Genomic DNA, 41,020 nt, shown 5'->3' with positions numbered 1-41,020 from the left:
CTACCAGAGCTTGAGGTATTGCCTCGCCCGGGTTTTTGGATTGTTACTCCTCCTACTAGCACTTTTATATTATCTGTGCCATCTTTGTTTGTGAGAGAGCTATTGCCTTCTAAAAACACTTCAGGTGGATTATTCCCAGCATTATTGCCTTTTTCCACACTACCCACTTCCAATTTGGCTCTATAGCTGGTCCCACTGCTTGATGTTATCCAAAATTCTGTTACTCTACCACTTGAAGTGCCACTACTATCGATGATGAGTTTGTTGATTTTATTGGTAGAAGTATCACCAACCCGAATCGTAAGGACAATTTTGTTATGAGCATTTGGCGTCCCACTGATATTTCGCACGATTAGCGTATCTGCGTTTATGGAGGACACTGCACAATTACCATCTCCACTTATGATACATTGTCCATTTGCACAAACAAGGTTTGCGCTATTCCGTGTTGCGCTTGCACCACATAAGTTAGCATTTGCAAAATCCACAACAATGTTTATCAATAATAAAAAAAGCGACTTTTTCATATTAGCCCCATTTTACTTTCACAGTTTGTTTATTTTATTGACTATGCTTTTTTGCATAGATTGCGTTTGATATTTCAAATCCACACGCTAGATTTTGCTTTCGTTTGTTGGTTTTTAGGGTTATCTCTGTTTCTTGTAAAACCTCGATATGACAAGCAATCCCACCTTCCCTTGCAGAGGGGGAAAAGTGGCAACTCCGCAAGTGGAGGGGGTAATTTCTGTCATTGCGAGCATTGCAACGCAATGCGTGGCAATCTACTATAAAAAATTACCAAATAACGCTTTTTTATAGTTTTTGGTTATAGATTGCCACGAATCGCTAGCGCGATTCTCGCAATGACGAACTAACATTGTCATACGGAGGCTTTGCAAAAAACAAAATATCTCTAAAATTCAAACAGAGATATTTCGCGCTCAATATGACAAGAAGTTGGATTGCCACGATTTTGCGACTTCTTACAAAGTCGCAAAATCCCGCAATGACTAAGCAACATTGTCATATTGAGGTTTCGCAAGAAACCGAAATATCTCTATTTACATTGTGGATTTAGAGACATTTCGCTTTTTTGCAAAAATCTTAAGTATGACAAAACATAGATTGCCACGCGGATTTTGCAAAATCCGCTCGCAATGACTATTTTTTGGGATTTACCCACCCCCTAGCCCCCTCCGCAAGGGAGGGGGGAAAGTGGCAACTCCACAATGGGAGGGGGTAGCTTCTGTCATTGCGAGCATTGCAACGCAATGCGTGGCAATCCACAATAAAAAATTACCAAATAACGCTTTTTTGTAATTTTTGGTTATAGATTGCCACGAATCGCTAGCGCGATTCTCGCAATGACGAACTAACATTGTCATACGGAGGCTTTGCAAAAAACGAAGTATCTCTAAAATTCAAACAGAGATATTTCGCGCTCAATATGACAAGAAGTTGGATTGCCACGATTTTTTGGAATCTACCCACCCCCTAGCCCCCTCCGCAATGGGAGGGGGAATACTCGTCATTGCGAGCAAAACACAAGACTTGCGTGGCAATCTATTACCTTGCAAGTCTTGCTCCCAATGACAAAGCCCATCTTATTCCCTACTTACTTTTGATTTTCTCATTTTTCTGCCGTATTTGTCCTTTTTGCTAGATTTTACATACTGCCCCTCATCATCATAATAGCCCATTATATTGTCAAATCGATTGCTTCTAAAGCGATAGATTATCATCGCATTTGCGTGAAAAACGCCTGATTTTAGTTGCCCTTTTTCCCAAAACTGCTTATCTAGATACACATAGCCAGCCTCCGCTGCGATTTCTAGTCCGCCAAAAAGTCTTTGGGATACTCCCACGCCTAGCGAATATACATTTTTGATGAAACTTGGCTCATAGCTAAACGCACCATTATCAAGCGAAATACTTTTTAGTGAGTTTTTGGCTAGCCCTGCGCTCGCTTTTGCTAGCAAAGTAGTGCGCCATAGTCGCACGCCTGCTTCCACACCAGCATTGAAAAACCCTAGATGATTTTGCGGGATATAGTCTTTTTGGAGGGTATAAGCATAGTTTGCCTCTATGGAGGGGGTAAGTAGCAGGGCAAAATTATCCCCTAGCCCAAAGCTAAAATCTTTTTTTAGCCCAAACGAAGCCACAACGGAGCGTTGAAAATAATCGCTGTAATATAGATTTGCCTTTGTCCATTTGCTACGAAACTTTAGCCCTATGTCATAGCCGTATTCCTGCCCAGATTCATTTAACTTTTGTTTGGTGTAGTATCTCGCAAAAAATCCGTTTTGAAATGCCCCTACGCTAATGGTATTTGCCAATCCATAATCATAGGCTAAATATGTCCCCTCGTAATTATGTAGCATATTATAGATTAGCATCGTGTTGGTATCGGCGATTTTGGCAAGGTTGGTATAGGATTTTCGCTGTGAGAGTAGGTTATTTAGGGTTATGGTTTGAGAATTTAGCGCGTTTGCATTGCTCGGGTTTGTAGAATTTGTGCTATTTGTGGGGGAGTTGCTTTTGTTTGAAGTTTGCTTTTGTGCTAGCCATTGTGTGTAGGGTAAATTATCTACTATGACATATTTTTCGTGTTCTTTATTTTGTATGATGATTTCTACTTCTTTACCATTGGTATCGATTTTGAAAAAGTTTTCTTTTCCTCCATTTACCCCTGCTACAACCTCTTTTATGGTTAGTTTAGAATTATCCATTTTATAATAACCCGCACCCGTGTAGGCTTTGTCTATGAGGGTTTCTGTGTTGGTGCGCACTGGACCTTTTATACCTCCAGCAGCTTGTCCATTGATAGTGATTTTGCCTTGCGCATAATCGCCATTTACATACACTTTATCAGGTATAGTCGTGATGATATTTACCCTGCCTATACTTTTTTTGTCAAAATCATCGATGACAAGTTCATTATCATTTAGCCCCACTAGCATAATGTCTATGGTGTTATTAGTATCTACGCTGATATATCGTATGCGACTTTTCCCGCCAAAAGAAGCCGCAAGCGGCACGCCATTTGTGAAATTTAGCCAGCCTATATCTACGCCATTTGCCACTAGCTTGCCTCCGCCTGCTACGCCCACGCCACCGATAAATTTATACCCATTAGCGATGCTTAGCCCGCTTAGTAGGCAAAAAAATGCGACTGCTCTATAAACGCTCAAAATAGATTTTGATTTTGATTTTGTTTTAGATTTCAATGTCTGTCCTTTTGGTTTAGATTTTGGTGTTTTATGCTTGATTTTGATTAGATTTTGACTTTTTAGCGATAAAGGCTTTTTGTTTGCAATAAATATGCCAAATCTATACATTTCGCAAAAAATGTTGAATTTTACCAAAAAAAAAAAAAAACGCGGAACAAAAACACGAAATATGACAAGAAATGTTGTCATTGCTAGATTTTGACTTGCCAAAATCGTGGGAAGCTATGGATTTTTTATTTGTGTTTTCTGTTTTTTTTTGTGTATTTATTCTGTGTTTTTGTATTTTTGTGTGTTTTTTGTATGTTTTCTTTCTGCGTTTTTTTTGTGTTTATTGCGTTTTTTGTGTCTTTTTTTTGTATTTTTTTCTGTGTGTTTATTGCATTTTTTTGCGAATGTGGATTTTGCATTTTCCACCTCTTTTTTGTGGAGGTGGCTAGGGGGTGGGCGTCATTGCGAGCGCAATTTATTGCGCGTGGCAATCCACAATGAAAAATTGCCAAACAACGCTTTTTTGTAATTTTTGGTTATAGATTGCCACGAATCGCTAGCGCGATTCTCGCAATGACAGAAAATAACAAAAAAGTAGAATCATATTAGATTCCCACGCGGATTTTACAAAATCCGCTCGCAATGACGCGCAAAACATTGTCATACAAAGCTTTGGCACAAGTAAAATATCTCAAAATATTTTTGTATTTTTTGCTTACCCCTTGACAAGCCGTTTTTTTTTTTTTGTATTATTGTGGCTTAGTGGATTGGCAAATGCAAAAACATAGCTAAAAAGCCAATACCTAACCACGCAAAAATAGCGCAAAAAGGAGCAACAATGAAAAAGTCCTCACAAAACGCATTAGCCAAAAATCGCTTCACAAAATTTACAAAAAACGCCCTATTTTTAAAAGCAAAGGCAAAAATAAGCCCAAACATAAAAGCAAAATCCCCATACCAACTCATCGCAAAATCTTACAAGATTTTCGCGCTTTTTGCGCTATGTATCGCCTCTGTGGCAAACATATCGCTAGCCAAACCCACAGAGCAATCTAGCAAAATCAACGCCCAAATACAAGAAATCCAAAACAACTTCAAAACCAAAATCAACAACCTAGAATCTAGGCTAAACATCACCATAGAAGCGGAGCGCAGAAACAAAGACAAAACCAAAAATCTAAGCGGGACAGACTATGAGATTTTGTATAGGCGGTTTGAGGATAAAAAAGAGCATGTCAAAGAAATGGGCGCATATCACACCAAAAACACGCAAGACAACGCACAAAAGGCAAAAGATAAAGCAGGGCAATGGGGGCTTGAGAGGGAGTTTGGTGAGATGGAAAAAACTCTAGCTAGGGATTCTAGCTCGTTTGTAGCGCAGATGAATGAGTATAAAAAACGGCTAAATTCTCTAGCAAAAACCCAAAATCACTCCAACCAAAAATCCGCCTACAAAGAAAAAATGGAATGGATAGTCCAAGAATTTGACAATGAATATGAGGATATTTTGTTTGATGTGTATAGCGTGTTTGTAGAAAAAATCAGCGCGATTTTGGGGGGAAAATAAGTTTTAGGCAAGGAAATAAGGCTACTACTTTTCTTTTTGGCTTTGTTTGCTAGATTTGACTTTTTGGCATTGAGAATGTATAATTTGCGCTAGCTTTCAAATAGAAGCTATCTAATCTAAGTGTGAGCTAATAACTCAATGGCTTAGAGGGGCTTTGCCCTTAGCAGTTTGAAAGCTCTTGTTTTTTGATAGATTCCCCTTAGAAAAATACATAGTCTTAAATGCCAACTCATTTGCTTTTTTACGCACACTCTCTACCACTACATAATACCCGTTGATTTGCCTGCCACTTACTAATACTTCTTGTCCTAGATTATCTTTTGTTACAAACGATATATCTGCTTTGTCAGCATATTCTATCCATTTGCTTATATGCGTGAGAGTGAGGGGGATACTCTCATTTTTGTTTGCGTGGCGATTTAGGGCGTGCTTTATCTCATAGCTTGATATGGTGCGCTTGACTTTAGGGTATCTAAACCCTAGCTTTGTTGCTTTTTGTGTCTCTAAAATGTCTATGGCGATTTTTCTCTCTTTTTTCAAAACCCATTCTAAAATCTCTTCGTTTAGATTTTCTCTACCAACCACAAACATTTTTTGCCACAAACATTTTTTGTCCTTTTTGTGGGCTATGTTTAAGCGCGTTTATCAAGCGTTTGACATTATTTTTTTGCATCTTACTTCCTCATCGAGTTTGCGACTACTATGAGGGAGGATAGGCTCATACTTAGTGCTGCGACAAGGGGGATAATAAACCCGCAAAGTGCTAGCGGAATCAAAAGTGCGTTATACACAAGGCTTATGATTAGATTTTGCTTTATGCGTGCGTAGGTGTTTTTGGCGATTTCAAACGCCCTGCCTACGCCATCCAAACTACTATCTAGCACCACCACATCGCTTTGGGCGATAGCGATGCTATATCCCCCTCCCATAGCGATGCCCACCTCCGCGCTTTGCAATGCCAAAATGTCATTTAGCCCATCGCCTATCATCACGGCATTTTTTTGAGCGCGGATTATATCTAGTTTATCATTTGGGAGTAGCTTTGCGTGCCATTTTGTGATTCCTAATTTTTGTGCGATAGATTCTACCACGCATTGCCTATCACCGCTTATGAGAAGGATTTTTTTGCCATCTTTTTGTAGGTTTGAGATTAGCTCTTTTGCGCTAGGTTTTAGGCTATCTTGGAGGAAAAATAAAAAATCGATTTTGGCAGAATCTATCGCAGTTTTTGTCGCGTTTTTTTGAGCATTTGGGGTTTGTTGCGTTTTTTGCGTGGCGTTCGTGGCGTGTTGTGTAGCGGTGGATTTTATCGCACAGGCAAATACACTCATTTGCGGAAAATCTAGCGCGATTTTTTGGGCTTCATCGGTGTTTATGCCCTGTGCTTGCAGATATTCTAAGCTACCGCCTAGCAGGGTCAAAGTCTTGCCGTTTTTGGATTCATAGATTCCATAGATTCCGCGCTCTTTGGTTTGTTTAGCTTCTTTTAGGGTTAGATTTTGCAAGGTTTTATGTGCTAGATTTTGTGCATTTTTGCTAAGGCTTTTTTGTGCGAAATCTTTTATCGCTATGGAAATGGGGTGCGTAAAATGGCTTAGAAAATCTGCTAATAAGATTTTGGCAAAATCGCTTTTTTCTAGCCCGCTAAAATCATCGCCAAAATCACTTTCAAGATTTTTTTCAAAACCCCCACCAAAATCACTGCTACGATTTTTTCTAAAATCCACCCAAAAATCATCGCTAAGATTCTCCCCAAAATCCACGCCCAAATCTAGCACCAACTCTTTTTTCACTTCTAGTTTGCCCTCTGTAAGCGTGCCTGTTTTATCAAACAACACCACTTCGCATTTGGCAAGCGTTTCTAAAAATTTTGCCCTTTTAAATAGCACTCCCTGCCTAAACCCACGCGAAATCCCCACCACGCTAGCCATAGGCGTAGCCAAAGCTAGCGCACAAGGACAAGAAATCACTATCACCGAAATCGCAATAATCAACGCCTCTTGCGCCCCTGCATAACGCCACCAAAACAAAAATCCACATAGCGCGATAAATAGCACCACGCGGGAAAAATGCTTTGATAGCGCGTTTGCTAGATTTTGTATTTGTGGCTTTGACTCTAGGCTTTCTTCAAGCAGTTTTATTATATTGCTCATCGTAGAATCCGCATAAGTCTTTGCCACTTCATAGCGGAAACTATCTAGCGCGATAGAGCCAGATAGCACCTCATCACCGATATTTTTTGCCACAGGCTCGCTCTCTCCGCTTAAAGAGCGCGTATCGATATTGCCATCTGAGAGCATTATCCCATCGCAAGGTAGCATCTCCCCCTCTCGTATGTGGATAATATCGCCCTTTGCTAGCTCTTTGCTATCTTTTAGGGTGGTTTTTGCAGAATCTAGCAAGTTTGCAGAATCTTTAGATTCCACTAGGACGGCGTTTGGGAGTATGTGTTGGAGTTTATCTAGGCTATCGCCTGCCAAAGCCTTTGCACGCATTTCTAAAAATTTGCCACTAAAGACAAAAAGCACTATCATTGCCACGCTCTCAAAATAGGGCTCACCAATTTTTGCAAAGCTCGCATACACCGAATAAATAAAAGTCAAACTAGCCCCAAACGCTACCAAAAAATCCATTCCCATAAAGCCCTGCTTTAGCCCATAATACGCCCCTATAAAAAACACCCTACCCGTATAAAAAAGCACAGGGGTAGCAAGCAAGCAGGATATGACATTTAGCACAGATTTCATATCCGCGCTCATTCCTTTGAAATACCCTGTGTATTGGGCTATGGCAACCATCATAATACTCATCGTGCAAAACACACCCACCACAAAGCTAGTGAAATATGACTTATTTTGGGCTAAAAGTAGGTTTTCTTGCGCGCTTGGGTCATAGATATGGGCTTCATAGCCCATAGATGCGATGATAGCAAATATGGAGGATAGCTTTATCACGCTTGGGTTAAAAAGGATTTTTGCCTTGTTGTTTGTGTAGTTTATGCTTATTTTTTCTATGCCTGCTTGTTTGGATAGCATAGCTTCATTTAGCCACACACACGCAGCACAATGAATGCCCTCAATGATAAGATTTACTTCTAATAAATGATTAGATTTTTTATTTGTGTGTTTGTCTAAGAAATGTGCTTCATCAAGGTAGCTAAATCGCTGATTTTTAGCTTTTGGGGTAGAATCTAGGCTAGATTTTACTCTTTTAGATTCTGCGGATTTTGTGGATTTTTGGCTTTGATTTATGCTTTGCGTGGTTGATTTTGTGGATTTTGTGGGGGCAGAGTTTATGGAGGTGGATTTTGCCAAATCCACAGGGCTTAGCGTATGTCCCCCCAGCCTATCATAAAACCCGCTAAGCCCGCTTTGTGCCAAAAGCATATACACGCCCTCACAGCCATTACAGCAAAAATATAGCTCTTTGTTGCTTTTGTCAGTGTCATTTAGTATGACTTTTTTTAGGGATTTTTTGTCGTATTCTAGTTGGCAGTGGGAGCATTTGATTTTTTCATTTGGGGCTTGCATTTTGGATTCTTTTTAGACGCGTTTTAGAGTCGCGGTTTTTTAGGCAAATCTACACAAAAAACAACGCTAGCAAAAAAGCACCATAAAGCGTTTGGTTTTGCTGATTTTGTGGCAAATGATTTTGTGGCGTGCTTGATAAATGCTTATTTTGTTTATTTGGCAAATTTGGCAATATGCTTGAAGTGTGGATTTTCACAAATGGCGAAGCACAAAAAAAGCTAAGCAAAAATCCCAAAATCCCCCCGCACACCACTTGCAAAATCGTGTGCTTTTCTAGCAAGATACGCGACTCTCCCACCGCTACTGCTATGATAAATGCTGGAATCCCAAGCCTACTTCCATATCGCTTTTGCAAAAATCCTACCGCTGCAAACGCGCTAGAAGTATGCCCGCTAGGAAATGCCTCATAAGATTGCCATCTAGGGCGTTTGGCAAAATCTAGGGCATTTGGCGCATAAGGGGCGGCAAAATATAATGCGTATTTAATGACATAAGTAGCCCCCACCACCGCTACCCAGCCCATAGCCTGCTGTCTAAAACCTAAAAAATCTTTGATGATAAGCGCGTAGCCTAAACTTGCTACGGGGAAAAATTGCGCAGAATTTGAAAAAAACTTCATATATGAGTGTGGAATATAGCCAAAAAAATCTTTATTTTTTTTTGTGGCGTCTTGCTTAGATTCTTGCGTGTCCTGTGGGGCTTGTGATGGGGGATTTGCTGTGTGGTGTGGCGTTAGTTGTGTGTCTGTGTTTGGAGCTGATTTTGTGGGGGTTTGGGGATTTGAAGTAGCGTTTATATCTGCTTTTGCTAGACCAAAAACTATGCACACTGCCAATACTTTAATAGCCGTTTGTTGTAGTATTTGCTTCATTATTAAGCCCCTTAGATTTTGCGTAAAAACCCAAAAATTTGATATTGCAAAAATTTGCAAGACACACATTATACACCATCAAAATATACAGCTTAAATTTTATGCCAACTACACTACAAAATCCAAAGGTAAAAATAGTTGTATATGCAACTATTTAGAATCTAATTTATATATTTTTGCTATAATCCCACATTTTTACTTCACAGATGCGCGTTAATATTCGCGCTAGATTTTGCAAAATTGTTAAGAATTGTCTTGCTTAAAAGAGCTTAAAAGAGAATGTAAAGAGAGAGAATGCAAGAGAATAGAAGGAGCAATGAAGGAGCAATGTATGTTTAGATTTAAAAATGTCGTTTTTATGTCTTATTTCTTTCTTGTAGCGGTGTTTTTGATAGCCTGTAGCGATGGCGACAAAGGCGGACAAAAAGGTGCATTGCCTGTCCATACCATAGAAATCACACAAAGCAATATCCCCCTAGAATTTGAATACGCAGCAAGGCTAAAAAGCGTGCAAAGTGCCGATGTGTATGCACGCGTAGAGGGGATTTTGCTTAGCCAAAATTTTAAAGAAGGCGACATAGTCCAAGAAGGACAGCCACTATTTCAAATCGACCCCAAACGCTATCAAGCACGCGTAACTATGGCTAGAGCGCAGTATGATTCTGCCAAAGCAAATTTAGACAAAGCAAGGCGCGATTGGGAGCGCACAGAAGCCCTATACAAGCAAGGTGCGCTTACCATAGACACCTATGATAACGCGCTATATAACTACCAATCCGCAAAAGCAAATGTAGATAACACCAAAGCAAGCCTAGATGACGCGCTTATCGATTTAGGCTACACAAAAGTCGTGGCTAGCTTTACAGGTAGAATCGGTATGCGGAGATACGACATAGGCGCGCTTGTGGGAGCGCAAGGGAGCAATGTGCTATCCACACTCACGCAGCTAACGCCCATTTATGCAGAGTTTGCAATCCCTAGCAATGATTTTTACTACATAAGAGATTTGGAAAAAACCAATGTCATAGCCCAAGTGATTTTAGGAAATGACAAAATCTATGACACGCTAGGCGCGCTAAATTTTGTAGATTCTGTAATCGACCAAAACACATCTTCAGTCAAAGCCCGCGCGATTTTTGACAATGAAAAATACACGCTTGTGCCAAATGAATTTGTGCGCATAAAGCTAGAGGGGTTTGAAGCAAAAAATGCCGTAGCGATTCCACAAAACGCGCTGTTGCAGGATTCTCAAGGTAGCTATGTGTATGTGATAAAAGAGGGCAAAGCACATATCGCACGCATAACTCTTGGCAAAATGCTAAAAAATGGCTTAGTGCTTGTCATAAGCGGGCTAAAGCCAAAAGACACACTTGTAACGAGTGATCTAACCAAAATCTCTCAAGGCTTGCCCCTAACCTCAAAAGGTAGCACCACGCAAGCTACACCACAAAATCAAACACAAAATCCACAGCAAAATCCTGCGCAAAATTCACAAAATCCACAAAAATAGCAACAATAAATGCTATTTACAAAAAAGTTACGAAGCGACAATAAAAACAAGGCATTTCTAAAATGAGATTCTAAGGATTTCAAATGTTCTCCAAATTTTTCATCAATCGCCCTGTGCTTGCTATGGTGATTTCTATCATCATCACGCTTACAGGGCTTATTAGCATTTTTAAGCTAGGCGTGGAGGAATACCCCCAAATCACCCCTGTGGAAGTGGTGGTCTCAGCCACTTATAGCGGGGCTAGCGCGGAAGTGATTGCCAACACGGTGGCAAGCGTGCTAGAAAATTCCATTAACGGCGTGGAGGGAATGCTCTATATGCGCTCCACCTCCACTTCTAGCGGGAGTTTTTCTATCAATGTGTCTTTTTCTAACGACACCGACCCCGATATGGCGACTATCAATGTCAATAACCGCGTCCAAGCTGTCCTCTCTCAACTCCCAGAAGAAGTCCAGCGACTAGGCGTAAATGTCCGCAAGCGAAGCTCTACCATACTTGCGGTTTATACGATGTATTCGGACAATCCCGCGCACGACCAGCTTTTTATCTACAACTACTCTGCCATAAACATTGTCGATGAGATTAAGCGCGTGCAGGGCGTGGGCGATGCGAGCACCTTTGGAGAGTCGGCGTATTCGATGCGGATTTGGCTAGATTTAGACAAACTCTCTCAAAACAACCTAACTCCCGCCGAAGTAGCCCAAGTCATCAAAGAGCAAAACGCGCAATTTGCCGTAGGGCAGTTTGGGCAAGAGCCTATGAAAAACAAAGTCGCTTTCACTTACTCCATAAGCACGCAGGGAAGATTCTTAAATCCAAACGAATTTGGCAATATCATTATCCGCTCAAATTCTGATGGGAGCGCGTTGCGCGTGCGCGATGTCGCCACTATCGAGCTAGGGGCGAAGTATTATGATGTCGATGCCAAAATCAATGGCAAAGCAGGGGAATCTTTTGGCGTGTTTTTACAGCCCGGGGCAAACGCGCTTGCCACCGCAAAAGCGGTAGAGGAAAAGCTCCAAGAATTAAGCAAAAACTTCCCTGATGGCTTGCACTACACCACAAGCTATGATACGACTAAATTTGTCTCTATCTCTATCAAAGAAGTGGCAAAAACTTTCATCGAAGCGATAATTCTCGTTGTGGTGATAATGTATTTTTTCTTGCAAAATTTCCGCGCTACGATTATCCCTGTGATTGCGATTCCTGTGTCGATTATCGGGGCATTTGGCGGGCTATACGCGCTAGGATTTAGTATAAATTTGCTTACGCTTTTTGGGCTTATTTTAGCCATTGGAATCGTAGTCGATGACGCAATCATTGTTATTGAGAATGTAGAGCGGATTTTGCACGATAAGAGTGAAAATCTCTCCGTAAAAGAAGCCACCATAAAAGCTATGGGCGAAATGCAAAGCCCCGTGATTGCTATCGTGCTGGTGCTTTGCGCGGTGTTTATCCCTGTGGCGTTTATCGGGGGCTTTAGTGGGGAGATTTATAAGCAGTTTGCCATCACTATCGCTGTGTCGGTGGTGATTTCAGGCTTTGTCGCACTCACACTTACCCCTGCACTTTGCGTGTCGATTCTAAAGAAAAAAGAGCCAACGCCATTTCTAGCCGTGCGCAAATTTAACGAAGTCTTTGATAACCTCACGCATAGATTTGGCGAAACGATTGCTTTTACGATGCGTAGGGCTGTGATGATGATAGCTATCTTTGTGGCGATTTTGGTGGCGACTTTTGGGCTATTTTCCTCGCTCTCCACAGGGCTTGTGCCAAACGAGGACAAAGGTGATGTGATAGCCTCTGTGCGCTTGCCCCCTGCGAGTGCGCTATGGCGGACAAATATCGTAGCGGACAAAGAGCTAGAGATTTTGCAAAATAATCCAAATGTCAATTCTGTGATGATGATTATCGGCTATGATATGCTCTCTTCTTCGGCGCGAAGCAATGTGATTACTTCATTTATACAACTAAAGCCGTGGAGTGAGCGCAAAGGTGCGGGGCAGGATTCTTTTAGCGTGGCGGGTGCGCTTACAGGGGAGTTTAACGCCAAGCTAGAAGCAAGTGGCTTTGTGCTAAATCCGCCCGCGATAATGGGAATGGGGCTAGCAGGGGGCTTTGAAGTCTATCTGCAAAATCGTGGCAATGGCGATATAAAAGAACTCCAAAAAAATGCAGATATGCTTGTCGCAGAAGCGCGCAAACGACCAGAGCTAAATCCAATGACGGTTAGAAGCTATTTGGACGCTACGATTCCCCAATACTTTATCACGCTAGATAGAGAGAAAGCAAAGGCGTTTAATGTCAATATCAACGATGTTTTTACCACTTTGCAAAGCACTTTTGGGAGCTATTATGTCAATGATTTTAACCTCTATGGTCGCACCTACCAAGTCAAGCTCCAAGCCCAAAGTGAATTTAGAGAAAGCCCAGAGGATTTTAACCGCGTCTTTGTCAAGTCAAACGATGGCAACCTTATCCCCATAAGCGCGCTTGTGGATTTTGAGCGAATCGTAAATACAGATATTATCGAGCGGTTTAATCTATTCCCCGCAGCCAAACTCACAGGAAGCCCAAATGCGGGCTACTCTAGCGGAGACGCGCTAAAAGCCATCGAAGAAGTCGCCCGCGAGATTTTGCCAAGCGAATATACCATTGCACATTCTGGAATGAGCTATCAAGAAAAGGCTAGTAGCGGAAGCGCGTTTGTGGCGTTTGGGCTAGGGCTAGTGTTTGTGTTTTTGATACTTTGTGCGCAATATGAGCGGTGGCTAATGCCCCTAGCCGTGCTTACCGCTGTGCCTTTTGCGGTGTTTGGCGCGAGTGCGGCGGTGTTTGTGCGGGGGCTAGAAAATGACATTTATTTTCAAGTGGGCTTAGTTACGCTTATCGCGCTAAGTGCGAAAAATGCGATTTTAATCGTGGAGTTTGCCCAGCATTTGCGCGAGGAAGGCGGGCTTAGCATACTGCAAGCCGCCATACAAGCCGCCAAACTACGATTTCGTCCCATTGTGATGACTTCGCTTGCATTTAGCATAGGCGTGTTGCCTTTGGCTCTCTCAAGTGGGGCAGGCGCAGCAGCGCGCCACGCTATCGGCACGGGCATCATCGGCGGAATGCTTGCCGCGACATTTATCGCTATCTTTTTTATCCCGCTATTTTGGAGCTTCATAGCCCAGCTTGGCGAAATCATCAAGGCAAAATTTGGAGATAGCCAAAATCTACCAACGCCTACAAAAACAACGCCCACTAACGCCAACAAACACTAACGAAAACTAACTAAAACTAACTACAAGGATTCTACATTGTTGCGATTTTTTGTTGGCAGAATCCAAGCATTGCCCTATCTCACATAAATCAAATATTTCATCGCATTTTGTCATTATTAGCGTATAATGCGAAGTTTATTTGCCAACTACTAAAATCTAAAAACATAACCTCCCCCATAAATTCCGCCTTTTATTTATCGTTAGCGCAATGCTATACAAGGAGTTGCGATGCCATTTCACACAAAAAAATCTTGTATAGGATTTTTGCGCAAAAATCCTATACAATCCCTTGCTACGCGCTATGCAAGCCATTCTATGCAAAGGGTGCTAAAGCGCAGTTTCAAAGTGCGCTTGCAATCTAGCGAGATTCTCCCAAATGGCAAGCCTACGATGCTCTATATCCACATTCCCTTTTGCCACACGCTTTGCCCATATTGCAGTTTCCATAAATACATTTATGATGAGGGCTTGGCGCGCGCGTATTTTAAGGCGTTAAGAGAAGAGCTAACAATCATTAAGCAAAAAGGCTTTGATTTCCACACGCTTGTGGTGGGTGGCGGGACTACGCTTATCAATGAGGACGAACTACTAAAGACTTTGGAGCTGTGTAAAAAGCTCTTTGGCATACAAGAGATTTCGTGTGAGAGCGACCCTACGCATATCGCGCCTGCGCAATTAGAGCGATTTAAGGGGCTTATCACAAGGCTTAGCTGTGGGGTGCAGAGCTTTGATGATGAGATTTTACGCAAAATCGGGCGGTATGAGAAATTTGGCTCAAGCGCGCAATTACAAGAAAAACTCGCAAAAGCGCAAGGAATCTTGCCAACTTTAAGCATTGATTTAATCTTCAACTTCCCAAACCAAACTAAAGAGCAACTTTTGCGCGATTTAGCTATCGCCAAATCACTAGGCGCAGAGCAAATCACCACCTACCCGCTTATGCGCTCCGCACTCACACGCTCCAAAATCCAATCCGCGCTAGGCGTGGCTCTAAGCGACAATGAACGCGAATTTTATGAGCTTATCTGCGCGGAATTTAGCGGGTGGAAGCGCAACAATGCGTGGGGGTTTGGCAAAATAGATTCTCATAATGGCGTGAATGAGGATACCCCACAAAGCAATCTAAGCGATGAATATGTAAGCTCCAATCATCAATATTTAGGCGCGGGCAGTGGGGCGTTTAGCTTTATAAATGGCAGGCTTTATATCAATACATTTAACCTCAAAGACTACTGCGAGGCTATCGCGCACAAGCGCAACGCAAATATGGCAAATGCGGAGTTTAGCAGGCGCGATATTTTGCGCTATGTGTTTTTGTGCGAGCTCTTTGAGGGTAGGATAAATGTAGCGGAGTTTAACGCAAATATGCAGTGTAATTTGGAGCAGGATTTGGCGTTAGAGTTAGCGGGATTGCGCGTAAGCGGAGCGATAACAAATGCGACAAATAGCGCGGGGGAGAGGATTTTGCAATGCACGGATTTTGGGCATTATGTCTGCGTGGTGCTGATGAAAGAATTTTACGCGGGAATGGACTTGGTGCGCGCGACATTTCGCGATGAGGCGAGGCTAGGAAATGCGCAAAAAGAGGAACTCCAAAGTCAAAATAGCGTTAATGCTAGCGTGAGCGTCATTGACATTATGAAAAACGCGCACGAATATGCAAAAAATCTTGCCAACGATTCGCAAGCACAAAAGCAAGAAGCCAAGCAAAAAAGCAATACGCCAAGTAAAAAAGCAAGAAGTAAGGATTTTTTAAACGCTACAAAATACAAAAAATAGGCAAAATCTTAGCCACCTAAAATCAACGATAAACGCCAAAATCCGCTCTAGCTTTTAGCCCTCTCTTTGCCCGCTATTATCTTTATCGATAAAATACCCCTTTTCATCGCAGAGGATTTTAGATTGTTTTGCGGTTTTTAGTTCGATTAGGTAGCATTGCTCTAGCGTCTCGGCTTTTGCTCTCTCTATGGGTATTTGCTTCATTCGCAGTGATACTTCCTCCATATCCTCGCACAACGCAGGGAATCCAAACATTACTAATTTATATTGAAAATCCATTTTTGTCCTTTTTGTGAATTTTTTTGCAAGATTTTGCAGATTTTGCACAAATTTTGGCAAGATTTCGCACTATATACTAATAAAACTAACATAAACTTTTTTACAACATTTTTGCGATACAATAACGGCTAAATTTTCCCCCCAAACTAACCACATATACGCTTCACATACAAAGGACATAAATGCCAAACTTTACCCAATCTTTTGTCTCTACGCGCGATTTTTCTAACGCAAAATCCTGTGATTTTGCTAGCGCGATACTTAGCCCAAGCGCGCCAAATAAAGGACTTTGGAGTCTAAGCAAAATCCCTAGTATCGATTTTAGCGCGCTTTTTTCTAAGGTAGAATCTAGCGATTCTAAATACGCCACACTTTGCAAAGAAGTTTTTAGCCATTTTGGCTTAACGCTAGATTCTGCTACGCTAGAAAAAGCCCTTAGCACATACGCTAGCTTTGATGACCCGCTAAATCCAGCCCCCATCACAAGCGTAAAAAACGCGCATTTTTTAGAGCTTTATCACGGAGCTACAAGGGCTTTTAAAGATATGGCGTTAGCCCCTTTTGGCGTGGTGTTTAGCGAGATTGCAAAGAGAGAGAAAATCAATGATTCTAATGCGACAAATTATCTTATATTGAGCGCGACAAGTGGCGATACAGGACCCGCTACACTTCATAGCTTTGCAAACAAGCCAAATATCAAAGTCGTATGCCTATACCCAAATGGTGGCACTAGCCAAGTCCAAGCCCTGCAAATGCAAACCCAAGACGCACCAAATCTACAAGTGCTAGGAATCAATGGGGATTTTGACACCGCACAAAGCCTGCTAAAAAGCCTGCTAAATGATAGCGATTTTCTCTCCGCCCTAAAATCCAAAAACTACGCGCTATCTGCGGCAAATTCTGTGAATTTTGGCAGAATCGCTTTTCAAATCATTTATCATATTTGGGGATATTTTTGCCTAGTCAAAAGTGGCAAAATCACTTTTGGAAAGCAAGTATATAGCATTATCCCAAGTGGCAATTTTGGCAATGCGCTAGGGGCGTTTTTTGCCAAACTATCAGGCTTACCATTAGCAAAAATCATCATCGCTAGCAACCCAAACAATATCCTAAGCGAGCTTATAAAAAGCGGAATCTATGACATTTCACACAAAAAACTACACAAAAGTATCTCACCTGCGATGGATATACTAAAAAGCTCAAATGTCGAGCGCGTGCTTTTCGCACTATTTGGCGCGAAGCGGACAAATGAGCTAATGCAAAGCCTTGAAATGACTTCTAAATACGAATTAGACAAGCAGGAATTAGAAGCATTGCAAGGGCATTTTGACTGCTACTATGGCAGTGATAATGAGACTTTAGGGCTAATAAACAAGGCATATAAAGAGGGCTATATCCTAGACCCACACACCGCATTAGGCTATGGCGCGTATCTAGAGCTATGCAAGAGAGAAAATACCCCAAATGCCATCATTTGCTCCACAGCACAATGGAGCAAATTTGCCCCTAGCGTATGCCACGCGATAGAATCAGCGACAAAAGCAAATGCAGATTTTAGCGACAATCACAAAAAACTAAACGATTTAGAAGCGATAAAAAAAATGCAGCAAAAAGGCGCAAGCATAGGCGAGGAAATCTTAGGGCTATTTGATAAAAAAATCACACATAGCAAAGTGCTAGAACCAAATGCGGTAAAAAAAGAGATTTTAGAGTGGCTGTAAGTTTTAAGATTTTGCATAATTTTGCGTATTTTTGGGAATTTTTTGGGGATTTTTGCGTGGAGGGGATTTTGGTTTTGCATTTTAGTTAAATTTTTGGCTAGATTTTAAGTATAATGCACGATTTGAATATTTCATCACACTTCACTACAAAGGACACAAATGGCACAACAAGATGAACATAAACAAAAAGCTATCGAGCTAGCATTAAAGCAGATTGACAAGCAGTTTGGCAAAGGTGCGCTTGTCCGTCTAGGCGACAAACAAGTCGAAAAAATCGACTCCATCTCCACAGGCTCTTTAGGGCTTGATATGGCATTAGGCATAGGCGGGATACCAAAGGGACGCATAATCGAAATCTATGGACCAGAATCAAGCGGCAAAACCACCCTCTCACTTCAAGTCGTAGCGCAATGCCAGCAAAATGGCGGAATCGCAGCATTTATCGATGCCGAGCACGCACTAGATGTGTATTATGCCAAACGGCTTGGCGTAGATACGGAAAATCTGCTAGTTTCTCAACCCGATAATGGCGAGCAGGCATTGGAGATTTTGGAGACTTTGACGCGAAGCGGGGCGGTGGATTTGGTAGTCATCGACTCTGTGGCAGCCCTCACGCCAAAAGCAGAGATTGACGGCGATATGGGCGACCAGCATGTGGGATTGCAAGCTAGGCTTATGAGCCACGCTTTGCGCAAAATCACAGGTGCTTTGCACAAAATGAATACCACGCTAATCTTTATCAACCAAATCCGTATGAAAATCGGCACTATGGGCTATGGTAGCCCAGAAACCACTACGGGCGGAAACGCGCTAAAATTCTACGCAAGCGTGAGAATCGACATACGCAGAATCGCAAGCCTAAAACAAAATGAGCAACACATCGGCAACCGCGCAAAAGCAAAAGTAGTAAAAAACAAAGTCGCCCCGCCTTTTAGAGAAGCAGAATTTGACATTATGTTTGGCGAGGGGATAAGCAAAGAGGGCGAAATCATCGACTATGGAATCAAACTAGACATCATCGATAAAAGTGGCGCGTGGCTAAGCTACAAAGACCAAAAACTAGGGCAAGGCAGAGAAAACGCAAAACTTGCCCTAAAAGAAAACAAAGCCCTAGCTAGCGAAATCATCGGCAAAATCAAAGAGCAAATCGGCACAAGCGAAGAGATAATGCCATTGCCCGATGAGCCACAAGAGGGCTAATACACGCTAAAATGCGTAAATTTTTGTAAGCATTGTTTTTTGGATTTTAGGCTTATTTTAGATTTTAGGATTTTTAGGCTTTTTGTCAAAATCTAAAATCATCTAAAATTATCTAAAATCGCGGACAATCTAATACGATTCTACTTTTTTTGTCATTTTGTCGTTTTGCTGTCATTGCGAGCGCAATTTATTGCGCGTGGCAATCTATTTTTTCATATTGAAGTTGCTTTTGTCATATTGAGCGTTAGCGAAATATCTCTAAATCCACAATGTAATAGAGATATTTCGGTTTCTTGCGAAACCTCAATATGACAATATTGCTTCGTCATTGCGAGAAGCGACGAGAATCGCGCTAGCGATTCGTGGCAATCCACTATGATTATGTCATTTTCCGTCATTGCGAGATTTTGCGACTTTTTTGTCGTTTTCTGTCATTGCGAGAATCTGCAATTTTGTAAAAAATTGCAGATTCGTGGCAATCTATGACTAAAAAATCGCAAAAAAAAGCATTATTTGGCTATTTGTGATTGTGGATTGCCACGCGGATTTTACAAAATCCGCTCGCAATGACGGGATACTTGGGAGATTAAAAACCCCTTCTTGCGGAGCGGAATCCCATAGATTGCCACGCAAAATTCGCCTACGCTCATTTTGCTCGCAATGACGATACATTGTCATAACTTCGGCTTTTTCAAAACCTTAGTCCGCCAAAAAAACTTGCCCAACTTCATTTCATCTCAACCACACTTACTCTAAATCCTTAAAAACGCCTTGTTTAAAATCCGTTTTTTTTTTTTTTTTGTAGCATACTTGCCGTTGTTTTTGTCGCTTTTGGCGTGGCACAAGCGACAAAAGCGACTACATTAGGTTAAAGAACCAAAATGGATAAAGACTTGCAACACAAACTTGAAAAGTATAAGATTCTCTATACGGCTTATGCCGATGAGATTGGCAATCTGTGGAAACGCTCCATATTTCTAGCCACATTTATGACTTTGGCTTGGGGTGGTTATGGTGCTCTACAATTAAAACACATAGAAAAAGATTTTACAATAACAAATTTGACTTACAATCCCCTTAATCTTAATGTTTATCATTGCACTTCACTTGGACTTTGCCTAATAATTATCGTTTTATCGTTACTTTGGGTAGCTATGGCAAAAGGCTCAAAATTCGTGCAAGAAGCGCACGAAAAACACATTGAAAATTTTTTAGAAAACAATAAAGATTTAAAAGAATTGTTTTGTAAATTAAAAGATTATGAATATTTAAACTTAAGCGACAATTTATTTTGGTTTGGTGTGCTTGGAGTTTTTCGCTACTCACCTAGCAAAATCAATATTGCATTAGGGTGGATTAGTTGCCTGCTAGGTGGTATTTTGTTTATCGTGCATATTGCTAGCATATTTTGTGAAAAATGGTGTTGCATAGGGTTTATCGCACTTGTTGCGTTGCCTATTGTGGTAGCAGTGTTTTTTTGTTTTAAAAACGCTATAAAAGGTAAAAATCCTACCTCCAAATCTCAAAATGAAGGAGGCAGATAAATAAGAGGCAAAAATACAAAAAATGGTGTAAGCAATAAGGTGTGCGATATGCACGAATACTTCACATTTGCATAGCAAATGTATCTTACTTTGATAAAAAGGATAAAAAATGGCAACTTATACTTGTAAATGGTGCGGGGTTCAAGCTACTACCCCACAAGGCATAGTCAATTTTTCTTGCTCCAAAAGCCCACACAAACAACACGAACTAATGAATGCGACAGAAAAGCTTAGTCAATATACTTGCAAATATTGTGGGGTTCAAGCTACTACCCCACAAGGCATAGTCAATTTTTCTTGCTCCAAAAGCCCACATCCAAATAAACAGCACGAATTGCTAGGCTAGTCGCATTATCACAAAGCGGTGGGATTCACACCGCCTATTTTTTTTATTATTTATAGTGGCTTAAAATCTTAAAAGCCACTATAAATAGCCTAAATTCTAAAAAGACTAAATGCACAACTTAAAAACGACTTATTTCTTATCATTTTTTCTAAGATTTATACAAAAAACCGCCTAATTTATTTTCCGTTTTTTTTTTTTTTTGTATTCTTGCGTTTTTTTGCAAAATGTTTTGTAACATAGGGTAAAAGGAGTAAAAATGGAGAAAAACATAGAACTTTTGGAGTCTTTGGAGACTTTGTTTGATTTATACAAATATGATGATTACAAAGATTTTAAGGGGCTAGAGGGAACAAAATGTAGATTTGTGCTTGGCAATGCTAGCGCAAAAAATCCGCTACTTTGCATAGGGCTAAACCCTAGCCTAGCCACTGACAAAAAATCTGACCCTACCATTAAAAAAATACAACAGATTATCAAAAACACGGGAAAATATGATGGACTAATAATGCTAAATATATACCCTCTCATAGCGACAAAGCCTAGTGATTTGCTACAAGATGACTTATGTATCATCGCTTTGGACAACTATCATCATATAGAAAATATCTTTAATTCATACTTAGAAAACGACATTCTTGCTTGTTGGGGGGATAATATTTTGTTAAGAGAATATCTTTTGATATGTCTAAAATGGATTTATGAACTATCTAACAACATAAATCCAAATAGAAAATGGCTCTGCCTAAATCTAACCCAAAAAGGCAACCCCACACACCCCCTATATCAGCCAAATGATTGCGTGCTGATGCCATTTGATATGGCAAGCTACATAGACACTATCAACCTAAAAAACCCCCATCTGTCTTAGTCAAAGACTAACTTGTTTGAGATTTTTTATTAAAAGATATGGGGTTTTTAGATAAATAGCCAAAACCTCTTAGATTTTACATAACTAGAATTTATTAGAAAAATACTTAAGGAAAAAGCGTGAAAAACACCGCTACTCTCTATATCTTTGGCGATACGCACAGCATACAAGACATAGAAAAAATCTTTTTGCCACTAGATTCCTACACCAAAAATGATTTTATCATCATTTGCGGGGATTTTGGCGTGCTGTGGGAGGACAAAGCAGATGATTGTGAGAAATTTTTAGTAAGCGAGTTTGGCAAACTCCCCTGCACGATTCTCTTTATCGATGGCAACCACGAAAATTTCAACCGCCTAGACGCGCTAAAAAATGTCAAAAAATTTGGCGGGAATGTAGGCGAGTATATCAAAGGCAAATGCTACCATCTCAAGCGTGGCGAGATTTACACCATAGCGGGGAAGCGCATTTTCACAATGGGCGGGGCTAGTAGCATAGACAAAGACTATAGAGAGCCAAATATCTCGTGGTGGGAGGGCGAAAATATCACGCCAGCCCAAGTCAAATACGCCCTGCAAAATCTAGCAAACTCCAAAGAGCAAATCGACATAGTCATCACGCACACTTGCCCGAAGTCCTTTTTGCCCCATATTGATAAGCATTTGGCAGTGGATATGAAAATCCACGATGACAACTGCGTGTGGCTTGAGATTCTCGCACAAAAAATCGCGCTCAATCAAAGCGGGACAATCGAATGGTTTTTTGGGCATTGGCACGGGGATTTTGACTTCTGCGTGGAGCTAGATTCTGAAAAATCGCGTTTGCAAATCAACGCGCATTGCTTATATGAGGAGGCATTGCGCATAAGCGTGCAATCTACAAAGTAAAATCTAAATTTTCCTCAAAAGTCTTTACAAGTTGTTTTTTTTTTTTTGTAGAATAACGCTTTTTTGAAAAAACTTTGAAAAATAAAGGAGTGAAAATGAGCAAAATAAGTGGTTTTACAGGCACGATAAGTTTGGGGGATTTGGTAAGTGAAAATATCATAATCCCGTATTATCAACGCCCGTATGTTTGGGACACAGAGCGAGTGAAAATTTTGCTTGAGGATTTAAGCGGGTATTTTGAAACAACCCAAAACAAGCCAGATAAATATTTGCTTGGGAGTTTGATTTTATGCGAAAACAAGGAAAATTGCAAATTTGAAGTAGTCGATGGACAGCAAAGGCTTGTTACTTTGGCGTTGATTTTGCTTTATTTAGAAAAGTTAAAAAATGGCGAAAATGCCACGATAGATTTTCTTAAAGGTAGCAAATTTCAGCACAGCGAATCAAAAGCGCATATCAAAGAAAACTACGAATCTATCAAATCGTGGTTTGAATCAAAACCTGATATATGGGATATTGAAAATCTAAAAAACAAAATAGAATTTATCTATGTCGTTGCACCTAGCCTTGATGATGCCTTTATATTTTTTGATAGCGCAAATGCTAAGGGCAAGAGACTTGAAGGTTATGATTTGATAAAGGCATTTCATTTACGCGCTTTGGAGGATTATAGTCCAAAATCTAAAGACAAAGATTCTAATGATTTTGCCAAAGAGTTTGAGCGACTTGCCAAAGAAAACGAGGGCAAATATCTAAAAATGCTATTTAACGATATTTTGACACCTGCAAGGCAGTGGCTGCGAGACAAAAGCAATAAAGTCCCCTCTCAAATGGATATTTATGAGGAGTTTTGCACCGATATTCCACGAAATATTCCACGAAATTTTGAAAATCCACGCGTTATCGATAGAAACCAGCTTGGAATCTTGCAAAATTTCGTAGGTGGGGCGGATTTCTTTGAATATATTTCACATTTTGATGAGCGTTATAAAATCCTTAAAGACTTTAATTTTTATCAATGGTTTGAGCAGATACATTGGTCAAAAGGCTTTACCTACAATCGCTATATTTACATAATGTCAGCGTTAATCTACCTTGATAAATTCCTAGATATTGATAGATTTAAATGTTGCAAAGAATACGATAATCTCGGCGTTAAGTGCGATGAAGACTATAGTCTCCGACTTATCGCAAGGGCGGTTTTTACGCTTCGGTGTAGTGAGAAGAGTATCTCTATCCAAACCGCGCGGGATTTTGCCAAAGAGATTTTGCCGTTGATTTATTATGAGCGTTTTGATTTGGAAGTAGAACTTAAGTTAAGACGATTTATTATCGACTACATACCAAAAGAAAAAGCCTTATATGAAAAACTGCAACTAGACACAAAAACAATCCCTGACGGTGATGGCATAAAGACATATTTAGACCACGCAAAAGAAAGATGTTATGGAGATGATTATGGCAACCGTATACCAAAACACTATGCGGATTTATACAAACCATCACAAGGAGAACAACAATGAGCAATAATGAAAATAACGCAAAAAGAGCGACAATAGCAGAGATTTGTAAGCGAGATAGAATCTTTGAAATTCCACCTTATCAAAGACTTTATGAATGGGAATCTGTGCAGATTGAGGAATTGCTAAATGATATACAAAAGGCTTGTGATGAGTCAAAAGATTATTTCATTGGCAATATCACTACAAGCCAAAAAGGCGATAAATATGTGCTTATCGATGGGCAACAAAGGCTTACTACGCTTTGGTTTGTGGGATTTTACCTTGCAAGTAAGGGCTGTGAATCGTGGCAAAAATTTATAATGCAAGGCGAAAACTTGCGAATCGCTATGCCGATACGAGATAGCGAGGAAAGCGCGCTTATAGAGCTTGCCAACAATATCAATGGCAAAAAAAATATGAGTGGCAAAGAAAATCTAGCGCAATTTTTGCAAGACAAAGAGGGCGTTTATCAAAATATCATTGACGCATTTAAGTGCATAGATTCGTGGTTTGCAAGTGGCAATGGCAAAGGCATAGATTTAGCAGATTTTGCAAAATATATCTATGAAAAAGTTTGCTTTGTTTTTGTAACTTTGGCAGAAAAAACGGATTTAAATCGCTTCTTTGTGCGAATGAATAATCGTGGAGTGCAACTTGAAAACCACGAGATTTTAAAAGCACAGATTCTTGATGTGATTCAAGCAAGTGGTGGTAAGTGGCAAGATTACGCCAAAATTTGGGATTTGTGTAGCGATATGGATAAATACATTTTCCAAAGTGCAAGTGATAGAAGTATTTTAGATTCTAGCGATGAGAGTGGCGAAAGATGGAATATTGATAAAATTATCGATAAATACGACAACACAAACACAAAAGCAAAAAATACAAACGATGATTTGCCTAGCAAAGTCGAATCTATTATCGATTTTCCTACATTTTTGTTGCATTGCTATAAACTTTGGGTTACACAAAACAATAAAGACAATGAATTTCCAAAAGAAGCCACAATCACAAAAGACAAACTTTTGGATATTTTTGACATAGATGACGAGGCAAAATGGGGTATAAATGACGAGGCAAAAAGTAAATCTTGCAAGTGGTTTATCATAGATATGCTTTATTATCGTGTGCTTTTTGATTATTTTGTGATAAAAAATAGCGATGATGGATTTGCGATTATGCGCTTTTATAAAGACAAAGGCTCTTATCAACCCGAAGCGGAATCGTTTAAAGAATTAGCGATGATTCAAAACTATTTACGCGTGGCACGACAGGGCGAAAAGCAAAATTATCATCATTGGCTTACGCCGTTTTTGAAAAAGCTAAAAAAATCCTTAGGCACAAAATATAATGGCTTGGTAAAATATTGTGTCGAACAAGGTTTGATAACAATAAAAGACAAAAAAATAAAAGACAAAAATTGGAAAAAAGAAGTAAAAAACACACAAGAATGGAATCCTTACGCAATCTGTGAAGATTTTACAAAACAAGATGAGAGCAAACAAAATGAGTTAGTTAGTTTCCTTGAAAATTTGGATACAAAACTTGCTATCGCACAACTAAACAAAACAAGCGAAAATGCTTTGCTTGACACTACAAATGAGATTTTGCAAGATTTGGATAAGGTGAATAAATCGCATAATTTAGATTTGGCAGATTGGGATTTCCTAAATAACGGCACAGGGACGCCACATTATTGGTTTTATCGCTTGGAGTATTATTTGTGGAAAAACGGCATTGAAAATGATGAAAATCTACAAATCGGAGGCAAAAATTTTAGCGATATACGCGAAAATTTCTATTTTAGATACCTTAATTCTGTTGAGCATATTCAGCCACAAAGCAAAGCAGAGGAAAACGATTGGCAAATCCACGACAAAGGCACACAAAATCAAAAGCGAGATATTGATTGCTTTGGGAATCTAGCCCTTTTAAGCGTGGGATTCAACTCCGCGCTCAAAAATCAAAACAATGCGGACAAAAGGCTTGAATTGCAAAAGAAAATCAACAAAGATGGCGTAGAGAGTCTCAAACTTTGGCTTACATTTGCAAGCTATCCAAACGATAATGATTGGACTTTTGCAAATGCGACAGCACACCAAAATCAAATGATTAAAATTTTGCAAGACTCTCTTAGTTTCTAAAAACAATCACAAGATAAACCCAATATCTTAAAATATAAAGATTTTTTAGCCATAGCAAAATGGCTTTTGGCGTGGGCTGTCATTGTGAGAGGGTTTATTGTAAGAGTTTTTGATAAGCGTGTGTAGCAATCTAGTATGATTCTACTTTTTTGTCATTTTGTCGTTTTTGCTGTCATTGCGAGAATCTGCAATTTTGTAATAAATTGCAGATTCGTGGCAATCTATGCTTTTGTCATATTGAGCGTAGCGAAATATCTCTACAAATAGATTGTCATACTTAAGATTTTTTGCAAAAAAGCGAAGTATCTCTAAACCCACAATGTAATAGAGATATTTCGGTTTCTTACGAAACCTCAATATGACAATGTTAGTGCATCATTGCAAGACTTGCTAACGGCGAGTCGTGGCAATCCGCTACGATTATGTCATTTTTTTTGTCATTGCGAGATTTTGCGCTAGCAAAATCGTGGCAATCTATAACCAAAAACTACAAAAAAGCGTTGTTTGGCAATTTGTGATTGTGGATTGCCACGCAAATGCTAGCGCATTTGCTCGCAATGACGAAAATGCAGATTCTCACACAATGATAAAACGGCACAAAAAAGCCAAGCAAAAATCTAACGATTGTCTAAAGAAACTAAGCCTTGTTTGTTTTTCTCGCAATGACAAAATGTGTGGATTGCCACGCGGATTTTGACAAATCCGCTCGCAATGACAAAAAAGCACAAAAAATCACCCTTCATAAAATCAATCATTTTTTGACAAAAACTAAATAAAACCCACATAATCACGCATAAAAATTCACAAAAATGTTTCAAATCGTTTCATTTCATCACTTTAAACGCCCAAATCCATAAAAAATACTGCGATTATTACCAAAAAATCCTACACTTAAAAACGCTTAAATCTTAACAAAAGGAGCAATATGAAAGCTACAAAAATAGCAGAATATGCTGTGTGGTTGCTTGCCGCGTTGGTTGGTGGCTGGTATTTTGGGGTGCTAGCACTAAATGCTGGCGAGGAAGTGAGCGCGACCAAGATCGTAATCGCCTCTGTGTGTATCTATGCCATAGGCTATCGATTTTATAGCAAGTTTATCGCAGAGCGCGTATTTGGGCTAAACGATTCTCGTGCCACCCCTGCGGTAATCAACAATGACGGCAAGGATTTTGTGCCGACCAATAAAGTCGTGCTTTTTGGGCATCATTTTGCTGCGATTGCTGGGGCTGGACCTCTTGTAGGACCTATCCTTGCTGCGCAGATGGGCTACCTGCCTTCAATGATATGGCTACTTGTAGGCGTTGTCATCGGTGGCGCGGTGCACGACTTTACCGTGCTATTTATCTCTATGCGGCGCAATGGACGCTCACTAGGTGAAATCATCAAAGAAGAGATGGGCAGATTTACAGGCTCTGTTGCGATGATTGGGATATTTTTCATTATGCTTATTATCGTGGCGATTTTGGCTATGGTGGTGGTAAATGCTTTGGCGGATTCGCCTTGGGGGCTATTTACGATTGCTATGACGATACCTATCGCGATTTTTATGGGAATCTATATGCGATATATCCGCCCTGGACGCGTGGGGGAAGTGAGTATCATAGGCTTTGTGCTTTTGCTTTTGGCACTTTATTATGGGCAGGCTGTCTCTGTGCCCACTCACCCGTGGCACGAGCTTTTTAAGCTAAGCAAGACTACCCTTGCCCTACTAACCATCGCTTATGGGTTTATCGCTAGCGTGCTTCCTGTGTGGCTTTTGCTAGCTCCACGCGACTATCTAAGCACATTTTTAAAAATCGGCGTGATTGTGGCTATGGCGGTTGGGATTTTGCTAGTAAATCCTATGCTACATATCCCAAAAGTTAGCGCATTTATCGATGGGACAGGACCTGTGTTTGCAGGGGCGATTTTTCCATTTTTGTTTATTACGATTGCTTGTGGGGCGATTAGCGGATTTCACGCGCTTATTTCTAGCGGGACTACGCCCAAAATGGTAGAGAGAGAATCCCACTCACGCCCTATCGGCTATGGCTCTATGCTTATGGAATCTTTAGTTGGCATTATGGCTTTAATCGCAGCTTGTATCTTAGAGCCTGAACTATATTTCGCGGTAAATTCCCCCCTAGCCGTGCTAGACCCGATGGCAAAATCTGCGCTTGGTGCGGATTTAGCCACGATAGAATCTAGCTTAAAAACGATTTTGCAAAACGGAGGATTTACCCTCACGCCTGCGATGATAGATGCTGGCGCGACAGGGGCACATATCGCAGATACTGCTAGAAGCATCGGCGAAGAGACGCTTATCTCACGCACAGGTGGCGCGCCTACTTTTGCGCTAGGGCTTACGCTGATAATGCAAAAACTTAGCGGCGGGCATTTGGAGTTTTGGTATCACTTTGCTATTTTGTTTGAGGCGTTGTTTATTTTGACAGCCGTAGATGCAGGCACGCGCACGGGGCGATTTCTTATCCAAGATATTTTGGGCAATATCTACAAACCTATGCAAGATACCACTTCGATTTTTTATGGCACTTTGGCTTCGCTTATCTGCGTGGCTGGCTGGGGATACTTGCTATATCAAGGTGCGATAGACCCTATGGGCGGGATTCACACGCTTTGGCCTCTCTTTGGCGCGAGCAACCAAATGCTAGCTGGAATCGCTCTTTTGCTAGGCACAGTCGTGCTATTTAAAATGGGCAAGGCAAAATATAGTTGGGTTACCATTGTCCCTGCATTTTGGGTGCTTCTCACAACGCTTTATGCGGCATTTCAAAAGCTGCTTCCAAGCAATGGCGAGAGGGTGCACGATGCGGTAAGCCATATCGCTACGGCACAAAAACAATTTGCCCTGCAAGATAAAGCAAACGAAGCTATCGCCAAACTACAAGCGATGGGCGCAGACGCCCTAGCCCAAGTCGATGGCAAGACGCTAGAGCAATGGCAAGCCGTGCTTGACAAAGCGATTGTAGTGGCGAGAAATCACACGCTTGATGCGGTGCTTTGCGCGCTATTTATCTGCGTAACCTTTGTGGTGATATTCCAAGCGATAAAAATCTGCTACCTAACCGCGACAGGCAGAGGGGAAAAATTCCCACTAAAAGAAGAGCCTTTTTATGATGTGAAGCGGTATGATTCTGCGACAAATTAGGCTATAAAAAGCGATTTGTGAGTGATTTTGCGATTTTATGATTTTGTGATTTTTGAAAATTTTTTATGTAGTTTTTGCAAAATCTTATAAAATCGCTTTTTTTACAAAAGCTAGAATCAGCTAGAATCCGTTTTTAGATTTTAAGTGCCTTGAAAATTTAATAACCTTAAAATCCAATAGCCTTAAAATCAAAATGGGATTCTAGTCATTTGATTCTAGCTATTTTAAGACAAAAGGACGCATAATGAAAGAGAGATTTTACCCCCCTGTGCCACTGCACAAATACCAAACAAAAGCCTCTAAAATCCTAGAAAAACTACGCCAATGGTATAAAAAAAGCGATAGATTTTTCCACCTGCTAGTAGGAATGCCAAGCTATGATAAATATGTCGAGCACATGCGCACAAAGCACCCCGAGCGCGAAATCAAAAGCCAAGCAGAGTTTTTTAAAGAAGCATTAGAAGCGCGGTATAATGGCGGTGTAAATCGATGTTGCTAAAACGCTAGATTTTGCAAAAATGCAAAATATTTTTAAAAATCTATAAAAACCTTAAAATCTATAAACACTTTTTACGATTTTTTACGACTTTTAACGCCACTTAATATCCCTTGATGACAAAATCTTTTTACAAATTTTTTCAATAAAATCCACCTCAAAAAACGCAAAATCCCTGTGATAAAAAAACTCTAAAAAATATTAAACACGATATTTAGACTATGTGTGATTTCTTCGATATACACTTGCCTAACGCTAGGTGGATAAAAACTTATGCGATAGATTAGCTCTGCATTGAAAGGAAACCATTTAAAAAACGCTATACCCGCTTCAATATACCCGCCTTGCGCGTATCCATAAGGATTTTTGGTGATGATAGCACCTGTGCCTAGCACAAAAGAAAATGGCGTAGGATAGCCATCGGGCAAGCCTTGACAATCTTTGTGCGTTTGGATAGCTCCCAAAAAGCGATGATATGGGTTTGGCGAGGGGTGCAGATAGACAGATGCGCCGATTAAGTGCGAATTGCGCTTTTGGCTAGGGGTCGCCATATAGCCATAGCGGATACGCCACCCATAGTCAAACTCCCTCTCATTATCGGGGTTCATATAATTTAGCCCCAAAGAAGTGCCAACCCCCCAATTTAGCGCAGAATCTAGGGTATTTTGGGTGTGGTTTTGGGCAAGATTTTGGGTGTGGTTTGGGCTACCTTGTGGCAAGACTTTCCCCCCAAAATCCCCCCCCACCATCGTATGCAAAGCCAAAACCTGCATTATCGTCCCGCCCCATTGCTTGCGCTCCTCTGCTTGCGTGTAGCAGTAAGGGATAGCATAAAGAGGCACGCTACATAGCGCGAAAAATAGCATAAAAAGTCGTGTATATGTCGCTCTCATAGCCGTGATTGTAGCACAATAAAGTGTTTCTTAGATTGCGCATAAAAAAATATAGAGAATTTATGTCGAATATTTTTGGGTTATTGGTGATAAAAAATGGATTTTTGTGTTAAGATTAGCGTTTATTTTGCGTATAAATCTTATTTTCTTAATTTGATACGCAAAATGAGAAAACGACATTTGAAATAAGCAAGGGGTTTAAAATGAACGAGATGAAAAAATCTAACTATCGATATTTGAAAGACTGCAAATATCGGGCATTGAAATACAGCGCGTTGATTTTGTTTGGCATTTGGAGTATGGTTTTTGCAAATCCTGCATTTGCTTCTAGCGTTGCCAACAACGAGAGAGAGAGAGAGAGTAACTCCCGCACAAAATCTTTCTAGCTACAAATCGTCAAAATATCAGACTTACAAAGAAACCTCCGTCATTACGGACAATGACTCTGCTTCTGTCATTGTAAGCAAAGATTCCACTTCCGTCATTGCGAGCGAAACGCTAGTTAAGCGTGGCAATCCACAATGCAATACAGCAAACATAGATTGCCACGAAAATCCTAGCGGATTTTCTCGCAATGACGATGGGAGGGTAGATTGCCACGAATTTGCTAACGCAGATTCTAGCAATGACGGAAATTATTGTCATATTGAGCAAAGCGAAGTATCTCAAAGCAATAATAGAGACACTTCGCTTTCTGCGAAACCTCAATATGACAAAGATGACAAAACCAAGTTTGACAATGTCAAATCCTCATTGCTAGCGTTACAACGCAACGCGTGGCAATCCACGATAAAAAACATAGGTGGCAATCCACAATGCGATACAGAAACAATAGATTGCCACGAAAATCCTAGCGGATTTTCTCGCAATGACGATGGGAGGGTGGATTGCCACGATTCTACGCTACGCGCAGATTCTCGCAATGACGGAAACAAAACAAACCCTCAAAAATACATAAAACTAGCCCAAATAGATTCTATCCGCACGGATTCTACGCAAGCAGATTCCACGCCACAAGCGTTTGACAAACCCTCCCGCTACAATAAACTAAAATCCGAGCCAATGGGCGAAACCATAACCCAAAAAGATTTAGGGCGCATAGTCGCTTATGGCTCGCCTGATGTCAAAGCAGACTCACTAGGGCGATACCAAAGCAATGCTGGCACGATAAGCAAAGGCATCATAGATTCTAGCCCGAGTGGAAATGGCGACATAGGTTCGATTTTGCGACTTCTCCCAAATGTGCAGTTTGACAACGCACAAAATCGCTCCACTGCACAAGGTGAAATCGACCCTGCAAATATTTCCATAAGCGGAGGGCTTTATTATCAAAATAATTTCCAAATCGATGGACTAAATATCAACAACGATTTAGACCCACACGGCGAGACAAACAACAATATAAACACCCTAAAAGGCGGGCAAAATCAAGGCTTTGCCATAGATACGAGTTTGCTAGAATCTATCGTGGTGCAGGATTCTAACATTTCTGCGGCGTATTCGCGATTCACAGGTGGCGTAGTCGAAGCCACCGTGCGAAAACCACGCAGAAGCAAAAGCGGAATCAACGGCTGGCACGCAAATGTGAGTTATCAATTTACTTCAAGCGATTTGACAAGCTATCATTTAGACCCAAGCAGTGAGGCAAATTTTTATACAAGTAGCAACGAAAACTATCAGCCAAATTTTCACAAGCACATTATCCGCACTAGCACAGAGGGCTATATCACCGATAAAATCGGGCTTGTAGCGAGTTTTAACACCACGCAGAGTTTTATCCCCCTAGCTTCTTATCCAAAAAGCACTGCAAACGGACAACCATACAACGGCACAGGAATAGGAGGCACAAGAGAGCAAAAAAGACAAAGCTACAATGCCTATGCTAAGTTAAATTATGATATTACCGATTATCTCACGCTTGAAGCGTATCTAGGGTATATGCCTCAAACAAACACTTATTTTCTAAATAATGCAAAAGATAGCTTTTATCGTATGGATTCTGGTGGAATCCAAAGCGGGATAAAGCTAAGCTATGAAACACCTGTGGGATTTTGGCTAAATTCGCTAGGCTACACGCGAATGGAAAACTCCCGCCGTAGCGATAAAAACTACTATATAAGCTGGTATGCCTCTTCTTTGCATAATTGGGCTTATACCAATCAAAATCGTGCTATTGAAGGTGGCTATGGCGATATGGATACTTTGCAAGATACGCTTACTTACAAAAGCGATTTTACTTTCAATCCGCTTTCAGTTGGATTTTGGCAAAATGTCTTTCGCGTAGGCACGGAGATAAATTATACAAAAGCCCAAAGAAATAGGCTAGAAAATGTGTATTTCGCCTCTGGGCAACCGCAAAATACTAATGGAAATTCTTGTCTTAATGATGACCCTTTTGGCATAGGGCAGGATTTTTGCTCTAGTGGAGAAACTTTTATAGGCACAGCACAAAACGCTTGGCAAGGGCAATATTTTCAAACCTTGCAAGTCTATCAAGCAGGCAAAACAAGCTTAGATTCTGTTGCTTATGGGATTTTTGTAGAAGATGATATGAAGTTAGATTTAGATTTTTCTCGCGCAAAAATCGGCGAGATAAATGCTAGATTGGGATTAAGATTAGATGGCGATAATTATATGAGCAAACATACGCTTGCGCCTAGATTTTCGCTAAATTATGTAACGCCCGCGCCAAAAGATTACAAAACCACATTAACATTTGGGGCAAATCGCTACTATGGGCGAAATCTATTCTCATATCGCCTCTATGATAATGACCAAAATCTACTCAAAAGCTACACTAGGACAAGTGCAGACCAACCATTTGTAGAATCCACTACCACAAATAATTCTACTTATAGATTTGACAAGCTAAAAGTCCCCTATGATGATGAGCTAATGGGAGGCATAAGCCAAAATCTTAAAATCTTTAAGCTAGATTTTAAATACATTCACCGAGAGGGCAGAGATGAGATAATGCGCCGAAGACGCTCAACAAGCGGAAGTAACGCAAATAATTTACCTGCGCTAGAGGGGTATCGAAGCGATTACTATATATGGACAAATGATGGCAAAAGTGAGAGCAATATTTTTAGCCTAACTATCCAAAATCTTAAACCTATCACCACTTATGGCGTATCTCATCACTATTTGTTTGCCTTTGACTACACGCAAACAAATCGCACTTATAACTTACTAAGCGCAGATGAAGCCTACTATCAAGACACGCTTATCAAATATGATGGCAAGATTATCAATTATAGCGATAGACCTGTGGAAAATTGGGCGCGTCCTTTTACGCTTAGACTTACCACAACGCACGCATTTAAAATCGCTAAGACAAAATGGTTATTGAATAACTTTTTTAGATTTCGTGCGGGATATGAGCGAATGGTAACACTAACTAGGCAAGATACGCGTTATGACAGCGCATTTAGTGGTAATCAATATGGCAAAATGCGCTTTCCTAGCGCGTTTAGCTGGGATATGCGAGCGGGCTTTGAAGTGGATATGTGGCGCGGACAAACCTTGTATTTTAATGTAGATATTTATAATGTGCTAGATTCTAAAATCAAATCTACTTTTGCTAACTCAGCTTATCAAGGCAACACTGCTGGCAGTGCTTTTATGGGTAGTGCTGCGGTGGCTGTGTATGAAGTGGGGCGACAATTTTGGGTGCAGGTGGGGTATAAGTTTTGATATTTTGCTAATGCTTGAGTATGACAATGACATACGCACCATATCGTCATTGCGAGAATCTGCAATTTTGTAAGAAATTGTAGATTCGTGGCAATCTATTCGCTTATCATACCACAAAACACTTCGTCATTGCGAGCGTTGCAACGCAACGCGTGGCAATCCACGACAAAAAACATAGGTGGCAATCCACAATGCAATATAGAAGCAATAGATTGCCACGATTCTACGCTATGCGCAGAATCTCGCAATGACAAAAAAAATAGATTGCCACGAAAATCCTAGCGGATTTTCTCGCAATGACGGCATTGCAAATTCTCACAATGACGGCATTATTTCCCCCTCCCTTTGCGGAGGGGGATTAAGGGGGTGGGTTTTTTATCCTAATACACATAAGCGAAGTATCCAAAATCCTAATCCTTGTCATACTGAGGGCGTAGCCCGAAGTATCTCAAAATCTAAAAATGTAAGTAGAGATATTTCGCGCTCACGCGCTCAATATGACAATAAGAGAGACGCTTAGTTTTCTGCAAAATCGCAGTATGACAGCAAACATTCCGTCATTGCGAGAATCTGCAATTTTGTAAGAAATTGTAGATTCGTGGCAATCTATAACTAAAAAATCGCAAAAAAGCATTATTTGGCAATTTGTGATTGTGGATTGCCACGCAAGTCTTGTGTTTTGCTCGCAATGACGAAAATTTCTTTGTCATATTGAGCGATAGCGAAATATCTCTATTTTGTTGCTTATTTTGAGATACTTCGCTTCGCTCAGTATGACAAATGGAAGGCTTAGTATGACAAAATGATAGATTGCCACGAAAATCCTAGCGGATTTTCTCGCAATGACGGCATTGCAAATTCTCACAATGACGGCATTATTTCCCCCTCCCTTGCGGAGGGGGATTAAGGGGGTGGGTTTTTTATCCTAATACACATAAGCGAAGTATCCAAAATCCTAATCCTTGTCATACTGAGGGCGTAGCCCGAAGTATCTCAAAATCTAAAAATGTAAGTAGAGATATTTCGCGCTTACGCGCTCAATATGACAATAAGAGAGACGCTTCGTTTTCTGCAAAATCGCAGTATGACAGCAAACATTCCGTCATTGCGAGAATCTAGGCTTTTGTTAAAAAGGCTAGATTCGTGGCAATCTATAACTAAAAAATCGCAAAAAAGCGTTATTTGGCAATTTGTGATTGTAGATTGCCACGCAAGTCTTACGACTTGCTCGCAATGACGAAAATTTTCTTTGTCATATTGAGCGATAGCGAAATATCTCTGTTTTGGTTATTTTGAGATACTTCGCTTCGCTCAGTATGACAAATGGAAGGCTTAGTATGACAAAATGATAGATTGCCACGAAAATCCTTACGGATTTTCTCGCAATGACGATGGGAGGGTGGATTGCCACGAATCTAGTCTTTTTAACAAAAGCCTAGATTCTCGCAATGACGGAAGTATTTGTATTTTTGCTCGCAATGACAATCCAACATTATCATTGCAAGCAAATAAATCGCTTGAAAACAAGCCGAAGTAATAACAAGTAAAATATGAAATCAAAAAAGCCAAATATGACAAAGTCGCTTTTTTTAAAAAGCGACTAAAATCACAGCTTAAATCCATTGATAAGCGACATATTTTACCCAAGGGATACACACGACTAGAAATACCACAAGGTAAATAACCCCAAAGATAAAACCTAGTTTCCAAAAGTCTTTGCCCTCGATATAGTGCGCTCCATACCACACGGGGCTAGGTCCTGTGCCATAGGGAGTGATGATACCCACGATACCAAGAGTGAGCATCAAAAATAGCGTTAGGGTTTTGACATCTATGCCGTTGATTCCGCTTGCCACAGTGATAAATAACGCCAAAAGCGCGGTTACATGCGCAGTGGTGCTAGCAAAGAAATAATGTAACACATAGAAAAACACAATAAGCCCGATAAACGCCATCATCGGCTCTACATTGCCTAGATACTGCCCGCCAAACTTTGCGATATAATCTAAAAATCCTACATTTTTTAGCCCACCTGCTAGCGTTACAAGTGTCGCAAACCACGCAAATACATTCCACGCAGGCTTATTGCCAAGCAAATCTTGCCAAGAGATGATACCCAAAAGCACCATAGCGATGACGACTGTGATAGCCACCGTAGTAGCATTTACGCCAAATTTTGAGCCAAATATCCAAAATACGAGTGCAAAAACCGCTAGAGCTACCATTAGCCATTCTTTGATAGTGATTGCGCCTAGTTTTGCTAGCTCTTCGCCTGCCCATTTGGAGGCTTCGGGCGAGCCTTTGGAAGTGGGTGGATAAAGCACATAAGTAAGCCAAGGCGTAGCGATAAACAAAATTATCCCAGCAGGCAAAAACGCCATAAACCAGCCAAACCAGCTAATAGGCTCTACGCCACTTTTTACAGCAGTTTCCATCGCAAGTAGGTTTGGTGCTAGCCCTGTGAAAAACATAGAGCTTGTTACGCAAGTAGCAGCCAAAGAAACCCACATAAGATACCCACCTAGCTTTCTAGGGTCTTTATCAGGGTGAGAATCCACCATAGGCGGAATCTGACTTACAATAGGGTAGATAATCCCACCGCTTCTAGCAGAATTACTAGGGATAAATGGAGCTAAAATACCATCTGCGATACTAATGGCATAGCCAAGTCCTAAAGAAGTTTTGCCAAGTTTGTTTAACAAAAATAGCGCGATTCGCTTGCCAAGTCCGCTTTTTTGGTAGCCAAGCCCTATCATAAACGCCGCAAAGATAAGCCACACTGTGGCGTTAGAAAATCCAGCCAAGCCCCAATTTACCGCTTCGCCAGATTTTATTACCGTTTCGGCATCGCCACTACCTTTTGGTCCTAGCTTTAGCCATATACACACGCCTACGCCGATAAGCCCGACAAGTGCGGGTGGGACAGGCTCTATGATAAGCCCTACGATGACACCTGCAAAAACAGCAAAATATGTCCAAGCGTTGCTAGACAATCCTTCAGGTGCAGGACAAAGAAAAATCACTAATGCTACGATTAACGGGGAAAATGCCTTTAGGCATTTAGTAGGGGAAAATTTGGGGGGGGGGGAGTGGAAGTGTTTGTTGCAGAACTCATTTTGCAAACTCCTTTCAAGGTAGAAATTTAAAAAGGCAAGTATTATTTTAAATCATTTTCACACCAAAAATGATAAAAAATTTGTAAAATCTTTCAAACAATAGCGTAATAATAATGCTTTTTACTCAAAAATCGCTACAATATCAACTATCGCCACAGAGCAAATATAGAGCAAAGCAGAGGGGCAAACTAGCGAGCAAAATCGCACAACAAACACAAACAAGGAACAAATGAACAAAGGAAGGCAAATGAAAAAATTGCTAAAAGGGTTTGATTTTGAGGAAGTATTTTTATGGGTATTTGCCCTACTAGTAGCGGGGATAATCCTCTATGTAAGCGGGGCAAAAGCTATCACACGCGATAAAAAAAGCACCAAAAACCTAACGCCAAATATAGAGCAACTACGCACGATGTATGCCCTCACAGAATCTAGCAAGTGGGAAGAGCCCCATATCGATAAATCTGTCTTAGATGAAGTGGCAAAAGAGCTAGGATTAGGAAATGATACAGAAAATCTAGCACAGATTTTAGCGCATTTGGAGCTAAAACCTCTGCCCCCTATCCCTCCATATCCCAAAGAAAATCCATATAGCGATGAAAAGCGCGCATTAGGACAAAAGCTATTTAACGACCCGCGATTATCAAAAAGCGAGCAAATCGCGTGCGCGTCCTGCCACGACAAAGAGCTAGGATTTGCGGACAATAAAAGCGTAAGCTACGGACATAATCGCGCACAGGGCAAGCGAAATAGCCCAAGCGTGGTAATGAGTGCGTTTGGCACGCATAAGTTTTGGGACGGACGAGCCAAAAGCCTAGAATCTCAAAGCCTTTTTCCCATAGCAGACCCGCTAGAGATGGCATATAGCGCGGAGCAAGCCGCCAAAAAGCTAAACAAAATCAAAGAATATAAAGAGGATTTTAAAAAAGCATTTGGCACGCGCAAAATCACAAAAGAACTGCTAGCAGAGGCTATCGCTACTTATGAGCGAAGCCTTATGCCACCGCGCAATCGCTTTGATAGATTTTTGCTAGGCAATGCTAGTAGCCTAAATGATGAGGAAGTGCTAGGACTTCATCTTTTTCGCACGAAAGCTAGGTGTATGAACTGCCACAATGGTGTAGCTCTAAGCGATGATAAGTTTCATAATCTTGGATTGCACTACTACGGGCGCGATAAATACGAGGACTTGGGACGATATGAGGTAACGGGCGAGCAAAGCGACACAGGGAAGTTTAAAACCCCATCTTTGCGCTGGGTAAGCAAGACTCCGCCATATATGCACAATGGGCTTTTCCCTCATCTAAAAGGCATAATAAACGCCTACAATGCGGGAATGGCACGCCCCGAGCCAAAAGAGGGCAAAACATATAATCCGCCATTTCCAAAAACTGATGAACTACTACAAAAACTTCATCTAAGCGAGGAAGAGATAAACGCGCTAGAGGCGTTTTTGAAGACATTATAGGCTTTGTAATATAAAGCTAAAATTTGTGTGATTTTGTGGATAGATTTTGTGGAGTATTCGTTGGAGGGGTTGATATAATTTCGTGGAGGGGTTGATAAGGGGTTGATTTTGTAAATAAATTTTGCAAAAAGGATTAAACAATTTATTTGCATAGCCTAGCATTCAAACCATAAATCATCACGCAATTTTTGTAAAAAATAGTGTAAAATACGCGCATATTTTTTTACTTAAAAACGGCAAATTTTTACATTTAATAGCATTTTAAAAGCATTCAAAATCTACTAAAATCTTACAAATCATCTAAAAAACCATATAAAAACATTATTACAAGGGGTATATATGCAGACAGACACACAAAACCAAGACACAAACAAAGACGCACCAAACCAAGACATAATAAGCAAAGAAAATCAACCTAGCGCGATTCCTACAAGCACAAATGCTACGCTTGCAAATGCAAACCTCACAAATGCCAACTTTGCAAATGAAGCTCTTGCAAATGAAAACCTTGCAAAAACCCCAAAATACGCTCTTGCAAAATCTACTCTTGCAAAATCCACAAAACCAATCCCACTCAAATCCTCCAAACTATCCCTAAAATCCAAGCTTTTTTGCTCTTTTTTGTGCGTTATTGCATTTGTCATAGTCGCTACGCTAGCCCTAAACGCGACTTTTTCCACTCACACAAGCACAAATACAAAATCCACCAAACTACAAAGTGCGTATTTTTCTATCCAAGCCCTAGCCTTAGGGATAGAAGCTGACATATCCTCCATAGCCAAAAGCCTATCAACCCTTGATAAAAACGATGTCCTAGCCCAAAGGCAGATTTTATCCCAAGCCCTAGCCCAATCCCAAAACCAAATAAACCAAAAAACCCACAAAATGCCCTACCTAAGCGCGTTTGTAACCTATGAAGAAGATGGCAACACACTCATAGAATCCACCTCTTCTAAAACCATTTCTTCGCCTAGCTGGGATAGCGCGCAGGGCTTTCGCACGCGCTCGTGGTATGTGCAAACAAAGCAAACTTTTGAGCTAAAAATCCTACCTAGCGACTCTAGCCCAAACACTACGCAAAATCCCACCTCACAAAATCCCACCCCAAATGACGAAAAAGATAGCGAAAATCCAAACATAGCCACCGCGACTATGCCTCTTATCATCAATGGCAAGTTTAGCGGTGTGGTTGGGGTTAGCTTTGATTTAGGGGCTTTAGATTTTGGTTCGTTGATAGATTTTAGCGATTTTGGGGCAGAAGTGAGAGAATCCACAGACACGATTTTACTGCTAGATTCCGCGCTAAATCTTATCGCTTCAAGCACAAAATCTAGTAGCAAATCTAGCTATGAGGGCGTAAAAAAGGCATTACAAAAAGCTATGCAAGATGATTCTAGCGATTTAGCAAAGCAGGGAGCATTTAGCTACAAAGAAAATGGCAAGACGCTAAAAGCCCGCTATGCTAAGCTACCTTTTGGGTGGAATCTAGTAAGCATAACTACGCCAAATCCCACAGCTTTGCCCACATTTGATAGCTTGCAGGGCGATTTTATCCCAATGATAATAATCGCTCTAGCAATGCTAGCACTAGGGCTTATATTGTCGTATTTTGCGATAAATTCTAGCATAAAACCTGTCGAAGATATGAAGCGGGGTATAGATGAGTTTTTTGCGTTTTTGCGCGATGAGAGAAGTGATTGGCGTAGTGATGAAAAAAGCGATTTTGCAGAAATAAGAGTGGGCGGGGTAGATGATTTTAGCAGTATCTCACGCGCCATAGCCCAGCATATCTTGCTTATCCGCAAAAGCCTAGACAACGACACGAAGGCGGTGGAGGAAATAGGGCTTTTGGCTAGAGAGATAACGCAGGGCAATCTATCTCACAGAATCACAAAATCCTACCCAAACCCAAACCTACAACAAATCGCCACCACGATAAACACAATGCTAGATAGCATAGAATCAAAAGTC

General features: G+C 40.7%; 38 protein-coding genes and 1 pseudogene. 24 read left to right on the top strand and 15 right to left on the bottom strand.

Going from position 1 to position 41,020, the window contains the following annotated elements:
• From ACWIUO_RS10830 to ACWIUO_RS10815, 4 genes are all read right to left on the bottom strand, one after another.
• Positions 1–527 (bottom strand): hypothetical protein (locus ACWIUO_RS10830; protein ID WP_454177909.1); only part of this gene is annotated, 527 nt, incomplete at its 3' end.
• 34 nt (positions 528–561) lie between these two features.
• Complete coding sequence (locus tag ACWIUO_RS10825) at positions 562–771, bottom strand: hypothetical protein (protein ID WP_454177908.1); 210 nt, start codon at positions 769–771, stop codon at positions 562–564.
• A gap of 286 nt (positions 772–1,057) precedes the next feature.
• A complete protein-coding gene (locus tag ACWIUO_RS10820; protein WP_454177907.1) occupies positions 1,058–1,183 on the bottom strand; it encodes a hypothetical protein in 126 nt (41 codons plus the stop codon).
• The gene (locus ACWIUO_RS10815; protein ID WP_454177906.1) at positions 1,176–1,385 is read right to left on the bottom strand and encodes a hypothetical protein; all 210 of its coding nucleotides are present in this window, start codon (positions 1,383–1,385) and stop codon (positions 1,176–1,178) included. The genes ACWIUO_RS10820 and ACWIUO_RS10815 overlap by 8 nt, the downstream gene beginning before the upstream one ends.
• Before the next feature lie 78 nt (positions 1,386–1,463).
• Between ACWIUO_RS10815 and ACWIUO_RS10810 the strand changes: the two genes are divergently transcribed.
• A complete protein-coding gene (locus ACWIUO_RS10810) occupies positions 1,464–1,625 on the top strand; it encodes a hypothetical protein (protein ID WP_454177905.1) in 162 nt (53 codons plus the stop codon).
• On the opposite strand, the gene ACWIUO_RS10805 is transcribed toward ACWIUO_RS10810, so the two are convergent.
• Positions 1,605–3,227, bottom strand: a complete 1,623-nt coding sequence (locus ACWIUO_RS10805) for a hypothetical protein (protein WP_454177904.1) — start codon at positions 3,225–3,227, stop codon at positions 1,605–1,607. The genes ACWIUO_RS10810 and ACWIUO_RS10805 overlap by 21 nt on opposite strands.
• 829 nt (positions 3,228–4,056) lie before the next feature.
• Between ACWIUO_RS10805 and ACWIUO_RS10800 the strand changes: the two genes are divergently transcribed.
• On the top strand, positions 4,057–4,785 hold the full coding sequence (locus ACWIUO_RS10800) for a hypothetical protein (RefSeq protein WP_454177903.1): 729 nt from the start codon (positions 4,057–4,059) through the stop codon (positions 4,783–4,785).
• A 135-nt stretch (positions 4,786–4,920) separates the two neighbouring features.
• Here the strand turns inward: ACWIUO_RS10800 and ACWIUO_RS10795 are convergent, their stop codons facing one another.
• The 3 genes from ACWIUO_RS10795 to ACWIUO_RS10785 all read right to left on the bottom strand — a co-directional run bounded on the left by ACWIUO_RS10795 (position 4,921) and on the right by ACWIUO_RS10785 (position 9,186).
• The gene (locus ACWIUO_RS10795; RefSeq protein ID WP_454177902.1) at positions 4,921–5,388 is read right to left on the bottom strand and encodes a PBECR3 domain-containing polyvalent protein; all 468 of its coding nucleotides are present in this window, start codon (positions 5,386–5,388) and stop codon (positions 4,921–4,923) included.
• Between the two features lie 71 nt (positions 5,389–5,459).
• Positions 5,460–8,315: a heavy metal translocating P-type ATPase gene (locus ACWIUO_RS10790; protein ID WP_454177901.1), complete on the bottom strand. Its 2,856-nt coding sequence runs from the start codon at positions 8,313–8,315 to the stop codon at positions 5,460–5,462.
• 49 nt (positions 8,316–8,364) lie between these two features.
• The gene (locus ACWIUO_RS10785) at positions 8,365–9,186 is read right to left on the bottom strand and encodes a phosphatase PAP2 family protein (RefSeq protein WP_454177900.1); all 822 of its coding nucleotides are present in this window, start codon (positions 9,184–9,186) and stop codon (positions 8,365–8,367) included.
• A gap of 331 nt (positions 9,187–9,517) precedes the next feature.
• On the opposite strand from ACWIUO_RS10785, the gene ACWIUO_RS10780 reads away from it, so the two are divergent.
• From ACWIUO_RS10780 to ACWIUO_RS10770, 3 genes and pseudogenes are all read left to right on the top strand, one after another.
• Complete coding sequence (locus tag ACWIUO_RS10780; RefSeq protein WP_454177899.1) at positions 9,518–10,696, top strand: efflux RND transporter periplasmic adaptor subunit; 1,179 nt, start codon at positions 9,518–9,520, stop codon at positions 10,694–10,696.
• Positions 10,697–10,779: 83 nt separating this feature from the next.
• Complete coding sequence (locus ACWIUO_RS10775; protein ID WP_454177898.1) at positions 10,780–13,965, top strand: efflux RND transporter permease subunit; 3,186 nt, start codon at positions 10,780–10,782, stop codon at positions 13,963–13,965.
• A 228-nt stretch (positions 13,966–14,193) separates the two neighbouring features.
• Positions 14,194–15,570 (top strand): annotated as a pseudogene (locus ACWIUO_RS10770) (coproporphyrinogen III oxidase family protein); the annotation flags it as partial.
• 228 nt (positions 15,571–15,798) lie between these two features.
• Here ACWIUO_RS10770 and ACWIUO_RS10765 read toward each other — a convergent pair.
• Complete coding sequence (locus ACWIUO_RS10765; protein ID WP_454177897.1) at positions 15,799–16,023, bottom strand: hypothetical protein; 225 nt, start codon at positions 16,021–16,023, stop codon at positions 15,799–15,801.
• A 182-nt stretch (positions 16,024–16,205) separates the two neighbouring features.
• Between ACWIUO_RS10765 and thrC the strand changes: the two genes are divergently transcribed.
• Both thrC and recA read left to right on the top strand, forming a co-directional pair.
• Positions 16,206–17,744, top strand: a complete 1,539-nt coding sequence (gene thrC / locus ACWIUO_RS10760; protein ID WP_454177896.1) for a threonine synthase — start codon at positions 16,206–16,208, stop codon at positions 17,742–17,744.
• 159 nt (positions 17,745–17,903) lie between these two features.
• Positions 17,904–18,944 carry a recombinase RecA gene (gene recA / locus ACWIUO_RS10755; RefSeq protein WP_454177895.1) on the top strand — a complete coding sequence of 347 codons (1,041 nt, stop codon included), beginning with the start codon at positions 17,904–17,906 and terminating at the stop codon, positions 18,942–18,944.
• A 212-nt stretch (positions 18,945–19,156) separates the two neighbouring features.
• On the opposite strand, the gene ACWIUO_RS10750 is transcribed toward recA, so the two are convergent.
• The gene (locus ACWIUO_RS10750) at positions 19,157–19,342 is read right to left on the bottom strand and encodes a hypothetical protein (RefSeq protein WP_454177894.1); all 186 of its coding nucleotides are present in this window, start codon (positions 19,340–19,342) and stop codon (positions 19,157–19,159) included.
• A gap of 88 nt (positions 19,343–19,430) precedes the next feature.
• Positions 19,431–19,622 (bottom strand): hypothetical protein, encoded by a 192-nt coding sequence (locus ACWIUO_RS10745; protein WP_454177893.1) that lies wholly within the window; start codon positions 19,620–19,622, stop codon positions 19,431–19,433.
• Positions 19,623–19,825: 203 nt separating this feature from the next.
• On the opposite strand from ACWIUO_RS10745, the gene ACWIUO_RS10740 reads away from it, so the two are divergent.
• The 6 genes from ACWIUO_RS10740 to ACWIUO_RS10715 all read left to right on the top strand — a co-directional run bounded on the left by ACWIUO_RS10740 (position 19,826) and on the right by ACWIUO_RS10715 (position 26,235).
• Positions 19,826–20,488 (top strand): RipA family octameric membrane protein, encoded by a 663-nt coding sequence (locus ACWIUO_RS10740; RefSeq protein WP_454177892.1) that lies wholly within the window; start codon positions 19,826–19,828, stop codon positions 20,486–20,488.
• A 109-nt stretch (positions 20,489–20,597) separates the two neighbouring features.
• The gene (locus tag ACWIUO_RS10735; protein WP_454173931.1) at positions 20,598–20,834 is read left to right on the top strand and encodes a hypothetical protein; all 237 of its coding nucleotides are present in this window, start codon (positions 20,598–20,600) and stop codon (positions 20,832–20,834) included.
• Positions 20,835–21,090: 256 nt separating this feature from the next.
• Positions 21,091–21,702 carry a DUF1643 domain-containing protein gene (locus ACWIUO_RS10730; RefSeq protein ID WP_454177891.1) on the top strand — a complete coding sequence of 204 codons (612 nt, stop codon included), beginning with the start codon at positions 21,091–21,093 and terminating at the stop codon, positions 21,700–21,702.
• Positions 21,703–21,821: 119 nt separating this feature from the next.
• A complete protein-coding gene (locus ACWIUO_RS10725; protein WP_454177890.1) occupies positions 21,822–22,589 on the top strand; it encodes a metallophosphoesterase family protein in 768 nt (255 codons plus the stop codon).
• A gap of 95 nt (positions 22,590–22,684) precedes the next feature.
• Positions 22,685–24,112 carry a DUF262 domain-containing protein gene (locus tag ACWIUO_RS10720; RefSeq protein WP_454177889.1) on the top strand — a complete coding sequence of 476 codons (1,428 nt, stop codon included), beginning with the start codon at positions 22,685–22,687 and terminating at the stop codon, positions 24,110–24,112.
• Complete coding sequence (locus ACWIUO_RS10715) at positions 24,109–26,235, top strand: DUF262 domain-containing protein (protein ID WP_454177888.1); 2,127 nt, start codon at positions 24,109–24,111, stop codon at positions 26,233–26,235. Before ACWIUO_RS10720 ends, ACWIUO_RS10715 begins: the two co-directional genes overlap by 4 nt.
• Positions 26,236–26,376: 141 nt before the next feature.
• Here the strand turns inward: ACWIUO_RS10715 and ACWIUO_RS10710 are convergent, their stop codons facing one another.
• Positions 26,377–26,592 carry a hypothetical protein gene (locus ACWIUO_RS10710; protein WP_454177887.1) on the bottom strand — a complete coding sequence of 72 codons (216 nt, stop codon included), beginning with the start codon at positions 26,590–26,592 and terminating at the stop codon, positions 26,377–26,379.
• 46 nt (positions 26,593–26,638) lie between these two features.
• Here ACWIUO_RS10710 and ACWIUO_RS10705 point away from each other — a divergent pair, with 46 nt between their 5' ends.
• The 3 genes from ACWIUO_RS10705 (at position 26,639) to kcuS (ending at position 29,882) form a co-directional block, all read left to right on the top strand.
• Positions 26,639–26,932: a hypothetical protein gene (locus ACWIUO_RS10705; protein ID WP_454177886.1), complete on the top strand. Its 294-nt coding sequence runs from the start codon at positions 26,639–26,641 to the stop codon at positions 26,930–26,932.
• Positions 26,933–27,160: 228 nt separating this feature from the next.
• Positions 27,161–29,383 carry a carbon starvation CstA family protein gene (locus tag ACWIUO_RS10700; RefSeq protein ID WP_454177885.1) on the top strand — a complete coding sequence of 741 codons (2,223 nt, stop codon included), beginning with the start codon at positions 27,161–27,163 and terminating at the stop codon, positions 29,381–29,383.
• A gap of 244 nt (positions 29,384–29,627) precedes the next feature.
• Entirely contained in the window at positions 29,628–29,882 is a 255-nt protein-coding gene (kcuS, locus tag ACWIUO_RS10695) for a KCU-star family selenoprotein (RefSeq protein WP_454177884.1), read from the top strand.
• 188 nt (positions 29,883–30,070) lie between these two features.
• Here the strand turns inward: kcuS and ACWIUO_RS10690 are convergent, their stop codons facing one another.
• Positions 30,071–30,772 (bottom strand): hypothetical protein, encoded by a 702-nt coding sequence (locus ACWIUO_RS10690; RefSeq protein WP_454177883.1) that lies wholly within the window; start codon positions 30,770–30,772, stop codon positions 30,071–30,073.
• A 203-nt stretch (positions 30,773–30,975) separates the two neighbouring features.
• Here ACWIUO_RS10690 and ACWIUO_RS10685 point away from each other — a divergent pair, with 203 nt between their 5' ends.
• The 4 genes from ACWIUO_RS10685 to ACWIUO_RS10670 all read left to right on the top strand — a co-directional run bounded on the left by ACWIUO_RS10685 (position 30,976) and on the right by ACWIUO_RS10670 (position 34,988).
• Positions 30,976–31,158, top strand: coding sequence for a hypothetical protein (locus ACWIUO_RS10685; protein WP_454177882.1), 183 nt, complete (start codon positions 30,976–30,978; stop codon positions 31,156–31,158).
• Positions 31,079–34,468: a TonB-dependent receptor gene (locus ACWIUO_RS10680; RefSeq protein WP_454177881.1), complete on the top strand. Its 3,390-nt coding sequence runs from the start codon at positions 31,079–31,081 to the stop codon at positions 34,466–34,468. The genes ACWIUO_RS10685 and ACWIUO_RS10680 overlap by 80 nt, the downstream gene beginning before the upstream one ends.
• An 87-nt stretch (positions 34,469–34,555) precedes the next feature.
• Entirely contained in the window at positions 34,556–34,750 is a 195-nt protein-coding gene (locus ACWIUO_RS10675) for a hypothetical protein (protein ID WP_454177880.1), read from the top strand.
• A complete protein-coding gene (locus ACWIUO_RS10670) occupies positions 34,716–34,988 on the top strand; it encodes a hypothetical protein (RefSeq protein WP_454177879.1) in 273 nt (90 codons plus the stop codon). The genes ACWIUO_RS10675 and ACWIUO_RS10670 overlap by 35 nt, the downstream gene beginning before the upstream one ends.
• Here ACWIUO_RS10670 and ACWIUO_RS10665 read toward each other — a convergent pair.
• Positions 34,953–35,102, bottom strand: a complete 150-nt coding sequence (locus ACWIUO_RS10665; RefSeq protein ID WP_454177878.1) for a hypothetical protein — start codon at positions 35,100–35,102, stop codon at positions 34,953–34,955. The two genes, ACWIUO_RS10670 and ACWIUO_RS10665, sit on opposite strands and share 36 nt — an antisense overlap.
• Before the next feature lie 408 nt (positions 35,103–35,510).
• Between ACWIUO_RS10665 and ACWIUO_RS10660 the strand changes: the two genes are divergently transcribed.
• Complete coding sequence (locus ACWIUO_RS10660) at positions 35,511–35,705, top strand: hypothetical protein (protein WP_454177877.1); 195 nt, start codon at positions 35,511–35,513, stop codon at positions 35,703–35,705.
• Between the two features lie 108 nt (positions 35,706–35,813).
• Entirely contained in the window at positions 35,814–36,005 is a 192-nt protein-coding gene (locus ACWIUO_RS10655; protein ID WP_454177876.1) for a hypothetical protein, read from the top strand.
• Between the two features lie 76 nt (positions 36,006–36,081).
• On the opposite strand, the gene ACWIUO_RS10650 is transcribed toward ACWIUO_RS10655, so the two are convergent.
• Complete coding sequence (locus ACWIUO_RS10650) at positions 36,082–37,590, bottom strand: anion permease (protein ID WP_454177875.1); 1,509 nt, start codon at positions 37,588–37,590, stop codon at positions 36,082–36,084.
• 241 nt (positions 37,591–37,831) lie between these two features.
• Between ACWIUO_RS10650 and ACWIUO_RS10645 the strand changes: the two genes are divergently transcribed.
• Both ACWIUO_RS10645 and ACWIUO_RS10640 read left to right on the top strand, forming a co-directional pair.
• Positions 37,832–39,049: a cytochrome-c peroxidase gene (locus tag ACWIUO_RS10645; RefSeq protein WP_454177874.1), complete on the top strand. Its 1,218-nt coding sequence runs from the start codon at positions 37,832–37,834 to the stop codon at positions 39,047–39,049.
• A gap of 339 nt (positions 39,050–39,388) precedes the next feature.
• The coding region (locus tag ACWIUO_RS10640; RefSeq protein WP_454177873.1) for a hypothetical protein at positions 39,389–41,020 on the top strand (1,632 nt) is incomplete at its 3' end.

The sequence above is a fragment of the Helicobacter sp. T3_23-1056 genome, assembly GCF_053654535.1.
Note: the sequence above shows the minus strand (reverse complement) of the source record. Positions and strands in the feature narration are given on the sequence as shown.

Excerpts from the sequence above, each read along its gene's own strand:
- ACWIUO_RS10720 (WP_454177889.1), top strand. The coding sequence starts at position 22,685 with ATGAGCAAAATAAGTGGTTTTACAGGCACGATAAGTTTGGGGGATTTG.
- ACWIUO_RS10780 (WP_454177899.1), top strand. The coding sequence starts at position 9,518 with ATGTTTAGATTTAAAAATGTCGTTTTTATGTCTTATTTCTTTCTTGTA.
- kcuS (WP_454177884.1), top strand. The coding sequence starts at position 29,628 with ATGAAAGAGAGATTTTACCCCCCTGTGCCACTGCACAAATACCAAACA.
- ACWIUO_RS10690 (WP_454177883.1), bottom strand. The coding sequence starts at position 30,772 with ATGAGAGCGACATATACACGACTTTTTATGCTATTTTTCGCGCTATGT.
- ACWIUO_RS10765 (WP_454177897.1), bottom strand. The coding sequence starts at position 16,023 with ATGGATTTTCAATATAAATTAGTAATGTTTGGATTCCCTGCGTTGTGC.
- ACWIUO_RS10645 (WP_454177874.1), top strand. The coding sequence starts at position 37,832 with ATGAAAAAATTGCTAAAAGGGTTTGATTTTGAGGAAGTATTTTTATGG.
- ACWIUO_RS10715 (WP_454177888.1), top strand. The coding sequence starts at position 24,109 with ATGAGCAATAATGAAAATAACGCAAAAAGAGCGACAATAGCAGAGATT.
- ACWIUO_RS10700 (WP_454177885.1), top strand. The coding sequence starts at position 27,161 with ATGAAAGCTACAAAAATAGCAGAATATGCTGTGTGGTTGCTTGCCGCG.
- ACWIUO_RS10775 (WP_454177898.1), top strand. The coding sequence starts at position 10,780 with ATGTTCTCCAAATTTTTCATCAATCGCCCTGTGCTTGCTATGGTGATT.
- ACWIUO_RS10815 (WP_454177906.1), bottom strand. The coding sequence starts at position 1,385 with ATGACAATGTTAGTTCGTCATTGCGAGAATCGCGCTAGCGATTCGTGG.
- ACWIUO_RS10800 (WP_454177903.1), top strand. The coding sequence starts at position 4,057 with ATGAAAAAGTCCTCACAAAACGCATTAGCCAAAAATCGCTTCACAAAA.
- ACWIUO_RS10665 (WP_454177878.1), bottom strand. The coding sequence starts at position 35,102 with ATGCTTTTTTGCGATTTTTTAGTTATAGATTGCCACGAATCTACAATT.
- ACWIUO_RS10660 (WP_454177877.1), top strand. The coding sequence starts at position 35,511 with ATGACAATAAGAGAGACGCTTCGTTTTCTGCAAAATCGCAGTATGACA.
- recA (WP_454177895.1), top strand. The coding sequence starts at position 17,904 with ATGGCACAACAAGATGAACATAAACAAAAAGCTATCGAGCTAGCATTA.
- ACWIUO_RS10790 (WP_454177901.1), bottom strand. The coding sequence starts at position 8,315 with ATGCAAGCCCCAAATGAAAAAATCAAATGCTCCCACTGCCAACTAGAA.
- ACWIUO_RS10655 (WP_454177876.1), top strand. The coding sequence starts at position 35,814 with ATGATAGATTGCCACGAAAATCCTTACGGATTTTCTCGCAATGACGAT.
- ACWIUO_RS10740 (WP_454177892.1), top strand. The coding sequence starts at position 19,826 with ATGGATAAAGACTTGCAACACAAACTTGAAAAGTATAAGATTCTCTAT.
- ACWIUO_RS10670 (WP_454177879.1), top strand. The coding sequence starts at position 34,716 with ATGACAAAAAAAATAGATTGCCACGAAAATCCTAGCGGATTTTCTCGC.
- ACWIUO_RS10745 (WP_454177893.1), bottom strand. The coding sequence starts at position 19,622 with ATGACAATGTATCGTCATTGCGAGCAAAATGAGCGTAGGCGAATTTTG.
- ACWIUO_RS10750 (WP_454177894.1), bottom strand. The coding sequence starts at position 19,342 with ATGACGGAAAATGACATAATCATAGTGGATTGCCACGAATCGCTAGCG.
- ACWIUO_RS10785 (WP_454177900.1), bottom strand. The coding sequence starts at position 9,186 with ATGAAGCAAATACTACAACAAACGGCTATTAAAGTATTGGCAGTGTGC.
- ACWIUO_RS10685 (WP_454177882.1), top strand. The coding sequence starts at position 30,976 with ATGAACGAGATGAAAAAATCTAACTATCGATATTTGAAAGACTGCAAA.
- ACWIUO_RS10730 (WP_454177891.1), top strand. The coding sequence starts at position 21,091 with ATGGAGAAAAACATAGAACTTTTGGAGTCTTTGGAGACTTTGTTTGAT.
- ACWIUO_RS10735 (WP_454173931.1), top strand. The coding sequence starts at position 20,598 with ATGGCAACTTATACTTGTAAATGGTGCGGGGTTCAAGCTACTACCCCA.
- thrC (WP_454177896.1), top strand. The coding sequence starts at position 16,206 with ATGCCAAACTTTACCCAATCTTTTGTCTCTACGCGCGATTTTTCTAAC.